Origin of the sequence: Corynebacterium sp. HMSC075D04, assembly GCF_001815635.1 — a bacterium.
GTDB classification, from domain to species: domain Bacteria; phylum Actinomycetota; class Actinomycetes; order Mycobacteriales; family Mycobacteriaceae; genus Corynebacterium; species Corynebacterium coyleae.
Genome location: NZ_KV821348.1, coordinates 1 through 46,974, shown reverse-complemented (window position 1 = coordinate 46,974; position 46,974 = coordinate 1). Strand labels below are relative to the sequence as shown.

Below are 46,974 nucleotides of genomic sequence, written 5' to 3'. Positions count from 1 at the left end.
CACGAAATAGGGCTGCGTTGGTGATATCGCTGCGTTGCTTGGTCAGTGAAGCACCGCAGGTTTTGCACCGCCACCGGGTCGTACCGTTGCTGGTGGTGCCGTTGCGTTTCATATCGCCGCCGCAATGGCAGCGTGGTCGGTTCTTTGGCATTGGGCAACCGAACCACCGCTCCGTAGCACACCATGGCAGCCACACCGGGGATTTTCGCAAGAGAGGGCCAATATATGCTTTTGGAGCATATATTTTCCGCAAACGCGGAGTTCAGAGCATGAAAATCAACGATTCCGGACACACATTTTGTCGCTTAACCCGGAGGAAATGGTAGCGGTGTGGTGAGTATCCGGTAGCGCTGTTTGCGACCGTGGTTTGCGCCGTCGGTCTTCGGCGCGTCGGAGATTGTCAGGAAATTCGTGCATGAGGTGGGTTGCGTCAATCACGAGACAACGGGCGCAGCCGCTCTCATTCACGAGGCTTTTCTCCCTCGCGGTGGAATCCTCTCCGGCAGCTGCTCCTGAGCGACTGACCCGAATAGCACTTCCAGAGTTTTACCTGTCGTGAGCTTCCGCTGTTGATACGCGTTGAGCACTGCACTGCGATACAGAGGAGGAACTACATCCAGTTCTTTAACCATCGGGATTGCAAAACCAGCGTTTTGAAACTCATGACTGTCGGGTTTGCGTTCCATCTCAAACGCATAGGTTGCGCTGGTGATAACACCGAGGTTTGCAAGATGCCCAAGCGTGGCGCTCCAACTCACACCGCACTGAGAAGAAACCGCCATCGCGAGCGCTCTACTGTCTGCGTGTTTGGCCTCCATCCGTTCTACAAAGGAACGCGACATCAGCAGATGCGCAGCGAACGAATTCATAGCGCGTTCGACAGCTCCGTGTCCGCAACCAGTTTCAAAAGACGTGCGATACACCCAGTGCCCAAGCTCGTGTGCAAGCGTAAACCTGGACCGGAGAAGCCCAGCACACTTATCCACCAGGGCAATACCAAACTCATCACCTGGTTTGCGTTCAATCTCAGTTACCGCCCCTTCAAACGGAGAACCAAGGAAGGACTGGGCGAACACAAGTAAGCCGACGCGCTCACAGAACGTAGAGAGATCCCTAATCGGCTCATCGCCTGCGTCTGCCCAGTCCCGCACCTCTGCCGCTCGGCGCGCGATGACGTCATGATCCTCGACCAACCGAAAACGCTGGTGTACTGCGGGTGCGATAATGCCTTCGCTTACCAGTTGTTCGACGTGTACCGACAATCGTTCAAGCGCAAGATCGAATGCCGGAGAGACGCCTCCCTCTGGTGCCGGCTTCCGGCTAGCAACGAGTTGTGGCCGTTCCGCCAGGAACCATCCAATTGGCAGTCCTGTCGATTCCGCGACCACTGCAATATCGAGCGACCGAGGTGAATCATCACCGGATTCAATCGCGACTAGCCGCGCGGGTGAGATCGGCGATCCCTCAGTCGTCTCGGCGATGCTAAGTTCTGCAAGTTCTCGCGCCATCGCCATACGTTGCGCGATCTTCCTCGCCTGCTTAACAGCATCAGTCATGCGAATATTCTGCCTCATCCTGAGATGCCGGGTTCTCGGTCCTCACCACAGTGCCGCTAAGCCAGCGGCCTAAACAGTGGAGGATCTAACTCCATTGACAAGGCCGGTATCTCGCGTAAGATCATCCACATAACTCCCCCGTCCTCTTCGGAGGCGGGTTTTCTTTTGCCAAAACTCCTGCTTAAAAGCAAACTTTCGGCCGAACGAACTTTCATTGGCGAAGAGCATCGGGATCGTTTCGACCTTCGGGCACCACTACCAACGCCATGGACGTTGCACTAAAACGAAAACGGGCGTTGCCCTAAACTTCGGTGTTCAGGGCAACGCCCGTTTTCGACTATCTGCGAGATCCGCGCCGGTTACGCCGCTACCTTACGACGTCCCACAAGCGCACCCGCAGCGATCAGCGCACCACCGAGCAAGATCGGCAGCTGGAGGCCAGCACCACCGGTCTTCGGGAGGTCGCCCTGGCGGACGTTGGCGACTTCGAGATACGCCAACTGCTTGTCGGAGACGACACTCCACACACCTTGGGTTGAGATATCGGAGACCCATTCGCCGTCCGATTCGTACTCAACCGCGACACCCTGGTCCTGAACGGTCCCGCGGAACCGGATTGGTGCAGTGAGCAGCGAGTACACAACACCATCTCGTGTCGGCGCCTTCACCTCGACCAGATCGTACTCCTTGCCCGGCTCGAGCACCGTGCCAAGGGTGTACGTGCCGGCTTCGGTGCCTGGTTCGAGGTTCCACTTCTGCGGGGTCTTGCCTTCGGCCGCAGCAACCTCGCGGACTTCGAACTGTGCTTCCGAGAGAGTGGTGTTGCGGTCGTCCAGGTCGACCTTCTTCACCTGGAGGCCGAACTTCGGTTGATCGGCCTTCGTATTGGCAACCACACACAGGACGGTTGCGACGTGCGAACCACTTGTATTCACCGGAATCCTGAAGCCTGTATCGCCCGTGTTCTGAACTTCCAGAGAGGACTTCTCACCGTTGAGGTATTGCGTACACACGGCGTTCTTCTTGTCACGCTGATATAGCTTGTAGCCCTTTTGCTGGTGCTCAGTGATCGTGGCCGCCGCCGGCTTATCGGTAACAAGCTTCCACGACGCCTGTGGCTTGTCGGCGCCTTCCTCCCTGACGGTGGCCTTGGAGTCTGCGTAGACCAAGGCACCGTTTCCGGCGTCGATGATCGGGCTGTTCGCCATCACCGAGAACTCCCAGCCCTCAGCTCCGTCGGTGAGTACATCACCGTTGGCGGCAACGATCTGCTTTTGGACGATGATCTTGCCGTGGCACAGTCTCGCGACCTCCTGAGCGATAGTCTCCAATTGTGCAGCAAGCTCCGAGTAGTTCTCGATGCGCACTGTGTCCCCAGGGCCAGAGATGTCCTCGCCCATTTGCTTCACTTCGCGAGTGCCGTATGTCCACTCTTTCTTGTCTGCTGTGTGGTTTTTGGACACGCTCCGCTTTTCCACGATGTCAAAAAGGTGATAATTGGAGTTTGACTTGTGAGTCGAATTAATCGCCTGCTCGACGTTGACCACAATGTCGGTACCCTTATATACAGCTTTTTCAAAGTTGGGGTAATAGACCTCTCCGGTAGACGGATGGACTGCCTGGTTCTGAATGGAAACAAGCGTTTCCCCAGATACTGGAGCCCCGCTAGTAAAAGAATAAATATTCTTCAAGACGTAATCCCGAGTCACCACATTGCCGGCTCGAAGCGTGAGGTCTACCTGGATCGGAACGATCCTAGTACCAGCCTGTTTCAACTTATTAGCCGCCAGAATAGCGCGGTTCAACGAACGCTCCTGCACAAAGGCACCAGCGTAGTCATAAGGTTCACCAGCCGGAGTTCCGCCTTTGTTCTGCCAACCATGTTCATCGAAGGTCGGCATACCGTCAGTAATGAAATAGACCAAGTCGTACTTCCCGTACCTATCTCCGTCTTCTTTCACTTTATTGAGCGCCGCTTCCCAGTTAGTGGCATCACCATTCTTAGGTTCCGTCCATCCAGCAATTGCGTTGGTGATAGTCGTATTAACCTCACCATTAACTTCTAGGGGAACCGGTCCTCCAGTGCTACTGGTCGCAGTCCTGCCAAACGTGTACAGGCCGACTTCAGTGCCCGGCGCACTCCTCAACGCCTCAACCATTGCCGTCGTGGCATCACGTGTCGACTTAAACCCGTTTTCATCGCCGTATTTAAGGGAGCGGGATTGATCCGCCACAATAGCGACCTTTAAACCGCATTTCTTGGGCATTTCGGGATTCGGGTACTGTTTTTTTACCCAGTCCGCACCATCGGGAGGCGAAACTTCCACCGGCTTCTTCGGCTCGACCAACGACGTACCGTGAATCGTCGCAACGACGTCGACGCTCTCCGGTTTATCGCTGAATTTCGAAGTCATCGTGAACTTGGCACCGTTCGGCACTTCGACAGAGTCGACCCGTGCTCCATTCTGCACTGGGTAGACCTCGTACTCGACGTAGTCGCTCGATACGCTGATCACTCGACGCTCGAATGACGTGCCCGGTTCAGTTTTGTCCAAATCGAAGGTGTACCCCTCAATCGCCAAAATGCTGTTAGGCGCGCTAACGCGAACAACTGCTTTCGAGAACGTCGACTTTCCATCCACAGTCGTGGTGGATTCGTAAGGGTTCTCTCCAGTGGTACGCGCTGGCGTCAGTCGAATTCCGCCTTGGCCTTCCATGATGAAACGCTTGTTTTCATCATCGACCGTAGGCGCCTCCTCCTCCGTCGGGGAGGTCTCCGGCGGAGTGGGTTCCGTCGGAATCCTGAAGGAGCCGTAGACCTCCACTGCGTAACGCTGACGGAGAGTATCCAAGTTGTCGCTCCAGGCAGGAACACCATCGACGCCAATCTTTATGGAGTCCTGTCCCGAATAAATGATGAGCTGCTGAGCAACTGGCGATTCACCAGTTTCCGGGTCGAAAAAGGCTGCCTCAAAACCCTTGACGCGATTTTTCTCGTTCTTAAGTTCCGTAGCATCTTTGAAATAGAACTGTTCGTCAGCAGCGTCGTTCTTGACGATCATCGCCCTGTTGTTAGGTTTGCGGGTGTTGTCCTCAATATTGCGAACGACAACGCGCGTGATCCTGATGTCTCGCCCTACCTGGTCAGGGTGTTCGCCGGTTGGTCGAACTTCGAAATACGGCTCCGTGCCAATATTCTCAAACTTCTGTCGGTCCGTAGCGACGATCTCAGAGCTGAGCTTGATTTCCTCGGACCATTTAGTGTCGTTCGCAGCACGAGCCTGACCAACACTGGTTGGGGCTCCGGCCACGGCAGCCTCCCGGTTCTGACCGTATCCAGAAGCGGACAATTCCCGCACCGTCGGAACATCGGCACTCTCGGCGATCGCGTACTCACCGGCGTCGGTCGTGCGGACCTTTACCTCGATGTGCTTCGGCGGCACCTCATCCAGTGCATTCAAGTCGAAGGCGATGTAGCCGCCCTCGGCGTTGTTGGTGAAGCCATAGCTCTCCGGATCGAGATTTTTGCCATCGGCAATGAGCGACAGAATCTCTTCAATTTCGCCATCGCCAATTCGCTTGATTCCGAAGATGTCTTCCGGCGAAGCTTTGCCGCCGAACTGCCATGCTTCGCCTGTGGGGTCGTCGATAGTGATTGTGTCGACTGCACCGAAGCGGGTGGTTTGTACGGCTGCTTTATCCGCTACGGCAGGCTGCGTCGCGCTCATTGGCCCTGCGGTCTGTGCCGCCGGAGCTACTGCTTCCGCAACACCAGTTTCGGACACGGCAGGCTCTGCAGCAGTGGTCGTTTCCGAAGCGGTAGCAGTCTCCGACGCCTCCACGTTCTCCGAGGCCACAGCACTCTCAGCCGTAGTTGCAGAAGCAACCGGTTCCTGCGCGTCGACCGGGTAGGAGCCGAGGCCGGCGGCGAGCGCCAACGAGGCGACCACGGCAGCGACTCCACGAACGGAGCGACGGGCGCGCGAGCTCGCAGTGGCTGCAGGCTTCATTACGTTTCGCATAATCCTTGTTCCTAAATCCGCTTATCTACCGTGTCTGTTCTTCGTTTTTGCTTCGCCGGGCCAGCACGAACCCGATCAAAATGAGCAGTCCGCCGAGTCCTGCGGCCCACAGCACGTTCGCGCCTGTGGAGGCCAGGTCTCCGCCGCGGGTGTTATCCCCTGGTTTGGTGACGGTGGTCACCGAATTGGTTCGTGTAGTCACAACGGTTGTGGATCCGTCGGAGCGCGTGGTGGTCAGCGTGGTCTTGACCGGGGTAGTCACCGTGGTCACCGTGCTGCCCGGAGGAGTCGTTTTCCGGGTGGTCGGCGTGGTTTTCGTCGTCGGCTCGGTTGTTGCTGGGGTCGAGGTCCCAGGCGTTGGCGTCGGGGTTGTGGTTGGGGTCAGACCGCCGTCGTCGTCCCACTTGGTCACTACGACGTTTTCGTAGGTGAACCGCTCGCCCTTCACATCGCCCAGCGGCAGAATGATCAGCTGGGGGCTGGAGACGTGGTATTCATGGTCGTCGTCAGGTGCCTGCTCCTCGAGCAGGTACAGGCCGGCGCTGAGGCCGGTGAACTGCACCGCGCCGCTGGCATTTGTCGTTTTCTTATCGACGACACCAAGCCCCTTCTCACGCACCTGTTCCATCGTGAGGTTCTTGGCGCCTTCGCGGCCTTCCTCGGTGGTCACGTCGATGTCGTTTACACGGGAGAGCACGAAGATGGCGCCTTCGATGGCGGGGCGTTTTTGGCCGGCAGGGACGTCGTCGTAAGGGTTGGTAGCCCTCTTCTTCACCAGCAGGGAGATGGCGCGGGTGGTGTCCACGCTGTCGGCGGCGATGTTCTTGTCGTTGCCGGAGACCACGCGGGCGTCGGCAACCGGCATGAATGCGCCGGTGGCCAGGATGGACGCCGCGCCAAGCGTCGCGACGATCTTCGAAGTGCGCATTAGGACTGAACCTCCTTGTTCATAGCGTCCTTGCGGTCGCTCTTCTTCTTTTCGCGGATGATCCACCAGATCAGGGCCAGCAGCACCAGCAGGGAGACGGCGCCGAGGGTCCACATCCACCACTGGACGGTGGACGTGGATTCGTCAAGAATCTGCGCTTCGTCCGGGTCCATCGGCACACGCTCGGCGTGGACCAGCAGACGGTGGGTATTGATGCCGTACGGGGTGCAGGTGACCAGGGTGAGCAGGTCACGGTTGGCTTCGGCGCGCAGGCTGTCGGTCTCGTCCGGGAGCACAACCTCGATGTCGTACACCTTGTACTTCATGCGCTCACCGAACGTGGAGACGTAGATGGCGTCGCCGACTTCGACGTCCACAAGGTCGTCGAAAAGCGTTGCAGTCGTGAGTCCCGTGTGACCGGTGATCACGGAGTGGAAGCCCTTGCCGCCGGTCGGCAGTGCGGAGCCGTACAGGTGGCCGAGGCCTTTCTGCAGTGTGTTTTCGCTGGTGCCGTGGAAGACGGGCAGGCGGACGTCGATAGACGGGATCGCAATTTGCGACATCGCCGACACCCCCGCCAACTGTGCCTCATACGCCTTGTACTCAGCGTTGTCTTCGCTGATGCGCGCAAGCCACGGGTCCAGAATCGGACCGTCGGTATGCGCGCGGTTGTACGCGATCGCCGCCTCGTACGCACGGTTGACCTGCTCCGGCGGTGCCGCCTCGAGCTGGTCTTCGTACATCTTCGCCACCTGCTCCTGCACGCGGTTGTTCCACTGGGTGGAGATCACCGGGTACATCAGCACCGTCAGGCCAACGAGGATGATGAGGACAGGCAGCGCGACACGCTGGAAGAACGACTTCTGCGCCGGCTGCTTCCGGTGCTTCGCCTTCACTGCTGTGGTCACGTTGTTGTCCTCTCTGGGGCCATCGCTTATCAACGACAACCCTTTCCTTCAAAACTGGAGCAGGAATTTAACGCCCTCCTGCTGGCGGGCGTGCGCCCCGATGGGTCCGGTTGTTCCGGTTCCGGGGCGCCTCCCGGGTTAGCGCTCTTTGGTGAGCACTAGCCCTGGAGTCCGCTTATGCGATTGCGCTTATGCGTTCTTGCTTATGCGGACTGGGAGTTGCGACGTGCCGCGTAGACACCGCCGCCGATGATCGCGAGACCAGCCAACGCCATCACAAGCACACCCATGCCACCGGTGGCCGGGAGGAACTTCTTCGTGGAAGGCTTGTTGTTGACCTCAGCGTGGATAAGCGGCGAAGCGACCTGCTTGTCGTTGACCACACGGTCCGCCAGCTTGAACTCGATCGGGAATGCCTGCGGGATACGCTCGTAGCCTTCAGGAGCCTTGGTCTCAAGCAGGCAGTAGCCATTCTGCACTGCAGTGTGTGCTTCACCAGTCAGAATGCTGCCGCCGTCGGCTGGCTTGCCGTCGACGATCTGCTGGTCAACCTTATCGGTGATGTGGAGACCATCGATGGTGAGCTGACCATCTTCGTTGGTGGTCCACTTGGCAACATCACCGATCTTGATCTTGTTATCGTCGTTGATCGGGTTGCACTTACCGGTCTTAAGGTCGCGGGTGTACAGCTCGAACTCGGCGCCCTTCAGCGGCTGGTCCTTCTTGCCATCGCCGTACTTCAGCAGCTGCAGCTTCGCCAAGAAGGTGACAACCTCAGGGGTGTCTTCCGGCGGCGGCGGGACGTCACCCGGCGTGCGCTTCGAACCCGACTCGCCAGTGATAGACGGCACGTCGGCGGTGTTTCGAATCTCGCCGTCACCGTTATCACCGATTGGCTTGAACTCCGCCTCCCAGTTGGTGACAACCTTCGCACCACGGTGGTTATCGTCGAGCCACTTCAGACCTGCTTCGTTGAACTGGACGGTCCGGCGAGCGTTGTAGTGCGCGTCGCGGTCATCGCCGAAGGTCCAATCTTCCTGATCGGTAAGGGTGTAGTACTTCGTATCAACTGTCTCGAGGGAGCCGTCAGCCTTCTCAATCTGGACCGGGTTGGTCTCGCTCAGACGCAGGTTGGACAGCTCATTCTTGTTGTAGTAGTCCACCACGTGGAAGTTGTTGAGCTGAACATCCTTGTCGGACGTAGCACCAGGGATGTTGCCCTTGATCTGGTACTGGACGGTGTCGCCGACGTTAACGTTCTCGTCCTCAAGCTTCTTCGTCACCACGGTGTTGGTGTTCTTCGGGTAAGCGTGAACGTTGTAGTTCCACTCTGCGGTGTTCTTCGGGTTCGTCATCGGGACGAAGACCACAAACGGGTCCGACTTGTGCAGGTTCAGACGAGGCTCACCGTTGACGTTTGCCTTCGGGGAATCCAGCTCAGTCACGCGGTATGCGGCGACCTTAACGTTTGGCACCTGGACAGAGCCATTTGCACCCGTCGTAACATCCGTCGAAAGGCCACCCTGCTTCAGCGGTGCTGACGCAGGCTTCTTCGCAGCCTCGACAGCCGCGAAGAAGCCCTTGTTCGTCGTGATATCAAAGTCGAGCTCCTCAACCTTGAACTTCACGTCGGCCACTTTCTCGCCGCCGGTGTACTTCTCAGCGTCCGGAGTGCCTTCCGTAATCTCATTACCGGTCGGTGCACCGGTCTTCGAAACGTTCAGAATCTTGTGGATCGTAAGCGAGCGTGCAGCTTTCGGATCGATGGTCGACGGGTCTGCACCCTGACCAATAGCGGAGTTCTGTTCAACGCCATCCTGAGCCAGTGCGTCCTGCGCGGCGATGCCGGCGGAACCGGCGAAGGTCAGGCCTGCGGCGATTGCGATCGCAGCGGTCTTCTTCATGGCAATTGCCATAGTGGTGGTCCTTTCGGAGAAATGTTTGTCGCTGGGCCCTATTGGTCAGCGAGAGAAGTACTTCAACACGGTGGCGCGGTACATCCTCCGTGCGATTCTTCTGGGCCCAGCCTGGGCGCCACCGTAAAATCTACTTGGTTGCACAACTTAAGTAAAGCGCAAATATGAGCCGTTTTCCCTCGTTAAGGATGGTTTCAGGCAAGTTTCCAAACCTTTGCGTTAGCTGCGAAAAGCGAGCTGGCCTTACAGGCAAATGACACCGAAAAACGGGTGTTCGACGTCACATATAAGGTGGGGTGGAGATGTTCGACACACTTTTTGCGTGAGTTTTTCAAGGGATTTCTTAGCAACCGCGCTAACCGCGTCAAACACTCCCCACCAGCACGTTTACCCCGCTATACAAACGCATGAAAAAGACCCTCTGCGCCGGAATCCCGGGGCAGAGGGTCGTCGATAAGCAGGGGATCTAGTCGCCGATCTGGTCGCGGCCACGCTTAACAATCAACGGGTCGGGCTCGCCAACCACGTCGTGGTCCTTGTTCGTGTACTCAAACTTGGACAGGATGTAGCGCATCGCATTCAGGCGGGCGCGCTTCTTGTCGTTGGACTTGATGGTGATCCAGGGGGACTCGTCAGTATCCGTGTAGCGGAACTGCTCCTCCTTCGCGCGGGTGTAGTCCTCCCACTTATCCAGCGACGCCAAGTCCATCGGCGACAGCTTCCACTGACGCACCGGGTCCACCTGGCGGATAGCAAAGCGGGTGCGCTGCTCCTTCTGGGTCACGGAGAACCAGAACTTGGTCAGCGAAATGCCGGAGCCGAGGATCATGTTCTCCAGCATCGGCACCTCACGCAGGAACTCGGCGTGCTGCGACTCGGTGCAGAAACCCATCACACGCTCAACACCGGAACGGTTGTACCAGGAACGGTCGAAGAACACGATCTCGCCCGCAGCCGGGAAGTGCTCGATGTAGCGCTGGAAGTACCACGACGTGCTCTCGCGTGGCGACGGCTTCTCCAACGCAACCGTACGAGCACCACGGGGGTTGAGGTGCTCGTTAAAGCGCTTGATGGTGCCACCCTTACCGGCGGCGTCGCGGCCCTCGAAAATAATGATGTGACGCTGACCAGTATCCTTCGTCCAGTTCTGCCACTTCAGCAGCTCAATCTGGAGCGCGCGCTTCTCATGCTCATACTCATCGCGGGAGAGGCGCTCATCGTACGGGTAATTCTCGCGCCACGTCTGAATCGCAGTGCCGTCCGGCATCAGCAGCACCGGATCGTCTTCATCGGTGTCGTCCACAACCCAACCTTCGGTCTGGGCGAGGTCGATCATCGGCAGTTCGTCATCCTTGTGGTCAGCCATACCACTCATTCTATTCCGCTTTGCCCCGCTGCGCTGGGAAAGCCCCCGAATAACAAAAAATGCCCCGTCGCACGTAGCGACGAGGCACCTCAGAAGTCGGTCTTATGCAACCAGACCAACGAGGTCGGCGAGAGCGCCTGCGAGGACGCCGAAGTTGCCAAGCAGCTCAACGAGAGCGCCCGGGATACGGGTGATTTCAGCCGGTTCGCCGTTCTGAACGCCGACGCCGGTGCCGGAGGAAAGTGCAACCCAGTTAGTCAATGCTTCCATGATATTTTCTCCTATTTAAAAAGATGCTCTTACTTGGTCGTCTTGCCGAGTTCCGGCTTCTCGGTAACCTTCGTTGCGAACGTCAGCAGAGACTCCGGGGTCTTGGTGAAGATCTTCTCGATCGCGGTTGCGAACGTCTTGAAGTCCTTGAGCGCCTTCTGGATGACCTTGAGATCTACAGGCATTACATGCTCCTAAAAGTTAGGTGCCAGTCTGTGTCTGGCTTTACTGACAGGTACTGACACCCATCGGGCGTCAGGGAGTTATTTTGCCATAGGTAACGATTACGTCAAGGGAAACTGCAGAATTGTTTTCAATGCTGACAGATATTTTTCAACACCTCACGTTTACCAAAACGTAACCATATTTCAGCTCTATCTCCTACCTGCCCAAATTCAATAGAAGAAGTAAACGTCATATGAATTCGATGACGACTGTATAGACCATTCAGCACCGAAAATCGCGACGGAAACGCCACAAACCGGAAGTGGATGTGGGGAACTACACCTATTCAGGGGGTCGTCGACAAGCAATTGCGCAAAAGAAAAACGCGCCCCGAAGGACGCGTCTCTCAACAAGCGGGCGTTACATCATGCCCATAGCCTCCGGGTCCATGCCCGGGTTTGCACCAGCCGGCTCCGGCTTATCAGCCACAACCGCCTCAGTGGTCAAGAACAGCGCAGCGATGGACGCAGCGTTCTGCAGCGCAGAACGGGTCACCTTCGCCGGATCCGCAATGCCGTTAGCCAGCATGTCGACGTACTCGCCGGTCGCAGCGTTCAGACCCTCGCCATCCGGGAGGTTGGCAACCTTGTCAGCCACCACGCCCGGCTCCAGGCCAGCGTTCAGCGCGATCTGCTTCAGCGGAGCGGACAGGGCCTCGCGGACGATCTTCACGCCCGTAGCCTCGTCGCCCTCAAGGCCGAGGTCGCCCTCGAGCTCGTTGGCAGCCTGCAGCAGAGCCACACCGCCACCAGCGACGATGCCCTCCTCCACAGCAGCCTTTGCGTTACGCACAGCATCCTCAATGCGCAGCTTCTGCTCCTTGAGCTCCACCTCAGTAGCAGCGCCAACCTTGATCACCGCAACGCCACCAGCCAGCTTGGCCAGGCGCTCCTGCAGCTTCTCGCGGTCGTAATCGGAGTCGGAGTTCTCGATCTCAGCGCGGATCTGCTTCACGCGGCCGTCGATCTGCTCCTGCTGACCAGCGCCCTGCACGATCGTGGTCTCATCCTTGGTCACCACAACCTTGCGAGCCTGACCCAACAGCTCAACGCCAGCAGTCTCCAGGGACAGGCCGACCTCTTCGGAGATGACCTGGCCGCCGGTCAGGATCGCCAGATCCTGCAGCATTGCCTTGCGACGATCACCGAAGCCCGGAGCCTTCACAGCCACAGACTTGAAGGTGCCGCGGATCTTGTTCACAACCAGGGTGGACAGGGCCTCGCCCTCGACGTCCTCGGCGATAATCAGCAGCGGCTTGCCGGACTGCATAACCTGCTCCAGCACCGGCACAAGCTCCTTAACGTTGGAGATCTTGCCGGACACCAGCAGGATGTACGGGTCCTCGAGCACGGCCTCGCCGCGCTCCATGTCGGTGGCGAAGTAAGCGGAGATGAAGCCCTTGTCAAAGCGCATACCCTCCGTAACCTCGAGGTCCACACCAAACGTGTTGGACTCCTCGACCGTGATCACGGACTCCTTGTTCACCGCACCGTTGCCAACGGCGTACATTGCCTCGGCGATCTTCTTGCCGATCTCCGGGTCAGAAGCGGAGATACCAGCGGTGGAAGCGATCTCCTCCTGGGTCTCAACTTCCTTTGCCTGATCCAGCAGGTACTTGGATACCTTGTCGGTGGCAGCCTGGATGCCGCGCTTGATACCCATCGGGTTGGAGCCAGCAGCAACGTTGCGCAGACCCTCGCGTACGAGTGCCTGGGCGAGAACGGTAGCGGTGGTGGTGCCGTCACCGGCGACGTCGTCGGTCTTCTTGGCGACTTCCTTGACCAGTTCCGCACCGATCTTCTCGTACGGATCTTCGAGGTCAATCTCGCGAGCGATGCTCACGCCGTCGTTGGTAATCATCGGAGCGCCCCAAGACTTCTCCAACACCACGTTGCGACCCTTCGGGCCCAACGTAACCTTAACGGCGTCAGCCAGGGTGTTCAGGCCGGTCTCGAGGCCGCGACGTGCTTCCTCATCAAATGCAATCATCTTTGCCATGTGAGTGTGTCACTCCTTATATATAGGCGTACGTGGACGATCACTCAGTTCGTCGGTGCAAGCAGGCGCCCGCGACGGCACGGCTGACGAGTGGTCTCAGCCTCACCCGCTCTTCTTCGTTTATTTGGCACTCGGTTGAGATGAGTGCCAGCCACATTTTTAGCACTCTCGGGGGTTGAGTGCAAGAGACGCAGGGGTTGGCTCGGTTGCTGCTAGCGTAGTGCCATGACTGACGCACAGAACAGCACAAGCAACAGCACAGCAACCTACGCACCACAGCGCGACCGGATCTTCGCGGATCTGTCCAAGTTGGTGTCCTTTAACTCCCCGCACTCCACCCCGGCCCTGAAGGACGAGCACGAGGCAGCGTGTGTGTGGACGGTCGAGGCGCTCAAGGACCTCGGCTTTGAAGTCACCCGCTACCCGACGGTGGACGACGCGGACACGATCGTCGCTACGAAGCCAGCGAAGAACGGCATGCCGACGGTGCTGCTGTACTCGCACTACGACGTCGTCCCGGCGAACGATCCAGAGGCTTGGACGAACAACCCGTTCGAACTCACCGAGCGTGACGGCCGCTGGTACGGGCGCGGCGCCGCGGACTGCAAGGGCAACCTGGCCATGCACCTGGAGGCACTGCGCCTCGTCGAGGAAAACGGCGGCACGGACCTGGGGCTGAAGGTTGTCGTCGAGGGCTCCGAGGAGCTCGGTGGGGATGACGGTCTGGGTAAGTTGATCGTCGACAAGCCTGAGGTGTTTGAGGCGGACGCGATCCTGATCGCGGACTCCGGCAACGTCGCTGTCGGTGTGCCAACGCTGACCACTTCCCTGCGCGGCGGCGCCCAGATCAACGTGACGGTGGAAACACTCAAGGGCGCGATCCACTCCGGCGGTTTCGGCGGCGCGGCTCCGGATGCGGCGCACGCACTGATGGTCATTGCAACGTCGCTTTTCGACGAGCACGGCCGCACCACCATCGACGGCGTGGACACCACCGCGAAGTGGGACGGCGACCCGTACGATCCGGAAACGTTCCGCGGCGACGCGACCGTCCTGGACGGCGTGGAACTGCTGGGCACCGCAGACGATAACCCGGCTGACCTGGTGTGGGCACGCCCGGCCGTGACCATGATCGGCTTTACCTCCACCCCGGTTGCAGAAGCGATGAACGCGGTGAACCCGCGCGCGGAGGCACAGTTCAACCTGCGTGTTCCGGCTGGCCAGGACTCCGCCGAGGTGGCGGAGAAGATGGTGGAGCACATCAAGGCGCACACCCCGTGGGGAGCCAAGGTGGACGTACAGGTCAGTGGCGTGAATCAGCCGTTTTCTACGGATGTGGAGGCGGAGGCCGTCGCAAAGCTTGGGCAGTGCCTGAAGGACGCGTACGGCGCAGACGAGCTGGCTGTCGTGGGCACCGGCGGCTCGATCCCGCTGACCATCACCCTGCAGGAGCAGTTCCCCAACGCCGAAATCGCACTGTACGGCGTGGAGGAGCCGCTGTGTGGCATTCACGGTGTCGACGAATCCGTTGACCCGACCGAGATCGAACACGTGGCCATCGCAGAGGCGATGTTCCTGCAGCAATACGGGAAGTAAGAAAAATTCGCTACAGTGGAACAAAGATGGCCGCGCCACTGGTGTTGACGCGTTGTATCTTGTTGCCACAATGAGCAAGTTATTTCTGTGTGAACTGGAAAGCCCCTGAGGTTAGGCGCGCCAACGGTACGACTGACCTCAAAGGAGGGCTGCCAGAAAGGTGCTCACGTTACTTCTTGCGCTCATGGCTGCCAGCGCCATCGCCCCGGTGCTGCTGCGCAGCGTCGGCCGCTCGGCCTTCGCCATCTTGGCGTTGGTGCCGCTGGCCGGCTTCGTGTGGGTGGTCAAACTCTTCGCCGACGGGGTGTTCCGCGACGGCGGGGAGATCGTTTCCACGTTCACGTGGATGCCATCGACCAACCTCAACTTAGAGTTTCGCCTCGACGCCCTCGCAGCGCTTTTTAGCCTGATCATCCTGGGTGTCGGGGCGCTTGTGTTGTTCTACTGCTGGGGCTACTTCGACTCGAACCCGCGCAGGCTGGCCAAGTTCGGGTTTGAGCTCAGCGCCTTCGCCATGGCCATGTACGGCTTGGTCATCTCGGACAACTTCCTGCTCATGTACGTGTTCTGGGAGTTGACCTCGATCCTGTCGTACATGTTGGTGTCGTATTACGGGGAGCGGGCGACCTCCAGACGCGCAGCCATGCAGGCGCTGATGGTCACCACGATGGGTGGCCTGGCCATGCTGGTTGGCATCAACCTGCTCGGCTTCAACGCCGGCATCTGGCGCCTGTCCGAGGTGTCCCAGATCGCCGACATCGAGGGCACTCCGGCGATCTCCACGGCAATTGTGCTGATCATGCTGGGCGCGCTAACCAAGTCCGCGCAGGCTCCGTGGCACTTCTGGTTGCCCGGCGCGATGGCTGCTCCGACGCCGGTGTCGGCGTATCTGCACTCGGCGGCGATGGTCAAGGCGGGTATCTATCTCGTCGCTAGGCTTGCGCCCGACATGTCGGCGGTGACCACGTGGCACCTGCTGGTGCTGTCCACGGGTGGGTTCACCATGCTGCTGGGCGGCTGGATGGCGCTGAAGCAGCGCGACCTGAAGCTGGTGCTGGCGTACGGCACGGTGAGCCAGCTGGGCTTCATCATCACGGTGATCGGCGTGGGTTCGCGTGAGGCCGCGATGGCGGGGCTTGCGATCACGTTCGCGCACTCGCTGTTTAAGGCCGCGCTGTTCATGATTGTGGGCACGATCGACCACGCCACCGGCACGCGCGACATCCACGAACTATCAGGGCTGGGCAAGAAGCAGCCATTGTTGGCGGGGTTGGCCATTGTGTCGGCTGCGTCCATGGCTGGCATCCCGCCGCTGTTCGGGTTTGTGGCCAAGGAAGCCGCGCTGGAGATGATCCTGCACGAGGAGTTGCTCACCGGTATGCCGGGCAGGATCACGCTGGTAGTGATGGTCGCGGGTTCCATCCTGACCATGGCGTACTCGCTGTACTTCCTGCACGGTGCCTTTGCGACGAAACCAGAGCACGACCGCAAGCCCTCCGAAGCAGTGCGCGACATGCACCGGGTGGGCCCGACCCTGTGGCTCTCCCCAGCCATCCTGACTGCGGGCACGATCGTGTTTGGTCTGGTGCCGGCGCTGCTGTCGGACCCAATCAACAACCACCTCGACGCTCGCTTCCCGGACGTGGAGGGCGAAACGCTCGCGCTGTGGCACGGCATCAACGTGCCACTGATGCTGTCGGCTGTGATCATCACCGCAGGTGCGATCATGTTCTGGCAGCGCGACCTGGTGGCAAAGGCCCAGTTCGAGCAGCCAGCGCTTGGTAACGCCAACGCCGTCTACGACACCATCCTGGCCAAGCTGCACCACTGGTCGATGCGTCTGACCGCGTCTACCCAGCGTGGTTCGTTGGCGATCAACCTGGGTGTCATCTTCGCCACCCTCATGGTTGTGCCGTTGGCTGCGCTGATCCTGGGCGCGTCGAACAACATCCGCATGATCGTGTGGGAAAACGTCTGGCAAGGCCTGATCGTGATCATCATGGCGGGCATGGCGTTCTTTGCCACCCTGCAGCGCAACCGCCTGTCGGCCGTGGTCATGGTCGGCATGACCGGCTACTGCCTGGCCATGATCTTCGCGCTGCACGGCGCACCGGACTTGGCGCTCACGCAGGCACTGGTGGAGACCATTGTGATGGTCGTGTTCATGCTGGTGCTGCGCAAGATGCCCACAGAGGTCGAGCCGCGTAACGACGACAACCGTCTCCGCGCCTGGCTCGCCATCGGCACCGGCGTATCAGTGGTGGTCGTGGCGATGACGGCGATGTCCGCGCGCGTGACCGATCCGATCTCCACAACCATGCCGGAGTTGGCCTACGAGATCGGCCACGGCCGCAACACCGTCAACGTGCTGCTGGTGGACCTGCGCGCCGCCGATACGCTCGGTGAGATCACCGTGCTGGTCATCGCCGCAGTTGGCGTGGCCAGCCTGATCTTCGGCACCGGCAAGTTTGAAACCCAGTCACGCCGCCCAACCCTGCAGACCACAAAGGCACGCTGGCTCGCATCCGGCGTCAACGACGAGACGGCGCAGAACCGTTCCCTGATGGTGGAGGTTGCCACCCGCATCCTGTTCCCGTCGATGATGCTGCTGTCGGCGTACTTCTTCTTCTCCGGCCACAACGCCCCCGGCGGCGGGTTCGCAGGCGGCCTTGTCGCCGCGCTCGCGCTCACGCTGCGCTACCTGGCGGGCGGCCGCAAGGAGATCGAAGCAACCCTGCCGGTGCACCCAAGCAAGGTGCTCGCAACCGGCCTGCTGCTGTCCGCCACCGCAGCGGTCGTGCCCATGTTCTTCGGCAACCCGCCACTGACCTCTGGATACGCCACGTTCAGTCTGCCGCTCATCGGCGAGTTCGACGTCCCATCCGCCCTGCTTTTCGACGCCGGCGTCTACGCCATCGTCGTCGGCCTCATCATGCACGTACTGGCCTCCATGGGCGCCCACATCGACCTCGAAGAAGAGTCCCGTAAGCAGCGCGCCCGCGACCGCGCCATCGAACTGCAAGAGAAAAACCGTCGCCGCCGCGAACAGCAAGAGCGTGATCGCCGGCAGCGGTTTGATGAGCGGGCGGCGGTGTCGTCGGCAGGGTCGTCGTCGATTAGCAAGAGCTCGGAGAAGTAAATGGAAGCAAACCTGTTCTTACTCATCGGCTCAGGCGTACTCATCGCGGCCGGTGTATACCTCATGCTGGACAAAGTGATGACGCGCATGATCATGGGCGTGCTGCTCATCGGCAACGGCGCGAACCTGCTCCTGCTGCAGTCGGGCGGTCGCGCGGGCTCGCCGCCGATCCTCGGACGCGACTCCGTAGCAGCAGCCGACGCCGCCGATCCGCTCGCGCAGGCGATGATCCTGACCGCCATTGTCATCTCGATGGCGATGGTCGGATTCATGCTCGCGCTCGCCTACCGCCAGTACCGCTACCGCAGCGACGACGTGGTCGAACGCGACGAAGAGGACCGCGCAATTGCGGTGCGTCCAACCACGCCGACGGGCGACCGCGACGAAGAGGAAGCGGCCGGCAAGGCTGCTGCGTCGGCATCGTTCGAAGAGCCAGTAAAGGGGGCGGAGCGTGAGAAGTAGTATGTTAGCCCTCGCCGACTGGGCCCTGCCCGCAGTGCCGTACCTGACGGTGCTGATGATTCTGCTGCCGCTCATCTCCGCGGCGTTCATCCTGGTGTTCCGCGGCGTGAACCTGCAGCGCTTCATTGCCCTGCTGACCCTGGCCACACTGACGGTCATGTCGGCGGTGCTGATCATCGTCGCCGACATCCACGGCATCCAAACGGTGCAAATGGGCGGCTGGGAGGCGCCGATCGGGATTACGTTGGTGGCGGACAGGTTGTCGTCGATAATGTTGTTCGTCTCCTCGATCGTGCTGTTCGCGGTGATGTGGTACGGCATCTCCCAAGGTCTGCGCGATGGTGACGACGACGACCCAGTCGCCGTCTTCCTCCCCACCTACATGCTGCTGAGCATGGGCGTGAACCTATCATTCCTGGCAGGTGACCTGTTCAACCTGTACGTCGGGTTTGAGATCTTCCTCGTCGCCTCCTACGTGCTGCTCACCCTGGGCGCGTCGCCGCAGCGTGTGCGCGCCGGCATCGGTTACGTGATGGTGTCCATGGCGTCGTCGATGGTGTTCCTGTTTGCGCTTGCGCTCGTGTACGCGTCCGTGGGCACGGTGAACATGGCACAAGTCGGAATCCGCATGGCCGAACTACCCACCGGTACGCGCGCCGCAATCTTTGCGACGATCCTCGTCGCCTTCAGCATCAAAGCCGCCGTCTTCCCCCTCGACGCCTGGCTGCCGGACTCCTACCCCACCGCCGCCTCCATCGTGACCGCCGTGTTCGCAGGCCTCCTCACCAAAGTTGGCGTGTACGCGATCATCCGCATGCGCTCCACCGTGTTCACCGACGGCTCGCTCGACAACATGCTCATGTGGGTCGCCCTGTTGACCATGATCGTCGGCGTGATGGGCGCAATCGCCCAAAACGACATCAAACGTCTCATGTCGTTTACCCTGGTCAGCCACATCGGCTACATGATCTTCGGCGTGGCCCTCGGCTCCGTCGCAGGCCTATCCGGCGCGATCTTCTACGCCGTCCACCACATTCTGGTGCAGACGTCGCTGTTCCTGGTGATTGGGCTCGTCGAAAGGCAAGCAGGCTCCGCCCAACTGCGCCGCCTGGGCTCCCTGCTGTACACCGCACCCGTCATCGGCGTGCTGTACCTCATCCCGGCGCTCAACCTCGGCGGCATCCCACCCCTATCCGGCTTCCTGGGCAAAGTCATGCTCATCCAAGCCGGTGCCGAAGACGGCTCCTGGCTCGCCTGGACCCTCATCGGCGGCGCCGTGGTCACCTCGCTGCTCACCCTGTACGCCATGATGAACGTCTGGTCCAAAGGCTTCCTGCGAGATCGCGCCGACGCCCCCGAAGGCGACGTCGTCCTCGCCCGCCCCGCCAACCTTGCCGAGCGCGGCGAAACCGTCTCTGCCGGCGAACGCGACGACGTCGGCCGCATCCCCGTCGGCATGTTCCTCTCCACCGCACTGCTGGTACTCACCTCCACGTCGATCACGTTCCTGGCCGGTCCGATCTCCAACATCACCGACCGCGCCGCCCAATCCGCCCAAGACGTCACCATCTACCGCAGCGCAGTACTTATCGACGACCCCACCCAAGCCACCCGCAACCTCGACGCATTCACCGAACCCACCGACTCCCAAGGCGGGCACGACTCGCTGATGAACCGTCGCAACCAGGAGGTGCGTAACTGATGAGCCTGCTCACCGGTATAAAAAACCGCATGCGCCCCGCCTACATTGCGTGGCTGACCTTCATGTGGGTCCTGCTCATGGGCGAAGTGTCCTGGGGCAACGTCGCCGCCGGCCTCGCCTTAGGCGTCGTCATCGTGCTGGCCCTACCCCTGCCACGCGTCCCCCGCAGCGGCAACCGCATCCACTGGCCACGCCTGATCGCCTTCGTCGGTATCTGGCTGTGGGACCTCATCGTCGCCTCCGCCAAAGTGGCCTGGCTCTCGCTGCGGCCCCAATCCCAACCCAAAAACGCGATCCTGCGCGTGCCCATGCGCGTCAGCAACGAATTGGTGTTCTACCTGGCCACCTGCGCCTACAACCTGCAGCCCGGCGGCACCGTCACCGACATCGACCTGGCCAACCGCGAATGGACCATCCACGTCCTCGACGCGTCCACCCCGGCCGACATCGAACGCGAAATTGCCAACGTAGCCACCCTGGAACGCCAAATGATCGGGATCTTCGAAAGCAGGAGCAAATGAACGAAACGATCTACAACGTCTTCCTCGCCATAGCCGCCATCTTCATCTTCGCCGGCTTCTTCATCCTCGCCTGGCGAGTCATCGTCGGCCCCGACTCCCTCGACCGCGTCCTAGCTAACGACGGCATCACCGCCTCCCTCCAGTGCGCCCTCGCCCTCTACATCTGCTGGACCTTAGACACCACCGTGGTCAACGTGATGATCGTCATCGCACTCCTCGGCTTCATCGCCTCCCTGTCCGTCGCCCGCTTCCGCAAGAGGGATGGTTCCCTATGATCACCGACATCATCTCCCTGATCTTCATCCTGCCCGGCGCGTTCATGGTCTTCTCCGCCGCCGTCGGCACCGCACGCTTCAACTCCACCCTCGCGCGCGTCCACGCCATCACCAAACCCCAAACCACCGGGCTCGTCCTGTTCATGATCGGCACCATCATCCGAGTCACCACCGCCGAAGACTTCGGCGTCCACGAAAAAGGCGACATCGGCATCATGATCCTGCTGGTCATCTTCGCCCTAATGACCAACCCCGTCACCGGCCAACGCCTCGGCCGCATCGCCCGACGCGAAGGCCTCTACGGCGAAGAAGGCCAACTCACCCGCAACGATCGCCCCGCCAGCTACCACCCCAAGCGCATCAACCCCAACAAGCCCACCGAAACCGAACGGCCGGCGGGCTAAGGGCTGGCTGCTACGGCGCTACGGCGTGAGTTCCCACATTTCGTCGCAGGTCGCGTCCACAACCGCCTTCCAATCACCCGTGCGCTGGTAAATCTCCCGCTGGCGCTGGTAGCCGGCGCCACGCTCGACGATCTCGCCGACCAGCCGTAGCTCGTCGAGGCAGTTGAGGTCTTGGGCCGTGGGCGTGAGTTCGTCGATAAGCAATTGCAGCTCGTGCTTAATCCAGTCCTCGTCCGTATCGCGGCTAGTGATCACGAGCGCGTCCATGCCATAGCGAGCGCCGCGCCACTTATTCTCCGCGACGTGCCACTGCTGCAGGGTGGGCAGGGACTCGCCGCGATCCAACATGCGGTCGTAGTGGACCACGAGACAGTGCGTGAGCGCCACGACCGCGGCGAGCTCGCGCAGGTTAGACGTGGCATCCGAAATGCGAACCTCGATCGTGCCCCACTTCGCGGCCGGACGGACATCGAAATGCATCGAGCCCGTGTGATTAATCACGCCCGAAGTCTGCTGATCGCGCATAAATGCAACCCACTCATCCCAATCCTGGAACTGATACGGCATACCCGCGGTGGGAAGCTGCTGGTAAAGCATCGTGCGGTTCGAAGCGTAACCCGTATCGATGCCGTCCCAACCCGGGCTCGAGGCGCTTATCGCGAGCAGGTGCGGGTACTTCGTCATCACCGCATTAATGATCGGCCACACCTTGTCCTCATGACTGATCCCAATGTGGCAGTGGATACCCCACAACAACATGTGCTGACCCCAATACTGGGTGCGATCCGCGATCTCCTGATACGTGTTCTTCGGACTCAGCGGATTCGTGCGGAAATCCGAAAACGGGTGGCCGCCGCTCGCCCACAGGCGGAGGTTCTTCTCATCCGCGACCTCCTTGATCGCTTTGAGGTCGCGCTGGAGGGCGTCGACCGCCTCCCTGGTATTCGTGCAGATCGGCGTGACAAGCTCGATCGTGTTCTGCAGAAACTCCGGCTCCAGGTGCACGTCCGGATTGCGCTTCTGCACCTCCTCGATCACCTCAGCCGCACGCGGCACAAGGTCGCGCGTTTCCGGGTCGACGAGACAAATCTCCCACTCGACACCGAGGGTAGGGGCGGCCGACCTGGCAAAATCGCGAAACGGATCCATAGTCAGCCAGCCTAACCGCTTCGGTTCCCGGGACTGGCATGGCGAAGCGGTTTATATGCGGGGCGGTGCTGTTGGGGTTCCGCCTTCCACACAGATGGTGAGGACGCAACGGAGAGCTTGCCGATTTTTGGCCATCTTCACCCTTGCATTCTCACCATGTGGAGGTCGGGTGCCGGTGTGGTGTCGTCGCAAAGCTAAACGGCGCCTCCTACACGGCATATTTCGCTAGTTTTCGACGAAATGCACCGTGTAGGAGGCGCCGTTTGGAGGCTAAAACTAGCCGGCGAGGACGACCGCGACGGCGCTGCGGTTATTCGCGGCCTGCTCCGGAAGGCCGACGGCGCCCTCCGGGATGTCATTCTTCGCGCGGGCGGTGCCACCGACGCGGCGGGCGATGTCGGCAGCGACCTGCTCAGCACCCGGGGTAGCCGGGTCGAAGAACACGTAGGTCTCCGGGAAGATGCCGTACTGCTGCTCAGGCATGTTCATCGTCGCAGCGTCCTGGGACTGATTAGCGACGTTGAACTGCCCCTTAAGCTGGTCCGCCGTGCGATTAGCCAGGTCAGCGATGCCGGAGTTGTTGTAGACGAAGACCTGCGCGCTCGCATTGTCGAGCTGCGCGCCCTGCGGGGCCGGAGCCGGAGCCGGTGCCGGGGTCTCGGCGTTCGGGTCTTGCGCGTTGGGGTCTTGCGCGTTGGGGTCCTGGGCCTGGTCGCCTTCGCGCTGTTCGGCGTTCGGGTCCTGCGGCGCGTTCGGATCCTGGGAGGCGTTCGGATCCTGGGAGGCGTTGGGATCCTGGGCGCCCTGGCCCTGGCCCTCGCCAGGCTGGGCCGCGGACGGGGCGGCCTCGGAGGTAGCGGAGGTGGAGGTTTCGGACGAGGCGGAGGATGCGGCGTTGTTGTCGTCGCCCTTCTGGGTCATCGCCCACAGGGCCCAGAGCAGCAGCAACGCAGCAACGGCGATAAGGATCATGGCGAGGCCACGGCGGGGCAGGCCGCCCTGGGCAGCGGCGCCCGCGCCAGCACCGGCTCCAGCAGCGCCAGCGCCGCCAGCGGTGACGGCGGTCGAGCCGGCACCAGCACCTGCACCGGCACCGGCACCGGCGGCGTAGCCTGCGTACGCCTCGTCGTAGGCCTCGTCATAGTCATAGTCGGCGTCGTCGTCGCGACGGTGCGCGCCGCGGTATTCCTCGGCGGGTGCGTCGGTGGGGGTGTCGTCGATAATTTCGGCGTCGAGGGGCTCGTCGCCCACGTTGTCGTAGCGGGGGTCGTTGCCATACTGATCTTTAGTCACAGCAGCAACAATAGCCACACCTGGTGGGGGAAGGGAGGCAACACACCGGGTTAGGCGTCGCGAAGCCTTTGCAACCGCCGCACCAACTGAGGCTCCGCCGCGAGCGCCTCCGGATTATCCAAAAGGACGTTGAGGCGCTGGTAGTAGCGGATCGGCGTCATGCCAAGTTCGGCACGGATAGCGTCCTCGCGCTTGCCGAGGGACCGCGGGGCGCGCGCGGCGAAACGGAGCACGGCGAGGTCGGTGTCGGAAAGCATGCCTAATATATTGGCATGACCATCCGACCCATCGTTATCCACGGCGACCCTGTGCTGCACGAACCGACCAAACAGGTCACGCAGCCCGTTGAGGAACTGCAGGAACTCATCGCCGACATGCACGAAACCATGGACGCCGCCCACGGCGTGGGCCTGGCCGCCAACCAGATTGGTGTGCCGCTGCGCCTGTTCGTCTACCACTGCCCCGACGGCGACGAGATGCGCCGCGGCACCGTGATCAACCCGGTGCTGGAAACTTCCGAAATTCCGAAGACAATGCCTAGCGACGACGGCGAGGACGACGAAGGCTGCCTCTCCGTGCCCGGCTACTCGTGGCCGACTGGCCGCGCCGACTGGGCCAAAGTCACCGGCCTGGACGAGAACGGCAACGAGATCGAGGTGGAGGGCACCGGCTTCTTCGCCCGCTGCCTGCAGCACGAGGTCGGCCACCTGGACGGCTTCCTGTACACCGACGTGCTCACCGGCCGTTACAAGAAGGAAGCGAAGCGCGAGATCCGCGACAAGGGCTGGCGCGAGCCGGGCAACACGTGGCTTCCGGGCACCGACGAGGATCCGTTCGGCCACTAACGCGGTATGATGTGCGGGACTGTCTATTTTTCCGGAGGCACCCATGCGCATCCCCGCCGTCATCGCTGCGACTGCGATCACGCTGACCACTCCCGCTGCGCCCGAAACGCCGCTCGAGCAGCTGCTTAGCGACGTCACCGAGACCCGCACCACCTCCCTCACCGCACTTAAGGAAGCGGATGGGGAGGACGAGGTCCGCGAGATCCTCACCGATTGGCGCAAGAACCTCATCGAGGCCGCTGACGACCTCGAGGAGCTTCGCGAGGACGCCGGCGACCTGACCGACGAGGAAGAAGCCGAGTTCGACGAGGCAGCCGACGCCCTCAAGGCCGAGCGCGCCGGTGTGCGTAAGTTGCGCTCAGAGCTTTTGCTTAACGACGACACCGTCGTCCTCCCCTCCGCCCTCAAGGGCCTCGACGGCATTTTGGGCACCACCGCCTTCGACGCCTTCGAGCGTTCTAACAACGGCGACGCCCGCATCATCTACGGCATCCCGGGCGGCAAGGAAGAGGCTGCCGCGTCGGAGGATGCGACTGCGGAGAAGGCTGGCGAGAAGGCTTCGGAGAAGGCTGCTGTTCCGGCAACCACGGTGTCGACCACCCCGAAGACCACCGAGCCGAGCAGCAAGGCGCCGAAGACGTCTGAGTCGCTGAGCCTGCGCGCCGAGCGGATGCAGGACAACACCACCACCTCGGAGACCACTGAGTCCACCACCAGCGAGACGACCACGACGAACACGTCGTCCGGCACCGAGACCACCACCAGTACGACTACCGGGCAGACCACAACCTCCGGCACTTCGTCGAGCACGACGTCCAGCGCGACCGCCACGACCTCGTCGTCTTCGTCTTCCTCTTCGTCGACGACGTCGGCGTCGGTGCTGCAGAACCGCACCACCTCGGCAACGTCGAGCACGACGCGTTCGACCACGTCCTCCTCGAGCACCTCGCGCACCACGACCAGCACCGAAGATGAGCGCGACGGCGACCTCGCCGACACCGGCACCCCGATGCGCGGGCTGATCGGCCTGGGCGCGCTTGCGCTGCTGGCCGGTGTGGCGTTTATGGTGCCGGGTGCGGGTAGGGCTCGTCGATAAGAAGAGCGCGAGAAACACAACATATGTCGCGTATTTTCCGCTCGGATGACGTCGTGGTGGGGGACCGCGTCGTGGTCAGGCAGCGGCGCGGCGAGCACGCCAGCGACATCATCGGGCACGTCGTGTCGCTCGACCCGCTGGTGGTGCGGCCGCAGGAGGTGGGTGGCTTCCCGTCCTCGAAAGAGGCGATCGAGGTGGCCAACGTGCACATCATTAAGAAACTGTCGGCGAGAACGGTGCGCAACTCCGAGATCCGCGCGTTGGAACGCCGCATTGCCGACGACATCCCCACCACCGAAGAAGCCTGGGCCGAAGGGTGGCTCATGCGCACCGGCGAGACCGACGAGGCGAACTCGGCCGTGCCGCTCGGGCCGTCCGCAGGCCTGCAACCAGTGCCTATCGACACCATCCGCGACTTCTACCGCGAACGCAACCTGCCAGTACGGCTTATGATCCCGGAGCGCATCGGGAAACCCGCGCTGAAACTCCTCACCGACGAATGGACACTTGCGGAGGAGCAGGTGGCGTGGGTTGACGGTGAGGGGTACGGGGTGTCGTCGATTAGCAATGTGCCCGAGGGGGCGCTCGAACATCACCGTCGGCGGCTGGCGCTAGGCTAGGCACATGCGAATCGCCACCTGGAACGTCAACTCCGTGCGCACCCGCGCCGAACGCATCGCCGCATTCCTCGAACGCAACGACGTGGACGTACTCGCGATGCAAGAAACCAAAACCGCAGACGCGACATTCCCCTACGCCACCTTCGAAGCCGCAGGCTACGAGGTCGCGCACGTGGGCGTGAACCAGTGGAACGGCGTGGCCATCGCCTCCCGAGTGGGATTGGACAACGTGCGCGACCACTTCGACGGCCAACCCGCATTTGCGAAGAAGGGCGAGCCCGAGGTGGAAGCGCGCGCGGTCGGCGCCGACTGCGGCGGCGTGGAAGTGTGGAGCCTGTACGTGCCCAACGGCCGCGAGATCGGCGACCCGCACTACGACTACAAACTGCAATTCCTGTGGTCCCTGGCGGAGTCCGTGCGCCCCGGCGACCTGCAGGTGTTCATGGGCGACTTCAACGTGGCTCCCCGCGACGAAGACGTATGGGACGTCGCCTGGTTCGAAGGCAAAACCCACGTCACCGAACCCGAACGCGCCGCGTTCCAGATGCTGTTGGAAGCGGGGTTGTACGAAATTCGTCACGACAACCCCTACACGTTCTGGGACTACAAATCCATGCGATTCCAGCACAACGAAGGCATGCTCATCGACTTCCAACTCGCCACCGCCCCCATGCGTGACCTGGTCAAACGCGCCTGGGTGGACGTCGACGAACGCCGCGGCAAGGGTGCCTCCGACCACGCACCCGTGATCGTCGATTACGACACGCGCGGCCTCTCCTATGATGAGGTCCGATGAATATCGACCTCGGATGGTGGCAATTCGCGGCGATGGTCCTCGACTACGCCATCAAATTCGTCATGATCGGTGTGGTGCCGGGCGGGCGCAAACCGTCGTCGGCAAACGCGTGGCTTTTGCTCATCCTGCTGCTGCCCGTCGTCGGGCTGCCACTGTACCTCCTCATGGGCTCCACGTTCGTGTCGCGACGCCGCCACCGCATCCAAGTTGAAGCACGCCGACACATCGACGACACCAACCTCAACGTCGCCGACTTCCCCGCCGACGTACCCCTGCCCGACGTCACCACCTCCATCGTGCGCCTCAACCGCACCCTCACCGGCTACCCCGCCGTCCACGCAGACGTGCGCGCACTCTGGACCGACTACCGCAAAACGATGCACCGCATGGCATCGCTCATCGACGACGCCACCTCCCACGTCAACATCGAAATCTACGCCGTAGCCTGGGACGACACCACCGACGTCGTCTTCCGCGCCATCGAACGAGCCGTCGTCCGCGGCGTCCACGTCCGCCTCCTCTTCGACCACATCGGCAGCCAAAAATACCCCGGGTTCCGGAAACTGAAACGCCGACTGACCGAAATCGGCGTCGACTGGCACATGATGCTGCCACTCGCCCCACTCCGCGGCCGCTGGCGCCGCCCCGACCTACGCAACCACCGCAAACTCCTCGTCGTCGACTCACGCGTAGCCATGCTCGGATCCTTCAACCTCATCGACCGCTCCTACCTCGTCCGCCAACACCGCCGCGCCGGCCGCCAATGGGTCGACGCGTTTGTCGAACTCGAAGGCCCCATCGTCGCGTCCGCCGACTCCATGTTCGCCACAGACTGGTACACAGAATCTGGTGAGGTGATTGAGCAGGCGCCGGTGAGGGAGTCGTCGACAAGCAATGGCGTGCTCCAACTCGTCCCCTCGGGACCCGGATACCTCACCGAGCCGAACCTGCGCATGTTCGTGTCCATGATCCACAACGCAAAAACGCACGTCACGCTCTGTTCGCCCTACTTCGTACCCGACGACTCGCTGCTGGAAGCCATCACCTCCGCCTGCTACCGCGGCGTACACGTCGACCTCCTCGTCAGCGCCAAATCCGACCAATTCATGGTCCAACACGCCCAATCCGCCTACTACGAACAACTCCTCAAAGCCGGCGTGCGTATCTGGGAATTCCCCGCGCCATTCGTGCTCCACACCAAGTTCGTACTTATCGACGACGGCCTCCCCGGCTCCTCCGCCGTCGTCGGATCCTCCAACATGGACATCCGCTCCTTCAGCCTCAACTACGAATCCTCCCTCTTCGTCGCCTCCGGGACGCTGCTGCACATGCTGTCCGAACTCGGCGCGTGTTATCTAGCCGTGTCGCGGGAGCTTACTTTGGAGCGGTGGGATCAGCGGCCCTGGTACAGGCGCTACATCGACAACGTGATGAAACTGACCTCCGCCCTGCAGTAGGGGTGTGTGGGCTGGGTGCGTGGGGTGGCTGGGTGGCTGGGCGGCCTGCCCCAGCCCGGCCCTTGCCGTCCGCCCGGCCCCTTTAACGCAAACGGCATATCCTGCACGGTACATTTCGCTAATTTTCCGCGGAATGCGCCGTGTTAGATGTGCCGTTTGGCTAAGTTTGGTGCCTCACCACGCGGGCAGAGCCTCAACCGACGCCGGGCCGATCTTCTCCGAACGACGCTTTGCCGCAACAATGCGGTGAAGCACCTTTTCCTCATCCGCCCATATTTCTTTAGGCGTGATGCGGATGATCCAGTAGCCGGCCTCCCGAAGCTGATTTTCACGATGAATGTGCTGTTGAGCGGCACGTGACGCATCCTCCTCAAACTTGATGGCACCGTCGACCTCAATGACCAGCTGGCCCCACAGCAAATCCACCCGGTATTTGCCGATGCGCATCTGCTCCTGCGCCACGACACCGACGCGCCGAAGCAGAAGGCGAACGAGCGTCTCATACGGAGACTCCGACAGCATCGACAATTGCCCAAACGCCTCTCGGGCCTGTTCAATGCCGCGGTTACCGCTAAGGCGGTGGATTGTTTCCTCCAGCTCAGTGTGGATGCCCCCCTTGAACGCGTCGAGTTTCCCGAAGAACAGGCTGTCCATCGCGACCACGCCTTCTTTCACGCCGTGCCACCGAGCAATGTCGACTGCCGTGCGCACCGGGGTCGTGAGTTTCACCTCGTCGTTCTGGCCTAACGCGGTGATGTCCATGCCTGGTACGACGATTCGTCGATAGGTAACGCCCGAAGGACGCTGCGAGTGTCGGGGAACGCGCCCCTTCGGGTTTGCCATCTCCACCTCAAACGTGCGGGGCAGAACCCACATTCCGTGCGCCGTCGCCGCAGCACGTCCCACCAGTATCGACGTGTGTGCCGCCGCCCCCGCTGCCCAGCACCGTAGGAACTGTTGTTCGTGGGGCTTCAGTTTTACCCATTCCGTGCGCGCGATAAACCTTGTCGACGACAGCTTCACACAAACTTGTTCAGCAGCCTTGCCGCGTCCAACTAGTTTCCCCACCAAATCTTGTCTAATCATGTTGCCCCCTCCCCGAGACGCGCTTGAGTGTAGCGCAGTAGGGTGCGGCGCGGGGTGTCTCAAAGCTAAACGGCGCATCCTGCACGGTACATTTCGCTAATTTTCGACGAAATGCGCCGTGTAGGATGCGCCGTTTGCGGGAGGTGGCGCGCCGGGGTGGCGGCACCAGCGCGGCACCAGGGTGGCGGCGCCAACGCGGCGCCAGCGCGGCGGCGCCAACGCGGCACCGGCGGCACCCGCCCCGCAAGCCCCTACGCGTCGCGGGACTCGAGCGCCACCAGGCCCGCGATCCAGAGCCCCACCGCCCACACGGCGAAGACCAGCAGCGATACGCCGAGGCCCCAGTGGCCGTTGGGCTGGTTGACCATGAAGGAGGTGAGGTTGCCGAAGGGCAGGAACTTGGCCACGTCGGCACCGAAGCGCGGGATGAAGCCGACGATGGTTTCTACCAGCAGCATCATGCTGATGCAGGCCACGATGGTGCCGGAGGTGTTGCGCACCAGCCAGCCGACGCCCTGGGTGAACATGGTGATCAGCGCCATGCCGAGGGGGACGGCCCAGAGGGCGCGTTGGGTGGCGGGGTTGGTGGTCCAGTTGGCGGGGACGGAGGCGGTGAGGTCGCCAAGAATGAAGGCGAGCACCAGCGCGACCAGCGCCACGACAGCGGCCAAAACGGCCCCGAGCAGCACCTTCGCTACGGCGAGTTGCCAGCGTTGGGCGACGACGCGGAAGTTGGTGGCGGGGATGCCGTAGCGGTATTCGGTGGTGACGGTCATGGCGGCCTGCACGATCACGATGATGGCGATGGTGGTGGCCACGGATGCGATGACGGTCAGGGGCGCGTAGGGCATGCCGCTGGTGCGGGAGGCGTAGCCGAATAGGAGGCCGTAGAGGGCGGAGATGACCAGGGTGATGCCGGTGGTCCAGAAGAAGGATGCGGTGGTGCGCAGTTTGGTCCACTCGGCTTGGATGAGGTTATGCATTGGGGGCCTCCGTGGATACGTACTGGGCTTGGTCTTGGGTGCTGTGCATGTAGGCGTCTTCGAGGGAGGCGCGGCGTTCGGTGAGTTCGGCGAGTTGGATGCCGGCTGCGAAGGCGAGGGCGCCGATGTCGTCGGAGGTGCGGTCGGCGATTTCGAGTGTCGCGCGCCCTTCACTATCGACGACGCGCCTAAACGGCACCCCACCCAACGCCGCTTCGAGCGCCTGCGTGTCTGCGGCGCGCACCACGGTGGTCACGCCGGAGTTGTTACGGATGAATTCGGCGACGGAGGTGTCGGCGACGAGGCGGCCGCGGCCGATGATGATGAGGTTGTCGGCGGTTTGGGCCATCTCGGCGAGGAGGTGGGAGGACACGAGCACGGTGCGGCCCTCCGCTGCCAGGGACTTCAGTAGGCCGCGGACCCAGCGGATGCCGGCGGGGTCGAGGCCGTTGACGGGTTCGTCGAGGATGAGGTATTCGGGGTCGCCGAGCAGGGCTGCGGCGATGCCGAGACGCTGGCCCATGCCGAGGGAGAATCCGCCGACGCGCTTGCCGGCGGCGTCGGTGAGGCCGACGAGGTCGAGGACTTCGTCGACACGCTTGCGCGCAATGCCGGCTGCCTGGGCTTGCCAGAGCAGGGTGGCGCGTGCGGACCGGTTGGGGTGGACCCCTTTGGCGTCGAGGAGGGCGCCGACTTTGCGGGTGGGGTTGGGGATGTTGCGGTAGGGGGTGCCGTCGATAAGCGAATGGCCCGAGGTGGGCTTATCCAGCCCCAGGATCATGCGCATGGTGGTGGATTTGCCGGCGCCGTTGGGGCCGAGGAAGCCGGTGACCACACCTGGTTTGACCGTGAAGGTGAGGTCATCGACGGCTTGGACGGAGCCGTAGCGCTTTGTCAGTCCTTGGACTTCAATCATGCGGTTTAGTATGCACCATCGCGCGCGCAAGCACTGTGTCTAGGGAGGCGGCGAAGGCGGGGTGCAGCGGAAAATTGCGCAGAGTGTCCAGGGGGACCCAGCGCAGTTCTTCGGATTCTTCGTTGGGGGTGGTGGGCAGGGGTTCGTCGCAAAGCGCGAGCACTGTTGTGTAGGACCAGTTGGGGAACTCCGCAGTGCGCAGCGTATCGACGACCGCCACCTCCCCGGGGTCAATCGCACACTCCTCCACCGACTCGCGGATGGCGGCCTCGGCGGGGGTTTCGTGCGAATCGATCGCGCCGCCGGGGATACCCCACGTGTCGCCCTGGGCGGTCCAGGCGGCGCGGTGTTGCAGCAGCACACGCGCGTTTTCGCCGGTCCCCGCGATAAGGAAGAGGCCAGCGGCCCCGTGAAGACCCCAGAATTTTGTGCCGTTGGGTGCGGTGACCCAGCCGTTTCCGTCGCCAAGCATGCCCCCACTGTAGGTGGATCTGGTTATTATTGCGGAATGGTAATGCGGGCGACGGCCTCGGCTGCGGGGCTGGAGGAGACGAGCGCGGACGCATGGCTCGATGAGCTGGAGCCGCGCCGTGAACGTGCCCGCTTCTTGCAGGGGCGGCTTGTGCGGCCGATGGCGATGGGGCGCCGGGGGAAGGCGTTTCTGCAGACCACGCCCGGCAAGTTGATCGTGGTGATGGTGGTGCTGACCACCTCGATGCTGGCGGCCGGGCTGTCCATGAGCCAGTCCATGTCGCTGCGCAACCAGTCGCTGGACACGGTGCTGAATGCCACGGAGCCGATGAGTGCGGCGGCGCACGTGCTGTCCACGTCGCTGCTGCGGGCGGATACGATCGCCGCGGGGTCCTACGTGCAGGCGGGGCCTATGTCGGAGGACGACATGCGCACCTACACGGCGGCGCTGGACCAGGCGGTCAGTTCCGCCTCCGAGATTTACAAGGGCGCGGTGGAGGCCGATTCTGCCTCGAGCCGGGAGATCGAGGACCTGGTGATTAACATCCAGCGCGACCTGCCAGTCTACAGCGGCCTGAACGCGCGGGCGCAGGTGAACCAGCGCATGGGCAACCCGGTGGGCGTGGCGTACATGTCGCAGGCCAGCGCGATTATGCGTACGCGGATGCTGTCGGCGGCGCAGGAGATCAATACGCTCACCCGCCAGGACGTTGCCGACGAGATGCGCCGACTGTCCCAACCGCAGTGGGTGACCCTGTCCGGCTTCCTGGCGGCGCTGGGGTTCCTGTTGCTGGCGCAGTGGTGGCTGTGGCTGACGTTCCGCCGCCGTTTCAACCGTGGCTTCCTTGCCGCCACGCTGGCGCTGCTCATCGCGATCAGTTGGGCCGGGGTGTCTAACTTCCAGTCCTGGCGCTCCGGTTCCGTGGCGTACGCGCGGGCGGCGCAGCCGTGGGAGGAACTCACCGCCGCCCGCATTGATGCGCTGGAGACCCGCACCGACGAAACCTTCGCGTTGCTGCGCCGCGAAACCGCCGCCCAGTCCGCCCGCGACTTCACCGAGACCTACTCGTCGGTCGCCGGCGCGGTGCATACGGCGGAGGATTACGGCATGAGCGAGCAGCTTATCGACGACTCCCGCTCCCACCTCAACGCTTGGTCCAACGAACACGCCGAACTGGTCGGGGCGCTGAACTCCGGCAGTTACGACCAGGCCGCGGCACTGCTGAGCACGCGTAGCGACGCCGACGGCGAGGCCTCCTTCCGTGGCCTCGACGGGTCCCTGGCGGAACTGATTGCGTCCTCAAGGGAGAACACGCGGCTCTACATTGCGGAGTCGTTGGACGCGACCCGGCGAGTCTCCGCCGCCGTGGCGCTGCTGTCTGTGCTGGCAGTGGTGTGTATCTGGTGGGGCATCCGCCGCAGGTTGGGTGAGTACCTATGATGCGCGCTCGGTTCGGCTCGCGTGTGGTTGCGGCATGTGCGGTGGCGGCGCTTGCGGTGCCGTCGTTGGTGGCGTGCGCCGGCGGTGAGGGGCATGAGGGGAAGGTATCGGCGACGATCGAAACGCCGTCGCCGACCCGCGAGATGGTGCCGCTGCCGCCGGGCGCCCAGTTGGATCCGGCGGCCGGTCCCCCGGCGGACCCGTTCACGCCGGACGAGTTCGAGTGGGAGGGGTCGTTGGACCCGCGCGGGGGTGCTGGAAGTGAAGCGGACGGCGCTGAGGAGGAGGCCCCGAAGCCGAACGTGGAGCGCATCCGCCAGCGCGGCCGCATCATCGTCGGCATCGACCAGTCTTTGTACCTACTGTCCTACCGCGACACGGACTCCGGCAAGTTGCGCGGGCTCGAGGTGGACCTGGCCCGGGCGATCGCCCACGACATCTTCGAGGATGACCAGGACCTGCGCGTCGATTTCCGCTTCGTCGATTCGGCGGCCCGCACGGAGGCGCTTAACTCGGGTGAGGTGGACATCATTATCCGGACGATGTCGATTACGCCCGAGCGGGCTGAGGTGATTGAGTTTTCTACGCCGTACCTGACGTCGTCGGTAAGAGTGCTCGTGCCCAAAGACCGCGACGTGAATAGCTTGGAGGACCTCGCCGGGCGCACCGCCTGCATCGTCGACGGGACAAACCTGCTGCGTATCGCCAAAACCTACGTGCCGGATTCGAACATTTTGCGCACCCGCTCCTGGTCGGATTGCCTGATGGCGGTGCAGCAGTTTAGGGCGGAGGCGATCGTGGCGGATGATGCGATCCTCGCCGGCCTGGCCGCGCAGGACCCCCACACGACCATTCTGGACGGCGCGTTTGCCACCCAGTACTACGGCGTCGGCGTGGCCAAGGGCCAGGACGATCTGGTGCGCCAGGTCAACGCCACCCTGGAACGGATGCGCAATGACGGCTCCTGGTACACCCTCTACAACACCTGGCTCGGCGGGTCTATAGCTGAATCCTCACCGCCGCCGCTGCGGTACCGGAAGGAGGACAACGATGGCTAAGCCACACGACCACGACGACGTCCAGCCCACCGAAGCGGTCGCCTTCGACCCCTTCGCGGATGATGAACCAGGCACCGAAGCCGTCGCCTTCGACCCGTTCGCCGACGATGATGATCTTGACGACGACTCCGACGCCGCATACGCCGGCCTCGGCGAAATGGCCGGGCTGCTCAAAGACCTGGACAAGTTGCGTAAGGGGTCGGGGCGCGAGGATACGTCGCAACGCTCGCGCCAAGCTGCGCTGGACACCTTCCGCGAACGCCGCGGCACCCGGCGCGCCAGCCGCATCATCGCCGACGGCATGGTGGAGCTGCCGTGGGTGGAGCCAACCGAGCCGCGCGAAGCGCTGATCGACCCGGAGCCAGCCGTGGTGAAGAAGGGCATTGCGCCGCCGGTGCTGCACCCCGGCGACATCGTGGCTGGCCAGTACGAGATCACCGGCGTGATCGCACACGGCGGCATGGGCTGGATCTACCTCGCGCAGGACCACTACGTGGCCGGGCGCGTGGTGGTGCTCAAGGGCCTGCACTCCACCGACAACCCCGACGAGGCCGCCGCCGCCGAGGCGGAGCGCGAGTTCCTGGCGGACATCACCCACCCCGGGATTGTGAAAATCTTCAACTTTATCGACGACCCCCGCGTCCCCGGCGGCTTCACCGTCATGGAGTACGTGGGTGGGCCGTCGCTCCGGGCGAGAAGGAATTCGTCGCCAAGCGGAGTGCTCGAACCCGACATCGCCATCGCATACATCCTGGAAGTACTGCCCGCGCTGGATTATCTGCATTCGCGCGGGGTGGTGTACAACGACCTGAAGCCCGACAACATCATTGTCACCGAAGACCAGGTGAAACTCATCGACATGGGCGCGGTGTCCGGCATCGGCGCGTATGGGTTTATTTACGGCACGAAGGGGTTCCAGGCGCCCGAAGTGGCCACGGAGGGCCCGTCGATCGCGTCCGATATTTACACGGTCGGGCGCACACTCGCCTCGCTCGTGGTGGACCTGCCGCAAACCGACGGCATCTACGACCCCGGCCTACCCACACCCACCGACGAGCCACTCTTCCGCCAGTACACCTCCCTGTACCGGCTGCTCGCGCGGTGCTGCAACGAAGACCCCGCCCGGCGGTTTGATAGCGTCTCCGAACTGGAAAGCCAACTCCTCGGCGTGCTGCGCGAGGTGGTGGCGGTTCACGACGGCCGCACCTACCCCGCCCAACACTCCCTCTTCTCCCCACAACGCCGCACCTTTGGCACCAAACACCTGGTGTTCCGCACCGACCAACTCATCGACGGCATCTCCCGCACCGTCGACATCACCCCGCAAGAAGTCGTCGCCGCCCTGCCCTCGCCGCTGATCAACCGTGACGACGTCGGCGCCGCCATGCTCCAAGGCTCCTCCTACGCCGAACCGCGCGAAACCCTGGAAACCCTGCGCCAAGCCATGACCACCCCGCAATACGAACACTCCGTGGAAATCCCGTTCGGCGTGGTGCGCACCATGATCGACCTCGGCCTCACCTCCCAAGCCCGCTCCTGGCTGCTCACCCTCCAGGACCGCTTCGGCGACACCTGGCGCTTCTCGTGGTACTCCGGCGTCGTGGAAATGCTGCTCGGCGACTTCCCCACCGCCACCCGCTCCTTCTCCGAAGTGCTCAACCAACTCCCCGGCGAGGCCGCCCCCAAACTCGCACTCGCCGCCGTCTCCGAGTTGTTGCTGCAAGAGCGAGGCCTCCAAGAGCAATCGCTTATCGACGACTCCCTCGCCCGCACCGCCACCAACCTCGAACACCCCCTCTCTAACGTCCCCACCACCGTGCTTCGCGCCATGGTGGAAAACGGCCAAATGGACCCCACCTGGACCGTCACCGCCCTCGAACCCGGCGCGCTACGCTTCCACGCGATCCGGCTGTACTCCCTGGTGTGGCTCACTAACCCCACCACCGTCTCCTCCGCCTTCGGACTCGCCCGCATGCTCATGCGCGAAGGGGAAACCGATTTGGCGTTGCGGGCCCTAGACAAGGTGCCCAACGCCTCGCGCCACTCCCGCATGGCCCAACTCACCGCCATCCTCTACCTGGTCCTACCCGTCGCAGGCACCGGCGCCGACCCCACCGAAGCGCAAATCCGGGAGGCCGCCGCCCGTCTCGACCAGATCCCCACCACCGAGCCGCGCTTCCTGCAGATCAAGACCGCCGTCCTCGACGCCGCCCTGCACTACCTGGTCACCGAAGGCTCCGCCAACACCCCCACCCTTTTCGAATACTCCTTCACCGAACGCGAAATCCGCCACGGCCTCGCCCAAACCCTGCGTGCCCAGGCCCGCGTCGCCCCCTACGCCCAGCACCGCTACGCGCTTGTGGACATGGCGAACAAGGTCCGCCCCGCCACCTGGTTCTGAGGGTGGTGGCTGGTGGGGCCGGTGGGGCCGGTCAAAAGCTAAACGGCGCATCCTACACGGCATATTTCGCTGATTTTCGACGAAATGCACCGTGTAGGATGCGCCGTTTGGGTCCACGGGCCGGGGGCCGGGGGCGCGAGGCCGAGGGCCGAGCGCCCCGGCGCGTGGCTAGCGGTTCATGTACGCGGCCGCGGCACCGCCGAGGCCCAGCACCGCCAGGACCGCGATGATGATGCCGACGATCGCACCCGGCGAGGAGCTAGAGCCGCTTCCGGAGCCGCTAGAGCTGCCAGAGCTGCCGGAGGCCTGCGGCTCGACGGTGGAGGTCGGTTTGGTCGCGGTGGGGCCAGGGGTGGTGTAGACCGTCTTGGAAGGCTTGGTTGGCCGCGGCGTGGTCGGCTTCGGGCCCAGGGAGGTGATCGCCGGGTCGCGCTGGCCGGGCAGGACCGGCAGGTTGGTGGCGGTTGGGATCGGCGGGGCCTGGGTCAGGGTCGGCTTGGACGGGTCGGGCTTGGCCAGGATGTCGCGGACCTGGTCGGCCTTCTCTGGGTTGGTTTTCTCCAGGTCGGCGATGAGGTCTTGCATGTCCTTGGCGGAGTAGTTGAGGACGGAGAAGTTGACGGTTTGGTCCTCGACAAGCAGGCCTTCCTCGTTGAAGACGCGGAACTGGATCGGCATTTCGGCTTCGTCGTAGCCGATGGTGTTGGTGATCGGTACTTCGATGGGCAGGGCTGCGTTTTCGGTCAGGGCGCCTTCGACTGGGTATTCCCTGCGGAAGTCGCCGCCGGGGTAGTTCACCTGGAGGGTGAATTTGTGCAGGTCGATGCCGAGGTTGGAGAGTTCGACGTTGACGCGGGAGTCGTAACGATTAGCCACGATGTAGGACGGGTTGTCCTTCAGGCTGAGCATGCGCAGGCCTGCCTTGCCGTTGTTGCGTTCGGCGGACAGGGCGACGAGTTGGCTCACGGAGGGGTGGGTGTGGCCGGATTCGTCGGGGTCTTCGTCGGCGACGCCGGAGGTGCCGGTGGCCTTGCGGATTTCGCCGTTGACCAGGTCGAGGTTGTCCCAGTCGGGGGCGATGCTGTAGTTGCCCTTGAAGCATTCGACGGAGCCGTCGGTGCACTTGGCCGGCAGCGGCTTTGTGCTGTCGGGCGTGGCGGTTTCTTTGGAGTAGTTGAACACGCTGAACTGGTAGAGGTAGTTCATGACCGATTCGTAGTGCGGGACGTACTCACTGTCGGGGCGTTTTACTTTCGACGAGCCCGAGTGGGTCAGGCCGAGGTTGTGGCCGAACTCGTGCAGGATGGTGTTGCGGAGTTGTTCCTGCGAGGTCATGCGTTCGTTTTTGGCGATGTAGAAGGCGCCGTCGGCAAGTAGGGCGTTGCCGGAGGACGGGTTGTCTGCGGCTTGGCTGTCGCCGATGACACCGACGCGGAAGATGTTTTTGCGCTCGCCAAGCAGGCGGTCGCGGTCTTTGATCATCCTGACTGCCGGGTTTTCGCCGGCGAAGTAGTACTCCGCGTAGTCCTCGGTTGGCCCGCCGTGGGGTTCGAGGCCGGGGATGTTGTTGTAGTAGACGCCGGCGTCGATGTGCAGGTTGTAGCCCTCTTTGTCGAAGAGGTCGACGAGGTCGTTCAGCGTTTGGCGCGAGGGGCGGTACACGTTGGTGTTCGCATTGGCGCATTCCTGGAACTTGTCAAAGTCTTCTTCGGTGGGCGCGTACTTGCGCTTGTCGGAGCAGCCCAGGGATTCCCATTCGGATTTCATCCAGTTGAGTTGGAGGAACAGGTCTGGGCGCGTGGGGTCGGCGCCCCAGCGGTGGAGCGGGAATTCTTTGCCGTCGGCGGAGGTGAAGCCGTTGCGTTCCCATTCGTCGGGGAAGCCGTCGCCGTCGGTGTCTTTTAGCGCTTCGCTGGCGGTGCCTTGGAAGGTGACGGTGGCTTCGAGGGTTTCGCCTGGTGCGACGGTGTTTTCCCATTTGCCGGTTTGGAAGCGGCTGGCGTTGTTGGCGCCGGCGAGCGCGTTGTTGAGGGTGTCGCCGGTTGCGGTGGTAGTGGGGTCGTCGAAAAGCGTATGCACGTTGTAGCGTCCGCCGACGGAGACCTCGTACCCGTTGTTTTTGGGGGTGGCGGTGAGTTCGTAGTCGTAAGACATCATGCCGGCGGTGAGGTCGATGGCCAGGGGGCTCGGTGCGTCGGTGACGTTGCGTGCGACGACGTTGACGGTGACTTCTTTGGCGGTGACGGTGAAGGTGCGGGTGAGCTCGACGCCGTTTTTGGTGTGCGTGAGCGTGATGGTGTCTACGCCGTTTTTGCTGGAGGTTTTGACGTCGGTGTCGTTGCCGACGTATTGGACGCGGGTGCCGTCGTTAAACGCGTCGATGTAGAGGGCTGTGGGCAGGCTGCCGTAGGTGGGGTTGTTGTAGGTCAGCCAGCTGACGCGGCCTTTGTTGGCTTCGACGGTTTGGAAGCCTTCGAATGCGCCGGTTTTCGCGTCGACGGAGAAGGGACGCGTCTGCTCAATGACGGCGCCTGCCTGTATTGGCACTACGAGCCCTGCGCCGAGGCTCGCGGCAACCGCGGCGGCGGCGACTTTCTTGTGTACTCGCATGTTCTCCTACTTCCACCAGACTAGGAATTGTTGGTAAAACTCTCGGTTTTCGTACAGGGCGTAGTTGGCTGCCCCGATGAGGCCGAGGATGGCAAGCAGCCCGGCGATCCAGCCTATCGCGTGGGTGTCTACGGAGCTACTGCTTGTCGACGACTCCACCGCCCGTGTCGCCTCCACCGTCACCGTGAACTTGCCACGGGACCCGTCGAGGTATTCGACGAACACCGGCACGGCCTTCGCATGGCCCTCCGCACCTGTGGGGATGCTGGCGGTGAGTTCGCCGGTGGCGTGGTCGATGCCGAAGGTCCAGCCGTCGGATTCGGTTTGGCCGAGCGAGAACGGGTGGTCGATGGCGGTCTCCGGGCGCGTCAGGGCGAAGCGGGAGGTCTCGCCAGCGGTTCCCTTGACCAGCATGTTCTCCAGCTTCGCGTCTTTGGCCAGGGTGGTCGCGCCGTTGGCGGTGAGCACCTGGACGGGTGCGGAGGTGAACAGTTCCGAGCCGTCGCTGAAGCTAATACGCACGGGCACCTCGCGGATGCCGGGCAGGGTATCTGGGGTGGCCTTGACGGTGAGCACGCCGTTTTCCGGGTCGATGGCGGTGTGCAGCCCCTCCACCGGGGTGACCAGGGAGAAGGATCCCTTGTGCTTGGTTGGGGTCAGTACACGTTCCGCGCCTGCGTGGACGTTGCCGCCGAGGTATTCGATGCCGGTGAGGGCGGCCTCGCCACGCACGGCGGTCGCCGGGACCTCGACGATGCGTTGGGAGCCGTCCGTAAACGTGACCACGATCGGGATCAGGGTGGCCAGCGCGTTGCTCCTCGCCGCCTTGCCGCCGTCGATGGCGGCGGTGATGGCGCCGGTGGTTTCGTCGACATGGACGCGCCAGCCGGGCTCGCTAAACGACGCCGCCAGCCCGTACCGCGCCCCCTCCGGTGCAGCGGTGGGCAGTTTGGTGGTCGGGTCGCCGCCCTCGGTGAGTTTCAGCGGCGCCCACGACACGGCCTTGCCTTTGGCTTCGGAGCGGGTGGTCACCGGTACGACGACTTCCTGGGTGGAGCCGTCCGGCAGTGTCAGTTTGATCGGTACGTCGAAGGGTGCGTCGGCCGGTGCGTCGGTTGGCACCTTGATCGTGATCTCACCGGTGTTCTCGTCAAGCTCTACCGGCAGGGTGGTCAGGCCGTCTGCCTCGAACTTCGTGCCTTCCGGCACGGAGCCGGTGGGGGTGATCCTGATGTTGCCTTCGGCGTCGAATACCGGCTTGTACTCCAGGCTGCGGACGCCGTCGGCGAGGGTGGAGCCGGTGAGGGCGTCGATACGCACGGTGGCAGCCTCGCCGCCTTCGCGGTTGGCGCTGGGCTCGTCTTCGCTCGGCGGCACGTCGTCGATGGTGCCGTCCGAGTACAGCGCGCGGACCTGCACCTCGATCGGCTTGGCGTTGTCCTTCGGCGCGGTCGCGCGAATCAGGCCGGAATCCAGGTCGACGGCAACATCCCAGCCCTCGAGTTGGGTGTGCGGGGTGGCCAGCACGTACTCCGCATCCTCAGGCATCTTGCCAATCTGGCGGATCAGCACCGTCTTGCCTGGCTGCGCGCCCTTGTTCTGCTCGTAGGCGGGCTGGTAGGTGACGTTGTGCGGGGCGGGGTCCACGATGAACTTCGCATAACGCTCCGCGATGGTGTCATCCGGGAATGTGATCCGCACGCGGACGTCGAAGTTTTCGGTGCGTGGCTTTGTCACCGTGATCACGCCGGTGGCCTTGTCCATTTCAAGGCCCGTGGAATCACCCAGAATCTCGAACTTCGTGCCGGCAGGCAGCGGCTGGTTGCGGTAGCTGCGGCCGCCCTCGGTCAGCTTCGCGGTCGGTGCGCTGTTGTTGCCGGTCTCGCCGTAGCGCAGGTAGCCCGGGCGGTACTCGGGCCAGTAGCGGGAGGCGTCGGTGTTGGGGGGTTGGACGTCGATGGTGACGGTGCTGCGCGTGCCGTCGTCGGTAATCACGCCAAACTTGTACTCCCCTGGTTTCAGGTCGCGCGGCGGGACCGCCTTGATCACGCCGTCGACGCCAACGGTGACCCACTCGGGCGCATCGTCGGCGGCGCGGATGCCCATGCTTGTCGACGGCACCCTCGACGGCGCAGCCTCTACATCCTCACCAGCGCGCACCGTGATCGGATGCCACGCGAAGCCGTCAGCCACGGACACCGAGATCTCAAGGTGCTCCTCCAACAACCTGTCGTCTTCGGTGATGACCTCCACGACCACGTCGTAGTCGCCCGGCTCCTTCGGGGTACCGGTGATGACGCTGTTTTCCTCGTCGTAAATCACACCGTCCGGCAGGCCCTCGACCTCCACGGAGGAGGCGTTGTCCGTATCAACGGGGATCTCCAACTTCTCACCGGGCCGGACGGTGCCGTCTGGCGGGGTGGTCAGCTTCTCCCGGACCGGATCGGGAAGCTCCGAGGTGTCCTTGACGGTGATGGTGAACATGGAGGTGACGACGTTGCCTGCGGTATCGACGAGCGGGCTGCCGTCTTCGCCCAGCACGCGCGCGGTGACGTTGTAGGTGCCCGGAGTAGTCGGGGCACCCTTGAGGTAGACATGCTGGAAACGGCCCTTGGCGCGGGAGGTGTCGGCGGTGATGCCTTCGGGGAGGGTGGAGGCGTCGATAGTCAATGTGGCGCCATCGGGAACCCGCAGTGCGCGAACGGGGACCGGCTTGATGCGCTTGTGCGCCCAGAAGGTGCGGTCCTCGACCCGCATGAAGTACGGGTCCGCAGAAAGCACGATGTCGAACGGCACGATCTTGTGGTCGCCGTCCTTGTACACCGCCATGATGTTGATGGTCTCTTCATCCGGCAGCTCTTCGGCCTTGGACGGATCCGGGGTGATGGTCACGGTGCCCGAATCGCCGTCGATCTCAGCACCCCAGGCCGGGTTTACTGCCTCGGGTTTTGCAAAGCGGTAGTGCACCGGCTTGTTGATGTACGACTCGAGGAAACCGAGCACCACCTCCGTGGAGGTGGTTTGGCCAAGGCGCACCTTAGCCGCCGGGTAGGAGACGCCGGACCAGCCCTCGTCGACCTCGGGGGGATCCACCGGGTCTGCAACCGGATCCGGTGCGGGTTCCGTGGTCTCCGTGGCTTCCATGGTTTCTTCGGCCGCCTGCACCGGCTGCACCGCGCCTGCGATGAGCGACAGGCCGATGGCACATGCTGCGATTGAGGTTCCACGTCGGCGCACACTGGAAACGTTGCGGTGCTGCTCGGCCATCTGCCCATCCCCTTTGACGGTATGTTCAGCCCGCAATGCGGGCGTTGTTACTACACGTCAATATATCGGCTTAGGGTAAGTTGTTACAACATTTTGCTTTTATACCCGCGCGGCGACGGCGGCGGCCTTCTGCGCGATGGCCAACTCCTCGTTGGTAGGCACGACGAGAACCTTCACGGTGGAGTCGTCGGTGGAGATGATACGTGGGCCGTCGTTAGGCAAATCGTTCTTCGCCGGATCGATCTCGATGCCGTAGTGCTTCAGGTTGTCCAGCGAATCCATGCGAACAAACTTATCGTTCTCGCCAACACCGGCGGTGAACGTAATCGCGTCCACGCGGCCAAGCGCGATCATGTAGGAACCGATGAAGCGGCGCAGCTGGTTAAGGTACACGTTGTAGGCCAACCAGGCGTTCTCGTCCTCGTTTTCGATCATGGCGCGCAGTTCGCGGAAGTCGTTCACACCCGACAGGCCCTTGACGCCGGATTGGCGGTTGAGGAGGTTGTCGATCTCGTCGATAGTCATGCCACTTTGACGCACCAGGTGGAAGATGATGCCCGGGTCGATATCGCCGGAGCGGGTACCCATGACCAGGCCGGCCAGCGGCGTCATGCCCATGGAGGTGTCGATCGGGTGGCCGTTGGCAACCGCGGAAGCGGAAGCGCCGTTGCCCAGGTGGAGCACGATCTGACGGGTGTGCGCCGGGTCGCGGCCGATGAGTTCCGGCACCTGGGAGGACACGAACTCGTGTGAGGTGCCGTGGAAGCCGTAGCGCCGGATCAGGTTGCGCTCGGAGACCTCAGCGTTGATGGCATACAGCGCTGCGGCCGGGGGCAGGTCGCGGAAGAAACCGGTGTCGAACACCGCGACGTGCGGGATGTCCGGCAGCAACTCGCGGGCGACCTCGATGCCATCGATGTTGGCCGGGTTGTGCAGCGGCGCCAGCGGGATGAGGTCCCGGATCATGTCCACGACCGGGTCCAGGATCAGCTCTGGCTCGGAGAACACCATGCCGCCGTGGACAACACGGTGGCCTGCGGCGACGATGTCGAGTTGGGTCGGGCCGACGCCTTTGGCGTCGAGAAGTTTGAACGTCTCCTGCAAACCGGACGCGTGAGAGGGCACGGCCTTTTGTACGACGTGCTTCTGGCCGTCGTACTTGATGGTGATGCGGCCCTGGGGCTCACCGATCTGCTCGACAAGACCCGAGACGAACGGGTCTGCCGATGCGTCGGAGGTCGGGTCGACGATCTGGAACTTGATCGAGGACGAGCCGGAGTTGATAACCAGTACGTAAGACATTTACTTCGCCCCTGCCTGAATCGCGGTAATAGCTACGGTGTTCACGATATCTGGCACGGTGGCGCCGCGGGACAAATCGTTGACCGGTTTATTCAGACCCTGCAGCACCGGGCCGACGGCGAGGGCGCCTGCGGTGCGCTGGGCGATCTTGTAGCCCGCGTTGCCGGCCTCCAGGTCGGGGAAGATGAACACGTTGGCCTGGCCCGCTACCGGGGAGTCGGGGGCCTTCTTCGCGCCCACGCCCGGGTCGCAGGCGGCGTCGAACTGCAGCGGGCCGTCGATGGCAACGTCCGGGGCGAGTTCCTTCGCCTTCGCAGTCGCCTCGACCGCGCGCTCCACGTCCGGGCCCGCGCCGGAGGAGCCGGTGGAGTAGGACAGGATGGCCACCTTCGGGTCGATGCCGAACTGGGCGGCGGTCTTGGCGGACACGGCGGCGATCTCGCCGATCTGCTCGGCGGTCGGGTTCGGGTTCACGGCGCAGTCGCCGAACGCCCAGAGGCGGTCCTGCATGACCATGAGGAAGATCGAGGACACCACGGACGCACCCGGGGCGGTTTTGATGATCTGGAACGACGGCTTAATCGTGTGCGCGGTGGTGTGCGCAGCGCCGGAGACCATGCCGTCTGCCAGGCCCTTGTGCACCATCATGGTGCCAAAGTAGGAGACGTCCTTCATGGTCTCGCGGGCCTCCTCGAGCGTCACGCCCTTCTTCTTGCGCAGCTCCGCAAAGTCGGCGGCGAACTCCTCAAGCAGGTCGGATTCGAGGTGGTTGAGCAGGTTCGCGCCGCTCAGGTCCAGGCCGAGGTCGGCGGCGCGGCGGTTCATGTCCGCGACATCGCCAAGAATCGTGATCTGTGCAATCCCCTGGCGCAGCAGCTGATCCGCCGCCTGCAGAATGCGGTCGTCCTCGCCCTCCGGCAGCACCACGTGCGAGCCGGCAGCCTTGGCCTGCTCCAGCAGCTGACGCTCGAACACGATCGGGCTCATGACCGGCTTTGCCTCGACTGCGGCGGGCTGGAAGGTCTCCACCTCGCCACCGCTAATCGACGACACCACAACCGCGCCAAACTCCTCCACGCGGCGCTTGGCGAGGGGTGCGGTGGTGTCATCGCTAGTAATGAGCACCACGGGCACCCCGAGAGCTGCGGCGAGCTCGCCGTCAAAGTTGTAGTCACCAGTGCCCTGGATCAGTTTCGCGTCGCCAAACAGTGCGCCGGAGTTGAAGATCTCCGCCACGCTGTCGCCTTCGGCGCGCACCAGTTCGAGGCCGAGACGGCCGGCGAGCTGTTGCAGATCCACACCCTCGAAGGTGCGGTTTGCAAGGGTTACAAGCAGGGTCTGGGACATTGTCTCACCTTTCGTTGTGGGGCAAACAGTGCATAGTTTACCGGCACCGCCGACACGGCGAGACACCATATGGTGTGACCTACATCTTCTTCATGGCGCGCGCCGCGTCATCGGTACGCACACGCGCCTCAGCTGCCGAATCCGCGGTGGAAAGAATCAACACATCCGGGCCGAACATGCGCACCGTGGTCTCCTCCACCTCCATCGCGGCGGCGATAGCCTCCAGCGAGAGTGTCACGCCCGGCAGGAAGCGCACGGCACCGGGGCTGACCAGCGTCGAATCGATGGGCAACTCCTGCGTCGCACGCGCCTGCAGATCAAACTGATTGACGCGCTGCGTGGCAAGCGTGACCAACCCATCACGGCTCGGGCGTGGGGTGACTTGGGAGAAGTAGACATCGTCGCCAGAGACAAACAGCTCAATGGAGTACACGCCGCAACTTGCAAGCCCACCCATGATGCGCGCGGCAATCGAGCGCGCGTTGTCCATCGCGGCCTCCGGCATCGGCGCAGGCTGCCACGCCTCCACCAGTTTGCCCTCGCGGTGGCGGGTGCCAATCGGCTCGCAGAACCACGTAGCCAACTCGCCCGTGTTCGGGTCGATGGAGCGCGCCGCGAGGATCGTGGCCTCGAAATCAAAGTCGATGTAGCGCTCCACCACCACACCGTCACCCTCCCCTTCTGAGGCGATACTCCAGGCCTCCGCAAGGTCGGCGTTGCTGTGCACCGTGGAAAATCCCTGCCCGTCGCGGGATTTCGGCGACTTCACCACACACGGAAACCCGAGGCGCTCCACCGCGTCCTGCATTTCCTGCGGCGTGGCCACAAACTCACAATCCAGCGTGGGCAAGCCCAGTTCCTCGCTCGCCTGGGTGCGCACCGCCATGCGGTCCGCAGTACGACGGCATGCGCTTGTCGACGGCGCCACCGCCGCCCCGGCAGCCTCCGCCGCCACCTCAACCTCTTCGAGCGTGTCCGGCGAATCCCCCGTGGTCACAATGATGTCCGGGTGGAACTGATCAGCCAGCGACACAGCACCAATCTGAGTCTCAAACCCGAGGCGCTGGTAAGCCTGCTCAAGCTCGCGGGCCATCGGCGACGTGCCAAGGATCAGCGCGCGACGCTGTGCAGAAGATGGAACAGTCATAACGCCAGATTGTCCCACACTTATATGTCGCGCAGGTAGCCGAGAGCACGTGCAAAAAGAGGCTCAATAAATCCGCTCGACACTTCACGACTGAGTCCCCACTGAGCCCCCAAGACATTATCCACCCCCAACATGGGGTACGAAAACCGCCTTAGTCGATCGTTCGCACTGGTCAAACGACCCTTGCGTCCGTAATAGAAAATACATATAGCGTCAGGCTATCCTCTAGACAGAGGCGACGCCCTCGCCAGAAGTTTCTGGGGACAGCGAACCGCCCAGATCCCGTCGAGCTGCTGGCCGGCGGGATCATTCATTTTCAACTTTCTTATCTAGATCAATAACGAACGAATGGTCTTCAAGATAAAGCGGGTTAAGCGACAAAATGTGTGTCTGCTATCGGC

At 62.6% G+C, this 46,974-nt stretch carries 36 protein-coding genes and 1 pseudogene; 15 read left to right on the top strand and 22 right to left on the bottom strand.

Annotated elements, in window-relative coordinates; all coding sequences use genetic code 11:
• The 10 genes and pseudogenes from HMPREF3048_RS12095 to groL form a co-directional block, all read right to left on the bottom strand.
• Window positions 1-151: pseudogene (locus HMPREF3048_RS12095) on the bottom strand (IS256 family transposase); the annotation flags it as partial.
• A 313-nt stretch (window positions 152-464) separates the two neighbouring features.
• Window positions 465-1,556, bottom strand: coding sequence for an ImmA/IrrE family metallo-endopeptidase (locus HMPREF3048_RS07105; protein ID WP_070771716.1), 1,092 nt, complete (start codon window positions 1,554-1,556; stop codon window positions 465-467).
• Between the two features lie 359 nt (window positions 1,557-1,915).
• Complete coding sequence (locus HMPREF3048_RS07100; RefSeq protein ID WP_168167345.1) at window positions 1,916-5,284, bottom strand: LPXTG cell wall anchor domain-containing protein; 3,369 nt, start codon at window positions 5,282-5,284, stop codon at window positions 1,916-1,918.
• Window positions 5,285-5,603: 319 nt separating this feature from the next.
• Entirely contained in the window at window positions 5,604-6,506 is a 903-nt protein-coding gene (locus HMPREF3048_RS07095; protein WP_070771714.1) for a prealbumin-like fold domain-containing protein, read from the bottom strand.
• Window positions 6,506-7,414, bottom strand: a complete 909-nt coding sequence (locus HMPREF3048_RS07090; protein ID WP_070771713.1) for a class C sortase — start codon at window positions 7,412-7,414, stop codon at window positions 6,506-6,508. The genes HMPREF3048_RS07095 and HMPREF3048_RS07090 overlap by 1 nt, the downstream gene beginning before the upstream one ends.
• A gap of 203 nt (window positions 7,415-7,617) precedes the next feature.
• A complete protein-coding gene (locus tag HMPREF3048_RS07085) occupies window positions 7,618-9,330 on the bottom strand; it encodes a SpaH/EbpB family LPXTG-anchored major pilin (protein ID WP_070771712.1) in 1,713 nt (570 codons plus the stop codon).
• Between the two features lie 466 nt (window positions 9,331-9,796).
• A complete protein-coding gene (gene ppk2, locus HMPREF3048_RS07080) occupies window positions 9,797-10,696 on the bottom strand; it encodes a polyphosphate kinase 2 (protein ID WP_070422455.1) in 900 nt (299 codons plus the stop codon).
• A gap of 102 nt (window positions 10,697-10,798) precedes the next feature.
• Window positions 10,799-10,966, bottom strand: coding sequence for a hypothetical protein (locus tag HMPREF3048_RS12285; protein ID WP_168156425.1), 168 nt, complete (start codon window positions 10,964-10,966; stop codon window positions 10,799-10,801).
• A gap of 29 nt (window positions 10,967-10,995) precedes the next feature.
• Window positions 10,996-11,151, bottom strand: coding sequence for a hypothetical protein (locus HMPREF3048_RS12280; RefSeq protein ID WP_168167344.1), 156 nt, complete (start codon window positions 11,149-11,151; stop codon window positions 10,996-10,998).
• 400 nt (window positions 11,152-11,551) lie between these two features.
• Window positions 11,552-13,189, bottom strand: a complete 1,638-nt coding sequence (gene groL, locus HMPREF3048_RS07075; protein ID WP_070422454.1) for a chaperonin GroEL — start codon at window positions 13,187-13,189, stop codon at window positions 11,552-11,554.
• A gap of 225 nt (window positions 13,190-13,414) precedes the next feature.
• Here groL and HMPREF3048_RS07070 point away from each other — a divergent pair, with 225 nt between their 5' ends.
• The 7 genes from HMPREF3048_RS07070 to HMPREF3048_RS07040 all read left to right on the top strand — a co-directional run bounded on the left by HMPREF3048_RS07070 (window position 13,415) and on the right by HMPREF3048_RS07040 (window position 21,288).
• Window positions 13,415-14,785 (top strand): dipeptidase, encoded by a 1,371-nt coding sequence (locus HMPREF3048_RS07070; protein WP_070771711.1) that lies wholly within the window; start codon window positions 13,415-13,417, stop codon window positions 14,783-14,785.
• 160 nt (window positions 14,786-14,945) lie between these two features.
• Window positions 14,946-17,924 carry a Na+/H+ antiporter subunit A gene (locus HMPREF3048_RS07065; RefSeq protein ID WP_070771710.1) on the top strand — a complete coding sequence of 993 codons (2,979 nt, stop codon included), beginning with the start codon at window positions 14,946-14,948 and terminating at the stop codon, window positions 17,922-17,924.
• The gene (locus HMPREF3048_RS07060) at window positions 17,925-18,386 is read left to right on the top strand and encodes a Na(+)/H(+) antiporter subunit C (RefSeq protein WP_070422451.1); all 462 of its coding nucleotides are present in this window, start codon (window positions 17,925-17,927) and stop codon (window positions 18,384-18,386) included. It abuts the gene before it with no gap.
• Window position 18,387: 1 nt separating this feature from the next.
• A complete protein-coding gene (locus tag HMPREF3048_RS07055; RefSeq protein WP_083279427.1) occupies window positions 18,388-20,088 on the top strand; it encodes a Na+/H+ antiporter subunit D in 1,701 nt (566 codons plus the stop codon).
• A complete protein-coding gene (locus HMPREF3048_RS07050) occupies window positions 20,088-20,609 on the top strand; it encodes a Na+/H+ antiporter subunit E (protein WP_210398423.1) in 522 nt (173 codons plus the stop codon). The genes HMPREF3048_RS07055 and HMPREF3048_RS07050 overlap by 1 nt, the downstream gene beginning before the upstream one ends.
• On the top strand, window positions 20,606-20,884 hold the full coding sequence (locus tag HMPREF3048_RS07045; protein WP_070422450.1) for a monovalent cation/H+ antiporter complex subunit F: 279 nt from the start codon (window positions 20,606-20,608) through the stop codon (window positions 20,882-20,884). The genes HMPREF3048_RS07050 and HMPREF3048_RS07045 overlap by 4 nt, the downstream gene beginning before the upstream one ends.
• A complete protein-coding gene (locus tag HMPREF3048_RS07040; RefSeq protein ID WP_070614382.1) occupies window positions 20,881-21,288 on the top strand; it encodes a monovalent cation/H(+) antiporter subunit G in 408 nt (135 codons plus the stop codon). The genes HMPREF3048_RS07045 and HMPREF3048_RS07040 overlap by 4 nt, the downstream gene beginning before the upstream one ends.
• Window positions 21,289-21,306: 18 nt before the next feature.
• Here HMPREF3048_RS07040 and HMPREF3048_RS07035 read toward each other — a convergent pair whose 3' ends face one another.
• The 3 genes from HMPREF3048_RS07035 to HMPREF3048_RS07025 all read right to left on the bottom strand — a co-directional run bounded on the left by HMPREF3048_RS07035 (window position 21,307) and on the right by HMPREF3048_RS07025 (window position 23,987).
• Complete coding sequence (locus HMPREF3048_RS07035; protein ID WP_070482319.1) at window positions 21,307-22,437, bottom strand: glutamate--cysteine ligase; 1,131 nt, start codon at window positions 22,435-22,437, stop codon at window positions 21,307-21,309.
• A gap of 276 nt (window positions 22,438-22,713) precedes the next feature.
• Window positions 22,714-23,730 carry a LytR C-terminal domain-containing protein gene (locus HMPREF3048_RS12640; RefSeq protein WP_210398422.1) on the bottom strand — a complete coding sequence of 339 codons (1,017 nt, stop codon included), beginning with the start codon at window positions 23,728-23,730 and terminating at the stop codon, window positions 22,714-22,716.
• Window positions 23,731-23,780: 50 nt separating this feature from the next.
• Entirely contained in the window at window positions 23,781-23,987 is a 207-nt protein-coding gene (locus tag HMPREF3048_RS07025; RefSeq protein WP_070422446.1) for a DUF3263 domain-containing protein, read from the bottom strand.
• Window positions 23,988-24,002: 15 nt separating this feature from the next.
• Here HMPREF3048_RS07025 and HMPREF3048_RS07020 point away from each other — a divergent pair, with 15 nt between their 5' ends.
• Genes HMPREF3048_RS07020 through cls form a run of 5 tightly spaced genes read left to right on the top strand, consistent with a single transcriptional unit; the run spans window position 24,003 to window position 28,544 of the window.
• Complete coding sequence (locus HMPREF3048_RS07020; RefSeq protein WP_070452812.1) at window positions 24,003-24,575, top strand: peptide deformylase; 573 nt, start codon at window positions 24,003-24,005, stop codon at window positions 24,573-24,575.
• 43 nt (window positions 24,576-24,618) lie between these two features.
• Entirely contained in the window at window positions 24,619-25,671 is a 1,053-nt protein-coding gene (locus HMPREF3048_RS07015; RefSeq protein ID WP_070771708.1) for a hypothetical protein, read from the top strand.
• Between the two features lie 23 nt (window positions 25,672-25,694).
• Complete coding sequence (locus HMPREF3048_RS07010) at window positions 25,695-26,291, top strand: GNAT family N-acetyltransferase, cg3035/Rv0428c family (RefSeq protein ID WP_070771707.1); 597 nt, start codon at window positions 25,695-25,697, stop codon at window positions 26,289-26,291.
• Between the two features lie 4 nt (window positions 26,292-26,295).
• Window positions 26,296-27,087 carry an exodeoxyribonuclease III gene (locus HMPREF3048_RS07005; RefSeq protein ID WP_070771706.1) on the top strand — a complete coding sequence of 264 codons (792 nt, stop codon included), beginning with the start codon at window positions 26,296-26,298 and terminating at the stop codon, window positions 27,085-27,087.
• Window positions 27,084-28,544 carry a cardiolipin synthase gene (cls, locus tag HMPREF3048_RS07000; protein WP_070771704.1) on the top strand — a complete coding sequence of 487 codons (1,461 nt, stop codon included), beginning with the start codon at window positions 27,084-27,086 and terminating at the stop codon, window positions 28,542-28,544. Before HMPREF3048_RS07005 ends, cls begins: the two co-directional genes overlap by 4 nt.
• A 174-nt stretch (window positions 28,545-28,718) precedes the next feature.
• Here the strand turns inward: cls and HMPREF3048_RS11815 are convergent, their stop codons facing one another.
• From HMPREF3048_RS11815 to HMPREF3048_RS06980, 4 genes are all read right to left on the bottom strand, one after another.
• Window positions 28,719-29,630 (bottom strand): endonuclease domain-containing protein, encoded by a 912-nt coding sequence (locus HMPREF3048_RS11815; RefSeq protein WP_167594470.1) that lies wholly within the window; start codon window positions 29,628-29,630, stop codon window positions 28,719-28,721.
• A gap of 251 nt (window positions 29,631-29,881) precedes the next feature.
• Complete coding sequence (locus tag HMPREF3048_RS06990) at window positions 29,882-30,613, bottom strand: ABC transporter permease (RefSeq protein ID WP_070422439.1); 732 nt, start codon at window positions 30,611-30,613, stop codon at window positions 29,882-29,884.
• Window positions 30,606-31,529 (bottom strand): ABC transporter ATP-binding protein, encoded by a 924-nt coding sequence (locus HMPREF3048_RS06985; RefSeq protein ID WP_070771702.1) that lies wholly within the window; start codon window positions 31,527-31,529, stop codon window positions 30,606-30,608. The genes HMPREF3048_RS06990 and HMPREF3048_RS06985 overlap by 8 nt, the downstream gene beginning before the upstream one ends.
• Complete coding sequence (locus HMPREF3048_RS06980) at window positions 31,522-32,001, bottom strand: NUDIX hydrolase (protein ID WP_070614375.1); 480 nt, start codon at window positions 31,999-32,001, stop codon at window positions 31,522-31,524. The genes HMPREF3048_RS06985 and HMPREF3048_RS06980 overlap by 8 nt, the downstream gene beginning before the upstream one ends.
• A gap of 42 nt (window positions 32,002-32,043) precedes the next feature.
• Here HMPREF3048_RS06980 and HMPREF3048_RS06975 point away from each other — a divergent pair, with 42 nt between their 5' ends.
• From HMPREF3048_RS06975 to HMPREF3048_RS06965, 3 genes are read left to right on the top strand one after another with little or no spacing between them, the layout of a single operon-like run.
• Entirely contained in the window at window positions 32,044-33,441 is a 1,398-nt protein-coding gene (locus HMPREF3048_RS06975; RefSeq protein ID WP_083284778.1) for a hypothetical protein, read from the top strand.
• Window positions 33,438-34,499, top strand: a complete 1,062-nt coding sequence (locus tag HMPREF3048_RS06970) for a glutamate ABC transporter substrate-binding protein (protein WP_244268640.1) — start codon at window positions 33,438-33,440, stop codon at window positions 34,497-34,499. The genes HMPREF3048_RS06975 and HMPREF3048_RS06970 overlap by 4 nt, the downstream gene beginning before the upstream one ends.
• Window positions 34,492-36,900 (top strand): serine/threonine protein kinase, encoded by a 2,409-nt coding sequence (locus tag HMPREF3048_RS06965; protein ID WP_070771700.1) that lies wholly within the window; start codon window positions 34,492-34,494, stop codon window positions 36,898-36,900. The genes HMPREF3048_RS06970 and HMPREF3048_RS06965 overlap by 8 nt, the downstream gene beginning before the upstream one ends.
• Before the next feature lie 168 nt (window positions 36,901-37,068).
• On the opposite strand, the gene HMPREF3048_RS06960 is transcribed toward HMPREF3048_RS06965, so the two are convergent.
• From HMPREF3048_RS06960 to HMPREF3048_RS06940, 5 genes are all read right to left on the bottom strand, one after another.
• Window positions 37,069-39,510 (bottom strand): hypothetical protein, encoded by a 2,442-nt coding sequence (locus HMPREF3048_RS06960; RefSeq protein ID WP_070771698.1) that lies wholly within the window; start codon window positions 39,508-39,510, stop codon window positions 37,069-37,071.
• A gap of 6 nt (window positions 39,511-39,516) precedes the next feature.
• The gene (locus HMPREF3048_RS06955) at window positions 39,517-42,777 is read right to left on the bottom strand and encodes a YPDG domain-containing protein (RefSeq protein ID WP_070771696.1); all 3,261 of its coding nucleotides are present in this window, start codon (window positions 42,775-42,777) and stop codon (window positions 39,517-39,519) included.
• A gap of 99 nt (window positions 42,778-42,876) precedes the next feature.
• Complete coding sequence (locus HMPREF3048_RS06950; protein WP_070451088.1) at window positions 42,877-44,079, bottom strand: acetate kinase; 1,203 nt, start codon at window positions 44,077-44,079, stop codon at window positions 42,877-42,879.
• Window positions 44,080-45,426, bottom strand: coding sequence for a phosphate acetyltransferase (pta, locus tag HMPREF3048_RS06945; RefSeq protein WP_070771694.1), 1,347 nt, complete (start codon window positions 45,424-45,426; stop codon window positions 44,080-44,082).
• 79 nt (window positions 45,427-45,505) lie between these two features.
• Window positions 45,506-46,573 (bottom strand): ATP-grasp domain-containing protein, encoded by a 1,068-nt coding sequence (locus tag HMPREF3048_RS06940; RefSeq protein ID WP_070771692.1) that lies wholly within the window; start codon window positions 46,571-46,573, stop codon window positions 45,506-45,508.
• Between the last annotated feature and the right edge of the window lie 401 nt (window positions 46,574-46,974).

Bases quoted from the DNA above. Each gene is read 5' to 3' on its own strand.
- HMPREF3048_RS07010 (WP_070771707.1), top strand. From the start codon at position 25,695: ATGTCGCGTATTTTCCGCTCGGATGACGTCGTGGTGGGGGACCGCGTC.
- HMPREF3048_RS06980 (WP_070614375.1), bottom strand. From the start codon at position 32,001: ATGCTTGGCGACGGAAACGGCTGGGTCACCGCACCCAACGGCACAAAA.
- HMPREF3048_RS07005 (WP_070771706.1), top strand. From the start codon at position 26,296: ATGCGAATCGCCACCTGGAACGTCAACTCCGTGCGCACCCGCGCCGAA.
- HMPREF3048_RS11815 (WP_167594470.1), bottom strand. From the start codon at position 29,630: ATGATTAGACAAGATTTGGTGGGGAAACTAGTTGGACGCGGCAAGGCT.
- HMPREF3048_RS06955 (WP_070771696.1), bottom strand. From the start codon at position 42,777: ATGGCCGAGCAGCACCGCAACGTTTCCAGTGTGCGCCGACGTGGAACC.
- HMPREF3048_RS07070 (WP_070771711.1), top strand. From the start codon at position 13,415: ATGACTGACGCACAGAACAGCACAAGCAACAGCACAGCAACCTACGCA.
- HMPREF3048_RS07105 (WP_070771716.1), bottom strand. From the start codon at position 1,556: ATGACTGATGCTGTTAAGCAGGCGAGGAAGATCGCGCAACGTATGGCG.
- HMPREF3048_RS06965 (WP_070771700.1), top strand. From the start codon at position 34,492: ATGGCTAAGCCACACGACCACGACGACGTCCAGCCCACCGAAGCGGTC.
- HMPREF3048_RS07045 (WP_070422450.1), top strand. From the start codon at position 20,606: ATGAACGAAACGATCTACAACGTCTTCCTCGCCATAGCCGCCATCTTC.
- HMPREF3048_RS07050 (WP_210398423.1), top strand. From the start codon at position 20,088: ATGAGCCTGCTCACCGGTATAAAAAACCGCATGCGCCCCGCCTACATT.
- HMPREF3048_RS07095 (WP_070771714.1), bottom strand. From the start codon at position 6,506: ATGCGCACTTCGAAGATCGTCGCGACGCTTGGCGCGGCGTCCATCCTG.
- HMPREF3048_RS07100 (WP_168167345.1), bottom strand. From the start codon at position 5,284: ATGAGCGCGACGCAGCCTGCCGTAGCGGATAAAGCAGCCGTACAAACC.
- HMPREF3048_RS06970 (WP_244268640.1), top strand. From the start codon at position 33,438: ATGATGCGCGCTCGGTTCGGCTCGCGTGTGGTTGCGGCATGTGCGGTG.
- HMPREF3048_RS07060 (WP_070422451.1), top strand. From the start codon at position 17,925: ATGGAAGCAAACCTGTTCTTACTCATCGGCTCAGGCGTACTCATCGCG.
- HMPREF3048_RS06960 (WP_070771698.1), bottom strand. From the start codon at position 39,510: ATGCGAGTACACAAGAAAGTCGCCGCCGCCGCGGTTGCCGCGAGCCTC.
- groL (WP_070422454.1), bottom strand. From the start codon at position 13,189: ATGGCAAAGATGATTGCATTTGATGAGGAAGCACGTCGCGGCCTCGAG.
- HMPREF3048_RS06950 (WP_070451088.1), bottom strand. From the start codon at position 44,079: ATGTCTTACGTACTGGTTATCAACTCCGGCTCGTCCTCGATCAAGTTC.
- HMPREF3048_RS06940 (WP_070771692.1), bottom strand. From the start codon at position 46,573: ATGACTGTTCCATCTTCTGCACAGCGTCGCGCGCTGATCCTTGGCACG.
- HMPREF3048_RS07025 (WP_070422446.1), bottom strand. From the start codon at position 23,987: ATGCTTTCCGACACCGACCTCGCCGTGCTCCGTTTCGCCGCGCGCGCC.
- HMPREF3048_RS06975 (WP_083284778.1), top strand. From the start codon at position 32,044: ATGCGGGCGACGGCCTCGGCTGCGGGGCTGGAGGAGACGAGCGCGGAC.
- HMPREF3048_RS07015 (WP_070771708.1), top strand. From the start codon at position 24,619: ATGCGCATCCCCGCCGTCATCGCTGCGACTGCGATCACGCTGACCACT.
- HMPREF3048_RS06985 (WP_070771702.1), bottom strand. From the start codon at position 31,529: ATGATTGAAGTCCAAGGACTGACAAAGCGCTACGGCTCCGTCCAAGCC.
- HMPREF3048_RS07035 (WP_070482319.1), bottom strand. From the start codon at position 22,437: ATGGATCCGTTTCGCGATTTTGCCAGGTCGGCCGCCCCTACCCTCGGT.
- HMPREF3048_RS07040 (WP_070614382.1), top strand. From the start codon at position 20,881: ATGATCACCGACATCATCTCCCTGATCTTCATCCTGCCCGGCGCGTTC.
- HMPREF3048_RS07055 (WP_083279427.1), top strand. From the start codon at position 18,388: ATGTTAGCCCTCGCCGACTGGGCCCTGCCCGCAGTGCCGTACCTGACG.
- HMPREF3048_RS12285 (WP_168156425.1), bottom strand. From the start codon at position 10,966: ATGGAAGCATTGACTAACTGGGTTGCACTTTCCTCCGGCACCGGCGTC.
- HMPREF3048_RS12280 (WP_168167344.1), bottom strand. From the start codon at position 11,151: ATGCCTGTAGATCTCAAGGTCATCCAGAAGGCGCTCAAGGACTTCAAG.
- ppk2 (WP_070422455.1), bottom strand. From the start codon at position 10,696: ATGGCTGACCACAAGGATGACGAACTGCCGATGATCGACCTCGCCCAG.
- HMPREF3048_RS07020 (WP_070452812.1), top strand. From the start codon at position 24,003: ATGACCATCCGACCCATCGTTATCCACGGCGACCCTGTGCTGCACGAA.
- HMPREF3048_RS07085 (WP_070771712.1), bottom strand. From the start codon at position 9,330: ATGGCAATTGCCATGAAGAAGACCGCTGCGATCGCAATCGCCGCAGGC.
- HMPREF3048_RS06990 (WP_070422439.1), bottom strand. From the start codon at position 30,613: ATGCATAACCTCATCCAAGCCGAGTGGACCAAACTGCGCACCACCGCA.
- pta (WP_070771694.1), bottom strand. From the start codon at position 45,426: ATGTCCCAGACCCTGCTTGTAACCCTTGCAAACCGCACCTTCGAGGGT.
- cls (WP_070771704.1), top strand. From the start codon at position 27,084: ATGAATATCGACCTCGGATGGTGGCAATTCGCGGCGATGGTCCTCGAC.